The organism is Bradyrhizobium sacchari (assembly GCF_002068095.1).
Taxonomy (GTDB): Bacteria; Pseudomonadota; Alphaproteobacteria; order Rhizobiales; family Xanthobacteraceae; genus Bradyrhizobium; species Bradyrhizobium sacchari.
On sequence record NZ_LWIG01000007.1, the window covers coordinates 205087 to 262595 of the forward strand.

General features: G+C 62.7%; 54 protein-coding genes (2 of these 54 only partly in view). 31 read left to right on the forward strand and 23 right to left on the reverse strand.

Annotation, left to right across the window (positions count from 1 at the left end):
- From A5906_RS46125 to A5906_RS07410, 4 genes are all read left to right on the forward strand, one after another.
- A protein-coding gene (locus A5906_RS46125; RefSeq protein WP_347337591.1) for a GAF domain-containing protein crosses the window boundary here: on the forward strand, positions 1–895 show its 3' portion. Its footprint begins 602 nt before the window's first position; 895 of the gene's 1497 nt are visible here — the last part of the coding sequence; its start codon lies off the left edge, out of view; its stop codon occupies positions 893–895.
- Between the two features lie 27 nt (positions 896–922).
- Positions 923–1984: an ATP-binding protein gene (locus A5906_RS46130; protein WP_347337592.1), complete on the forward strand. Its 1062-nt coding sequence runs from the start codon at positions 923–925 to the stop codon at positions 1982–1984.
- The gene (locus A5906_RS07405) at positions 1981–2370 is read left to right on the forward strand and encodes a response regulator (RefSeq protein WP_080134588.1); all 390 of its coding nucleotides are present in this window, start codon (positions 1981–1983) and stop codon (positions 2368–2370) included. The genes A5906_RS46130 and A5906_RS07405 overlap by 4 nt, the downstream gene beginning before the upstream one ends.
- A gap of 511 nt (positions 2371–2881) precedes the next feature.
- Entirely contained in the window at positions 2882–3349 is a 468-nt protein-coding gene (locus tag A5906_RS07410) for a hypothetical protein (protein ID WP_080134589.1), read from the forward strand.
- 153 nt (positions 3350–3502) lie between these two features.
- Here the strand turns inward: A5906_RS07410 and A5906_RS07415 are convergent, their stop codons facing one another.
- Both A5906_RS07415 and A5906_RS41150 read right to left on the reverse strand, forming a co-directional pair.
- Complete coding sequence (locus A5906_RS07415; protein WP_201723781.1) at positions 3503–5320, reverse strand: PAS domain-containing sensor histidine kinase; 1818 nt, start codon at positions 5318–5320, stop codon at positions 3503–3505.
- Between the two features lie 410 nt (positions 5321–5730).
- Positions 5731–6282 carry a hypothetical protein gene (locus tag A5906_RS41150; RefSeq protein WP_136615037.1) on the reverse strand — a complete coding sequence of 184 codons (552 nt, stop codon included), beginning with the start codon at positions 6280–6282 and terminating at the stop codon, positions 5731–5733.
- Between the two features lie 414 nt (positions 6283–6696).
- Here A5906_RS41150 and A5906_RS07420 point away from each other — a divergent pair, with 414 nt between their 5' ends.
- Complete coding sequence (locus tag A5906_RS07420) at positions 6697–7245, forward strand: recombinase family protein (RefSeq protein ID WP_080134591.1); 549 nt, start codon at positions 6697–6699, stop codon at positions 7243–7245.
- Positions 7246–8005: 760 nt separating this feature from the next.
- Here A5906_RS07420 and A5906_RS07425 read toward each other — a convergent pair.
- From A5906_RS07425 to A5906_RS07460, 8 genes are all read right to left on the reverse strand, one after another.
- Positions 8006–9361 carry a primase-helicase family protein gene (locus A5906_RS07425; protein WP_136615038.1) on the reverse strand — a complete coding sequence of 452 codons (1356 nt, stop codon included), beginning with the start codon at positions 9359–9361 and terminating at the stop codon, positions 8006–8008.
- Positions 9348–12404, reverse strand: a complete 3057-nt coding sequence (locus tag A5906_RS07430) for a DUF7146 domain-containing protein (RefSeq protein WP_080134593.1) — start codon at positions 12402–12404, stop codon at positions 9348–9350. Before A5906_RS07430 ends, A5906_RS07425 begins: the two co-directional genes overlap by 14 nt.
- A 59-nt stretch (positions 12405–12463) precedes the next feature.
- Entirely contained in the window at positions 12464–13294 is an 831-nt protein-coding gene (locus A5906_RS07435) for a hypothetical protein (RefSeq protein ID WP_136615039.1), read from the reverse strand.
- 148 nt (positions 13295–13442) lie between these two features.
- On the reverse strand, positions 13443–13637 hold the full coding sequence (locus tag A5906_RS07440) for a hypothetical protein (protein WP_080134595.1): 195 nt from the start codon (positions 13635–13637) through the stop codon (positions 13443–13445).
- A 57-nt stretch (positions 13638–13694) separates the two neighbouring features.
- On the reverse strand, positions 13695–13997 hold the full coding sequence (locus A5906_RS07445; protein ID WP_080134596.1) for a hypothetical protein: 303 nt from the start codon (positions 13995–13997) through the stop codon (positions 13695–13697).
- 152 nt (positions 13998–14149) lie between these two features.
- A complete protein-coding gene (locus tag A5906_RS44035) occupies positions 14150–14449 on the reverse strand; it encodes a hypothetical protein (protein ID WP_245326627.1) in 300 nt (99 codons plus the stop codon).
- Between the two features lie 73 nt (positions 14450–14522).
- The gene (locus A5906_RS07455) at positions 14523–15329 is read right to left on the reverse strand and encodes a hypothetical protein (protein ID WP_080134597.1); all 807 of its coding nucleotides are present in this window, start codon (positions 15327–15329) and stop codon (positions 14523–14525) included.
- A gap of 2 nt (positions 15330–15331) precedes the next feature.
- Positions 15332–16579, reverse strand: coding sequence for a tyrosine-type recombinase/integrase (locus A5906_RS07460; RefSeq protein ID WP_080134598.1), 1248 nt, complete (start codon positions 16577–16579; stop codon positions 15332–15334).
- 526 nt (positions 16580–17105) lie between these two features.
- On the opposite strand from A5906_RS07460, the gene A5906_RS07465 reads away from it, so the two are divergent.
- Entirely contained in the window at positions 17106–18197 is a 1092-nt protein-coding gene (locus tag A5906_RS07465) for a TRAP transporter substrate-binding protein (protein ID WP_080134599.1), read from the forward strand.
- A gap of 211 nt (positions 18198–18408) precedes the next feature.
- On the opposite strand, the gene pimD is transcribed toward A5906_RS07465, so the two are convergent.
- The 5 genes from pimD to A5906_RS07490 form a co-directional block, all read right to left on the reverse strand.
- Complete coding sequence (gene pimD / locus A5906_RS07470; RefSeq protein ID WP_080134600.1) at positions 18409–19551, reverse strand: pimeloyl-CoA dehydrogenase small subunit; 1143 nt, start codon at positions 19549–19551, stop codon at positions 18409–18411.
- Positions 19552–19686: 135 nt separating this feature from the next.
- Positions 19687–20877, reverse strand: coding sequence for a pimeloyl-CoA dehydrogenase large subunit (gene pimC, locus A5906_RS07475; protein WP_080134601.1), 1191 nt, complete (start codon positions 20875–20877; stop codon positions 19687–19689).
- A gap of 157 nt (positions 20878–21034) precedes the next feature.
- Entirely contained in the window at positions 21035–22222 is a 1188-nt protein-coding gene (locus tag A5906_RS07480; RefSeq protein ID WP_080134602.1) for an acetyl-CoA C-acyltransferase, read from the reverse strand.
- Entirely contained in the window at positions 22219–23895 is a 1677-nt protein-coding gene (gene pimA, locus A5906_RS07485) for a dicarboxylate--CoA ligase PimA (protein ID WP_080134603.1), read from the reverse strand. Before pimA ends, A5906_RS07480 begins: the two co-directional genes overlap by 4 nt.
- A gap of 200 nt (positions 23896–24095) precedes the next feature.
- Complete coding sequence (locus A5906_RS07490) at positions 24096–26192, reverse strand: 3-hydroxyacyl-CoA dehydrogenase NAD-binding domain-containing protein (protein ID WP_080134604.1); 2097 nt, start codon at positions 26190–26192, stop codon at positions 24096–24098.
- Positions 26193–26322: 130 nt separating this feature from the next.
- Here A5906_RS07490 and A5906_RS07495 point away from each other — a divergent pair, with 130 nt between their 5' ends.
- The 9 genes from A5906_RS07495 to A5906_RS07535 all read left to right on the forward strand — a co-directional run bounded on the left by A5906_RS07495 (position 26323) and on the right by A5906_RS07535 (position 36237).
- Positions 26323–27189 carry an IclR family transcriptional regulator gene (locus tag A5906_RS07495; RefSeq protein ID WP_080134605.1) on the forward strand — a complete coding sequence of 289 codons (867 nt, stop codon included), beginning with the start codon at positions 26323–26325 and terminating at the stop codon, positions 27187–27189.
- A gap of 66 nt (positions 27190–27255) precedes the next feature.
- Positions 27256–28053 carry an ABC transporter ATP-binding protein gene (locus A5906_RS07500; protein WP_080134606.1) on the forward strand — a complete coding sequence of 266 codons (798 nt, stop codon included), beginning with the start codon at positions 27256–27258 and terminating at the stop codon, positions 28051–28053.
- A complete protein-coding gene (locus tag A5906_RS07505; RefSeq protein ID WP_080134607.1) occupies positions 28050–28763 on the forward strand; it encodes an ABC transporter ATP-binding protein in 714 nt (237 codons plus the stop codon). The genes A5906_RS07500 and A5906_RS07505 overlap by 4 nt, the downstream gene beginning before the upstream one ends.
- A gap of 13 nt (positions 28764–28776) precedes the next feature.
- Positions 28777–29655 carry a branched-chain amino acid ABC transporter permease gene (locus tag A5906_RS07510; RefSeq protein WP_080134608.1) on the forward strand — a complete coding sequence of 293 codons (879 nt, stop codon included), beginning with the start codon at positions 28777–28779 and terminating at the stop codon, positions 29653–29655.
- A 2-nt stretch (positions 29656–29657) separates the two neighbouring features.
- Positions 29658–30677 carry a branched-chain amino acid ABC transporter permease gene (locus A5906_RS07515; RefSeq protein ID WP_080134609.1) on the forward strand — a complete coding sequence of 340 codons (1020 nt, stop codon included), beginning with the start codon at positions 29658–29660 and terminating at the stop codon, positions 30675–30677.
- Positions 30678–30716: 39 nt separating this feature from the next.
- Positions 30717–31946, forward strand: coding sequence for an ABC transporter substrate-binding protein (locus A5906_RS07520; RefSeq protein ID WP_080134610.1), 1230 nt, complete (start codon positions 30717–30719; stop codon positions 31944–31946).
- A gap of 120 nt (positions 31947–32066) precedes the next feature.
- Positions 32067–33293: an ABC transporter substrate-binding protein gene (locus A5906_RS07525; RefSeq protein ID WP_080134611.1), complete on the forward strand. Its 1227-nt coding sequence runs from the start codon at positions 32067–32069 to the stop codon at positions 33291–33293.
- A gap of 238 nt (positions 33294–33531) precedes the next feature.
- Positions 33532–34761, forward strand: a complete 1230-nt coding sequence (locus tag A5906_RS07530) for an ABC transporter substrate-binding protein (RefSeq protein WP_080134612.1) — start codon at positions 33532–33534, stop codon at positions 34759–34761.
- 192 nt (positions 34762–34953) lie between these two features.
- Positions 34954–36237 carry a glycerate kinase type-2 family protein gene (locus A5906_RS07535; protein ID WP_080135213.1) on the forward strand — a complete coding sequence of 428 codons (1284 nt, stop codon included), beginning with the start codon at positions 34954–34956 and terminating at the stop codon, positions 36235–36237.
- Positions 36238–36485: 248 nt separating this feature from the next.
- On the opposite strand, the gene A5906_RS07540 is transcribed toward A5906_RS07535, so the two are convergent.
- The gene (locus tag A5906_RS07540; protein WP_080134613.1) at positions 36486–37007 is read right to left on the reverse strand and encodes a MarR family winged helix-turn-helix transcriptional regulator; all 522 of its coding nucleotides are present in this window, start codon (positions 37005–37007) and stop codon (positions 36486–36488) included.
- Positions 37008–37184: 177 nt separating this feature from the next.
- Here A5906_RS07540 and A5906_RS07545 point away from each other — a divergent pair, with 177 nt between their 5' ends.
- The 3 genes from A5906_RS07545 to A5906_RS07555 are packed head-to-tail and all read left to right on the forward strand — an operon-like array spanning position 37185 to position 40728.
- On the forward strand, positions 37185–38225 hold the full coding sequence (locus A5906_RS07545; RefSeq protein WP_080134614.1) for a branched-chain amino acid ABC transporter permease: 1041 nt from the start codon (positions 37185–37187) through the stop codon (positions 38223–38225).
- 5 nt (positions 38226–38230) lie between these two features.
- The gene (locus A5906_RS07550; protein WP_080134615.1) at positions 38231–40000 is read left to right on the forward strand and encodes a branched-chain amino acid ABC transporter ATP-binding protein/permease; all 1770 of its coding nucleotides are present in this window, start codon (positions 38231–38233) and stop codon (positions 39998–40000) included.
- Complete coding sequence (locus A5906_RS07555) at positions 39997–40728, forward strand: ABC transporter ATP-binding protein (RefSeq protein WP_080134616.1); 732 nt, start codon at positions 39997–39999, stop codon at positions 40726–40728. Before A5906_RS07550 ends, A5906_RS07555 begins: the two co-directional genes overlap by 4 nt.
- A gap of 51 nt (positions 40729–40779) precedes the next feature.
- Here the strand turns inward: A5906_RS07555 and A5906_RS07560 are convergent, their stop codons facing one another.
- Positions 40780–41403 carry a pyridoxamine 5'-phosphate oxidase family protein gene (locus A5906_RS07560; protein ID WP_080134617.1) on the reverse strand — a complete coding sequence of 208 codons (624 nt, stop codon included), beginning with the start codon at positions 41401–41403 and terminating at the stop codon, positions 40780–40782.
- A 121-nt stretch (positions 41404–41524) separates the two neighbouring features.
- On the opposite strand from A5906_RS07560, the gene A5906_RS07565 reads away from it, so the two are divergent.
- Complete coding sequence (locus tag A5906_RS07565) at positions 41525–42409, forward strand: LysR family transcriptional regulator (protein ID WP_080134618.1); 885 nt, start codon at positions 41525–41527, stop codon at positions 42407–42409.
- A gap of 194 nt (positions 42410–42603) precedes the next feature.
- Here the strand turns inward: A5906_RS07565 and A5906_RS07570 are convergent, their stop codons facing one another.
- Entirely contained in the window at positions 42604–43023 is a 420-nt protein-coding gene (locus A5906_RS07570; protein WP_080134619.1) for a PaaI family thioesterase, read from the reverse strand.
- Between the two features lie 231 nt (positions 43024–43254).
- Positions 43255–44424, reverse strand: a complete 1170-nt coding sequence (pobA, locus tag A5906_RS07575; protein ID WP_080134620.1) for a 4-hydroxybenzoate 3-monooxygenase — start codon at positions 44422–44424, stop codon at positions 43255–43257.
- Between the two features lie 253 nt (positions 44425–44677).
- Here pobA and A5906_RS07580 point away from each other — a divergent pair, with 253 nt between their 5' ends.
- The 9 genes from A5906_RS07580 to A5906_RS07620 all read left to right on the forward strand — a co-directional run bounded on the left by A5906_RS07580 (position 44678) and on the right by A5906_RS07620 (position 53721).
- On the forward strand, positions 44678–45694 hold the full coding sequence (locus A5906_RS07580; protein WP_080134621.1) for a TRAP transporter substrate-binding protein: 1017 nt from the start codon (positions 44678–44680) through the stop codon (positions 45692–45694).
- 247 nt (positions 45695–45941) lie between these two features.
- On the forward strand, positions 45942–46451 hold the full coding sequence (locus A5906_RS07585; protein ID WP_080134622.1) for a TRAP transporter small permease: 510 nt from the start codon (positions 45942–45944) through the stop codon (positions 46449–46451).
- A 2-nt stretch (positions 46452–46453) separates the two neighbouring features.
- A complete protein-coding gene (locus A5906_RS07590; protein ID WP_080134623.1) occupies positions 46454–47773 on the forward strand; it encodes a TRAP transporter large permease in 1320 nt (439 codons plus the stop codon).
- Between the two features lie 87 nt (positions 47774–47860).
- Entirely contained in the window at positions 47861–48319 is a 459-nt protein-coding gene (locus tag A5906_RS07595; RefSeq protein ID WP_080134624.1) for a DUF3237 domain-containing protein, read from the forward strand.
- A 252-nt stretch (positions 48320–48571) separates the two neighbouring features.
- Positions 48572–49381, forward strand: coding sequence for a crotonase/enoyl-CoA hydratase family protein (locus A5906_RS07600; protein ID WP_080134625.1), 810 nt, complete (start codon positions 48572–48574; stop codon positions 49379–49381).
- A complete protein-coding gene (locus tag A5906_RS07605; RefSeq protein ID WP_080134626.1) occupies positions 49378–51261 on the forward strand; it encodes a feruloyl-CoA synthase in 1884 nt (627 codons plus the stop codon). The genes A5906_RS07600 and A5906_RS07605 overlap by 4 nt, the downstream gene beginning before the upstream one ends.
- A gap of 25 nt (positions 51262–51286) precedes the next feature.
- On the forward strand, positions 51287–52048 hold the full coding sequence (locus tag A5906_RS07610) for an SDR family NAD(P)-dependent oxidoreductase (RefSeq protein ID WP_060737208.1): 762 nt from the start codon (positions 51287–51289) through the stop codon (positions 52046–52048).
- A gap of 23 nt (positions 52049–52071) precedes the next feature.
- Complete coding sequence (locus tag A5906_RS07615) at positions 52072–52491, forward strand: acyl-CoA thioesterase (RefSeq protein ID WP_080134627.1); 420 nt, start codon at positions 52072–52074, stop codon at positions 52489–52491.
- Positions 52492–52569: 78 nt separating this feature from the next.
- Positions 52570–53721: an ABC transporter substrate-binding protein gene (locus A5906_RS07620; RefSeq protein ID WP_080134628.1), complete on the forward strand. Its 1152-nt coding sequence runs from the start codon at positions 52570–52572 to the stop codon at positions 53719–53721.
- A gap of 73 nt (positions 53722–53794) precedes the next feature.
- On the opposite strand, the gene A5906_RS07625 is transcribed toward A5906_RS07620, so the two are convergent.
- Together A5906_RS07625 and A5906_RS07630 are read right to left on the reverse strand one after the other, a co-directional pair.
- Positions 53795–54523 (reverse strand): glutathione S-transferase family protein, encoded by a 729-nt coding sequence (locus A5906_RS07625; protein ID WP_080134629.1) that lies wholly within the window; start codon positions 54521–54523, stop codon positions 53795–53797.
- A 35-nt stretch (positions 54524–54558) separates the two neighbouring features.
- Positions 54559–54819: a hypothetical protein gene (locus A5906_RS07630; RefSeq protein ID WP_080134630.1), complete on the reverse strand. Its 261-nt coding sequence runs from the start codon at positions 54817–54819 to the stop codon at positions 54559–54561.
- A gap of 113 nt (positions 54820–54932) precedes the next feature.
- On the opposite strand from A5906_RS07630, the gene A5906_RS07635 reads away from it, so the two are divergent.
- Together A5906_RS07635 and A5906_RS07640 are read left to right on the forward strand one after the other, a co-directional pair.
- Positions 54933–55631 (forward strand): helix-turn-helix transcriptional regulator, encoded by a 699-nt coding sequence (locus A5906_RS07635; RefSeq protein ID WP_018643314.1) that lies wholly within the window; start codon positions 54933–54935, stop codon positions 55629–55631.
- Positions 55632–55636: 5 nt separating this feature from the next.
- Positions 55637–55951 carry a YkgJ family cysteine cluster protein gene (locus A5906_RS07640; RefSeq protein WP_430642360.1) on the forward strand — a complete coding sequence of 105 codons (315 nt, stop codon included), beginning with the start codon at positions 55637–55639 and terminating at the stop codon, positions 55949–55951.
- On the opposite strand, the gene A5906_RS42890 is transcribed toward A5906_RS07640, so the two are convergent.
- Both A5906_RS42890 and A5906_RS07650 read right to left on the reverse strand, forming a co-directional pair.
- On the reverse strand, positions 55948–56346 hold the full coding sequence (locus tag A5906_RS42890; protein WP_080134632.1) for a hypothetical protein: 399 nt from the start codon (positions 56344–56346) through the stop codon (positions 55948–55950). The genes A5906_RS07640 and A5906_RS42890 overlap by 4 nt on opposite strands.
- Positions 56347–56594: 248 nt before the next feature.
- Positions 56595–56942 carry a DUF3307 domain-containing protein gene (locus A5906_RS07650; protein WP_051122990.1) on the reverse strand — a complete coding sequence of 116 codons (348 nt, stop codon included), beginning with the start codon at positions 56940–56942 and terminating at the stop codon, positions 56595–56597.
- A 402-nt stretch (positions 56943–57344) separates the two neighbouring features.
- Here A5906_RS07650 and A5906_RS07655 point away from each other — a divergent pair, with 402 nt between their 5' ends.
- On the forward strand, positions 57345–57509 hold the 5' portion of the coding sequence (locus A5906_RS07655) for a TAXI family TRAP transporter solute-binding subunit (RefSeq protein WP_080134633.1). It continues 1281 nt past the right edge of the window; 165 of the gene's 1446 nt are visible here — the first part of the coding sequence; its start codon is at positions 57345–57347; its stop codon lies beyond the right edge, outside the window.

The window sequence follows — 57509 nt, forward strand, 5'->3', positions numbered from 1 at the left end:
CTTCGCCGACCAAGCCGTGATCGCAATAGAGAATGCGCGGCTGTTCAACAAAACGAAGGAGGCGTTAGAGCGGCAAACCGCTACAGCCGAAGTTCTTGAGGTTATCTCGTCCTCGCCCGGCGATCTGAAACCGGTATTTGAGCAGATGCTGGCCAAAGCCATGCGCCTGTGCGAGGCGGACTGCGGCTTCATCTACCAGATGGAGCAAGGCGCAATGCGGGCAGTTGCCGAAGCGGGTGTTCCAGCGGCCTTTGCTGAATACCGACGGCAGAACTTGCATACCGGAGGCGCGGCAACTCCGGCTGACTTAGTGCGCGCAACCAAGAAGCCGGCGCACGTCCATAATGCTCAGGAAAGCGAAGCCTACCTCAGCGGTAATCCCAATGCAGTCGCCGGTGTAAATTTGGGTGGCGCGCGCACAGTGTTGTATGTGCCGATGATTAAGAGCGAAGACATCGTCGGTGTAATCAACGTCTACCGGCAGGAGGTTAGGCCATTTACCGATGAGCAAATATCGCTGCTTGAGAGCTTCGCGAGCCAGGCCGTCGTTGCGATCGAAAATGCACGACTTTTCAACGAGACCAGGCAAGCACTGGAGCAGCAGACTGCGACATCGGAGGTGCTCAGCATAATCAGCCGCTCAGGTGGGGATCTGGCGCCGGTCTTTGATGCCATACTTGGAAAGGCGATGCAGCTTTGCGACGCGAATTTCGGAGTGCTCAACACCTACGATGGGCATCGTTTCCATACCGCGGCTACCTTCGGCTTGCCTCCAGCTTACGATGAGTACCGCAGGAAGCAGCCACTTGACTACGGTCCCGACACCGCTCCGGCGCGCTTGTTGAAAGGCGAACGTTCCGTAGTCATCGCTGACCTCGCCAAATCCAAAGCTTAAGTCGAAGGTGAACCTAATCGCCGCGCCTTGGTTGAGCTGGGTGGCGCGCAGTGTGTATTAGCGGTTCCCTTGCTGAAAGACGGCAGCGTGGCTGGGAATGTCATGATCTTCCGACAGGAGAATAGCCCCTTTACTGAGAAGCAAACAGCCTTACTAGAACAGTTCGCCGCGCAGGCGGTCATTGCCATCGAGAATACACGGCTTCTCAGCGAACTGCGTCAGCGTACCGCCGATCTGTCGAGATCGTTGGATGAGCTGCGAACAGCGCAAGACCGCCTAGTGCAAACAGAAAAACTTGCTTCTCTCGGTCAACTTACCGCCGGAATCGCCCACGAGATCAAGAATCCTCTCAATTTCGTCAATAATTTTGCTGCGCTCTCGGCGGAATTGACAGCCGAACTCAAGGAGGCCCTGGCTCTGGCTCCTCTCGACCATAAGGTTCGCAGCGAGATTGACGAACTTACGTTGATGCTGAAGTCAAACCTCGAAAAGGTGGTACAGCACGGCGAGCGCGCCGATTCGATCGTCAAGAACATGCTGCTGCACTCGCGAGAAGGCTCAGGAGAGCACCGGCCGACCGATATTAATGCACTGGTCGAAGAGAGCCTCAACCTAGCCTATCATGGCGCGCGTGCCGAGAAACCGCAGTTCAATGTGACCTTGCAGCGCGACTTCGATCCGCAGGCCGGAATGGTCGAGGTGTTTCCTCAGGAAATCACCCGCGTTCTGCTCAACTTGATCTCGAACGGGTTTTATGCGGTGGCCAGTCGTTCGGCCGTTAATTGCCGTGGCGACTTCGAACCCCTGGTCATTGCCCGCACACACGCAAACGAGGACCAAGTCGAAATCCGAATTCGCGACAATGGCACCGGTATCCCACCGGAAGTGAAGGAAAAGATTTTCAATCCATTCTTCACGACCAAACCGGCCGGCGAAGGTACAGGCCTCGGCCTGTCGATGGCCCATGACATCATCGTCAAACAGCATGGTGGCCGAATTGAAGTCACAAGCGAGCCGCAGAAGTTTACTGAGTTCGTGGTCATCTTGCCGCGTCACGGAAGCATTAGCCGATCTGGAGGAGCGTCGTGAGCACCTACATCGTTGTCGTAGACGACGAGCCCGATGTTGAGAGCATGTTCCGGCAGCAATTCCGCCGCGACCTGCGGGCGGGGCGGTTTCTCATGGAATTTGCCCTGTCTGCTCCTGCGGCTCTTGAGCAGGTGAAGGCGATACCGGACCCGTCACTAATTCTGATCCTGTCGGACATCAACATGCCAGGCATGAGCGGGCTTGAAATGCTTCCAAAGGTAAAAGAAGCACGTCCCAACGTGCCCGTCATCATGATTACCGCTTATGGAGACGATGCAACCGTGAAGCGCGCAAGAGAACTTGGCGCTGCTGGATTGCTATCCAAGCCGATCGATTTTGGACTATTGCGTCAGGAAATTGATCAACGGCTGGAGATGACTGCATAATCTACTAATGGCTCAAACGCGACGTCACGCCGCATCTGAGGCGGGTCCGCTCATTGCAGCAGTCAAGTCTGCTGAATCCGAGTTTTTCGTGTTTTGCCCCCAACGGTGAGAATGTAGTCGTGCCAACGCTTCGGCTTGCTGCCCTTCAACAAGCAGCGCGGCATATTGCCTATTAACCGGTACTTGGCTCGTCGCAATCCCGACGGTGTGCCCCGGCTATCTCGCGAGATGGGATCTTGCCGTTCCGTCCGAGCCGGTAGCCACTAGCAGGTGTCGCACGAGCGACGTTGAAGTTGGCCCCTCCCCGCCAAGACGCCATCCGCCGTGTCCTGAACCAGGTCCCGCCTGCTCGCCGGAACCACGTCGAGGAGCGGCCTCTCAACATTTGCTGGAGCTCGCCGGCATTAACCCTGTCGGCAAATGATCTGCACGCGACACGTCCGCTGCCGACAGATCGCCTCATTGCAGCGGAGACTTTTTCAGCAGCACTAACCTTGGTTGGAGGCGCATCATGCTGAGACCGAGCTTCCTGGGTCTCCTCATCGTATTGGCGGTAGGAGTCCTGTCAGCCGTGGAGCTGCGAGCTCCCCCGCGCTTCCCGGTCGCGATCGTCCAGTCGCCTGCCGCGCCAGACGCTGGTTCATCTGCCTCGCCTGACACCCTGGCGAAAGGCGATCGCCTCGACGTCGCCCCGGTGAGCAGCGTGACACCGACCGAGGTCGCTTTGGCCGAAGCGCCTGTTGCTCCCCCAAACGATGCCCGTATCACTTCGCCCGAGCCTTCAAGGCCGACCGCCCGCCAACGTCACAATTCGAAGACGGCCGCGGGCGCCGCACGTCCAAAACCAAAGAGGGTAACCGATATCAAGCAAACTGCCGTTGCCGAGCGTCCAAAGCTCGCCAGCGAAACCGCGTTCTGTAGGCTCGCGGCGTTTGGCGGCTTGCGCAAGGCACTGAATTTATCCGGCTGCGAAATCTGAGAGGTGCGGGCTTACGCTTTGCGGTGCCCGACGGCTTTAGTAAGAAGACACTACAGGACTGCGCTTCAGAACCCAACGTGTACAGCCATCCGTACGCCGTTCATGGCTCACAATCCAGAGCGCGGCTGCGTTGAACGAAGTGAGCCGACCAGATCAGTCGCGCAGCCTTGCCCGGCTTAGTTGCAGACGGACTTGTGCGCCAGAAGGCTTCCAAACGATATCGACCTTTCCACCGAGTTGCCCTTCGACTGCAGACTTAATGAGCCTGCTGCCGAAACCGGTCGAGGTCGGCTTGGCGATCGCAGCAGAGACATTGCTCTCGCTCCACGTCAGAACCAGAACGTCTCCAGCAAATTCCCAGCCGATTATCACCTTCCCGTCTGCATGACCCAGTGCGCCATACTTGATAGCGTTCGTGGCAAGCTCATGCAGGATGAGCGCCATAGCGGAGGCTGATTTCTCGCCCAGCAGGATTTCCGGTCCGGTCAAGCTCACTTTGCCATGTTGCGCGTCACTCAAATGCGGTGCCAATATCTGTTCAGCAAGATGGATGAGCAACACCGAATGCGCCGGCATCGAATCCGCTGCGCCGATCCGGACAAGGTCATGTGCCCGCGATAGCGCCTGCAAACGTTCTTTAAGCGCGGCGCTCATTTCAGCCGTCGTATTGGTCGATCGGCCCGTCATGGACACCATGGCGCTGAAGAGCGAGAAGAGGTTTTTCACCCGATGATTCAGCTCTTGCATCAGCAGTTGGCGAGCCTCCTCGGCCATTTTCAAGTCATGCAGGTCGGTGCACGTGCCGTACCAGCGGATGATCTCGCCTGCCTCGTTACGGATGCACTGTGCACGTCCAATGACCCAGCGATACTCGCCTGAGCGGTGCCGCAGCCGATACTCGATGTGATAGGGCTCGCCCGTAGCCAAGCTGTGGCGCCATACTTTCCAGGCCCGCTCCTGGTCGTCGGGGTGAAACATTCCATTCCAGGCCTCACCGTCGGTCGAACCTTTGGGCACGCCTGTGTATTCGTACCAACGGTCGTTGTAATAATCGTGATAACCATCGGGCAGCGTCGACCAGATCATCTGGTCGATGGAGTTCACGATGGCCTGGTAACGTTCCTCGCTCTCCCGAAGAGCTGCCACCGCCCGGATCGTGTCCGTCACATCGGTCGCTTGCACGAAGATGCCGTACCGATCGCCCGCGCCGACGCTGATCGGCTGAAAGACGAAGTCGAGGTGCCGTTGCTCGGAAATCCCGTTTCGATCCAGGACGACCGGAATGGCGCGCCCGGCGTAAGGCTCTCCGCTCTGGTAGACGGTGTCGAGTAGCTCGATGAAACCTTGCGACGCCACCTCGGGCAGGGCCTGGTCGACCGACTTGCCGAGGATGTCGTTACGGCCCACCAACTGCAGGTAAGCGGGGTTTGCGATTTCAAAGACATGACGGGCCCCCCGCAGAATGGCCGTCGCGCCTGGCGCCTGTTCGAACATCAGGGACAAACGCGCAATCTCCTGCTGGGCGTTGCGCCGGGCCAGAACGATCTGGGTCGTTTCGTTCCCTTGATTGAAGATGCCGGCAACCTTGCCGTCTTCGCCGCGGATCGGGCTGATGCTGTAGTTCCAGTAGGTCTCCTGCTGGCCGCCGCCACGCACCATTGGCAGCATTTCGTCATAGGTGGAAAAGCCTTCACCCGTGGCCACCACGTTCTCGAACTGCGGGCCGACGACGTGCCAGATGTCGGACCAGACTTCCTTGGCGGGGCGGCCGAGAGCCCAGGGATGGCGCTCGCCCGGGATGACAGACCACGCGTCATTATAAAGGAGCCTGAAGTCCGGCCCCCAGTAGATCGCCGTTGGAAAGCTCGAATACAGGCAAATGGACAGTGCCGAACGAAGCGATTGCGGCCACGACTCCGGAGGCCCGAGTGGATTTGTCGTCCAGTCGAACAGGCGGATGCGCTCGCCCATCCGTCCTCCGCCGCTTAGGAATCTTGTCGTCTCATCACGCATCGACTGCCCCCTCAGCCATCCGACGAAAGCTTATCCAGCATTTCGCCGGACGGATAGCTGACGCGTCGGTTGAGAAGATGGGCGTGCAGTCGCGCCAATGCTCCGGCTTGCCGCTCTAGCTAGGCTGAAGCTGGAGTTTAGCTCAACCCAACCGTAGACGATTTTTCTCCGCCGCCACAAATTGTTCGTGGTCCACCCCGCAAAATCCAGCGTCGGTCCGGAGAAGGATTTTCCAAAAGCGAACGAGGCATGAACCCGCAAAACTACGTAAGGCCTATAGCCGCCTGACGCGCTCGATCACATCGCCAACGCGAGTAGAGCTATGAGACTTGACCTCAATCGCATTTGGCGGCTCGCCTGCAAGATCCTCAAACTGGTCGGAGAGCGGCTTCTCGCTGCCGAACGATTACCTCCCGTACCCGAGTTCGGCCTTGTCGCGCCAAGCTCATAGCTAACCGTTTCGTGGTTTGCTCGCGCGAGACCTTCACTGCCCCAGACAAGCTAAGACGTCCGATAACCGCATCCGCGTCAGCAGGCCTGACAATGCCCAGCAAGTGGCGGCGGAAATTAATGCGTCTTCCCCACACGGCTTCTTCGCGCTCATCGTTCCAGTCTTCGGTGTAGCGAGATGGTTGCAGACGATGGGATTGGCAGAGTGTTTGCCGGTTGAGGACAAGAATACCGCTATTGATATTATCATCAACCATGTCGGCCCAATACGCTGCGACCTCAGGAGACCTTGTAAAGAAGACCGCGATATCGCCTATGGTAGACGGAAGCAGCGCGCCTGCGCGTAGAACCGATGGAAGAGCGCGCGTGCCGTGATAAATCGCATCATGCCCCCAGCCAATCTTCCTTGCTAGGCGCGCCATCACAAGCTGTTGGTCAGTTTGGGGAGCAATTTCCTTCAGGTGCGGCATTGCGCAATCCCGATCAGTTGCTTGCGATCACTCTGACAAGCAGATCATTGCAGCGTGTCGATTGTACGGCTCCGGAAGTCTGAGAGCGGAAAATTTTGTCGCGGGGCTTTGCGAACGTTCTTGATGCAACGTTTGGGGGCTGGCAGGGGGCGGTTGCGGATGTCGCACGGCCGACGCATCCTTCTGACCGCGGCCGGGGCGTTCTTTTAGAGCCTCTCCGATGTGTTTGGTCTTAAGACTGCGCCCGGCGAACCGTCACAGTTCATCCATCGGCCCACACCGTACCTAGCCTAAACGATCACAAGACGACTCCGCGTCTTTCAAAAACTCTACTTTCTGAAAGACGAAAGACGGTCTTGCATGATCTCGCTTTTTGGATTCCAAAAGTGAGGATTTCAAAACCGGGGGAATGCAATGAAGTACGGATATGCGCGAGTGTCCTCACAAACACAGGACTACGCGGCACAGGTCGAGGCCTTGAAGGCAGCAGGCTGCGAACGGATCTACAGCGAAAAAGCTTCAGCAGGCTCGATCAGGGGCCGGCCCGAGTTCGGCAAGTTGCTTAAAGTTATCAACGACGGCGACGTGTTGGTTGTCGCAAAATTGGACCGCTTGGCCCGATCGAGCCGCGACTTGCAAAATATCCTACATGAACTCAAGGAAATTGGCTGTGGCTTTGTCTCGCTCGGCGAATCTTGGTGCGATACCACAACGGATGTCGGTCGGCTGCTCATGACTATCATGGGCGGCATAAGTGAGTTTGAGCGAAGCCTGATCCGACAGCGGTGTGACGAGGGAATTGAGCGAGCCAAACGCAAGGGCACGAAGTTTGGCCGGCCGGCGGCACTCGACCCCAGCCAGCGGAGACGTGTTGCGGAGCGTTACGCTGCTGGCGAGACGATGGCGGAGCTTGCCCGTGAGTATGAAGTCGGTGAAGCGACGGTCTGGCGGGCACTGCAATAGCGGATGGGCGCGCCTGACAGCAACGGCCCAGTCACGGGCCGGCGGCCTCTCCAAGCCACAGAAATGGCTCAGGAGGCGTGGTTTCGAACGGCCCGACAGCTAGGCTGCGGCCACCAAGACCCCTCTGGCGACTCCCTCAGAGTCTTGGCGAGGCCATTGCAGGAGCGGGGGACCGAACACGCAGAATTTTCTACGGGCGCTTGGCTGGGGGACGTTTCGACTCGTGCAATTGCCGTCGGAGCTAACCAAAAGCAACTCGACGGCCATGGGCCTTACGCCGGAAGCGCAAACGCTCGATCAACATTCGACCGCCGTGACATTGGCAGACGCTCACGCCTCGCATGGCAAGGTTCCCACAGATATGGCCATCCCTTTTTACGGCCATGCATGTTGGAAAGCCTGGCCGTCCCGGCCTGAACCGGTACTTCACGGCTATCGCTTGCCACATGGCGTTTCCTGATCCCGATGTTCGCGGCATCTCCGACCTCCGTATGCGATCACCCCATGTTAGCTGAACATGTGTTTGCTGATGAGGATCGTCGCAAAGAGGTTGGTGCTGATCACTGATCGGCAGTGTTTCGCCTATAAGGCCCCTATATTCTAATAAAAAGAAGACACATTGTTTGCTCGTAGGTAGACCACCTACCAATCACTGATCACTGACCGTGCGGCTTTGTACCTCTCAGCTTGTGTCACGTCAGTGAAGTCGTTGATGTCAGTGATTTGAGCGAGAGGTTTGGCCTGTTCAGACACTCGCCTCTCAAACGATGCTGGTGGCCTTTTTCAGCCGCACGACGTGCTCGCGCGCCGCCAGCTGCCGTTGCTCCGGCGCAAGCTTGGTCCGCCCGTAAAGTGTCTGCCTGCGCCCCTCGATTTTCCAGAGCCCGTCGCTTTTGTCCGCATCAGGATTGCGGACAGAAACGTAGCCGCAGGTCTCCATCCTATAGGGAATGGATCGCCGGTGCTTCTTGTCCAGTAACCATTCCAAGGCAGCACCATTCCGAGTTGAGACCAACATGCCGAGCGTCACCACGTCGGGCCGACCGAGCTCATCAAGGGCATCGGCGATCTCAGCATCCTCCGGCGCTTGGCTCGCATGGACGACTTCAAAGAACGCCTCAGTTTGGCGGGGAACGGCGCCAGCGTTGAAGGTCGACAGGTCCCGCTGCGCCAAATAGGCGCCGACGTGGCCTGCGCCCCCACTCCTCAGCCAACGCCATTGTTCGATCCAGAACTCGGCGCTGAAATCCTCCTTCTTGCTCTCGGACCAGACGACGAAATGGCGGCGATCATCGTTGTCCAAGTAGACGCCGTCGGACTTGTGGTTGGTGGTGATGCAGAGACCGAGCACATTCGGCACGTAAATACGCTTCTCGTACTTGTCTACGCAGGAGAGCACATTTGGTGGGCTTGCCGCATAGCTCTTGATGCGTTCATACAGAGCAAATCGGTTTGCACGGCCACCTTCGCCAAGATCGTGCGCCTCGTTCAGGCGCAACACCACCGCCCTCACGAACGGGTTGTTTTTGTCCAGCAGCTCGGATGATGACACGTTGTGAAAGTTCCATTCTCCGACTGCCTTCTCGACCGCCTCCAAGATCCAATCCTTGCCGATGCCCTGACCACCGCCCATGACCAGCGCATGATTGATCTTCTCACCGGGAAACCGCACGCGGTGGGCCAGCCAATCGATCATGTGATCGGCGTCGTTTGGGTAAAGGCGCCGCACGTGCTCGATCCACGGACCCGCCAGATCGGCATTGCCGGGAAAAACCCGCGGGGGCTGGTAGAGATTAAGAACATGGGCTCCGGGTCGGTCCTTCCAGCCCCCATCGAAGAGCAGTTGGTCCTCGATGATTTCCGGCCAGCCCGGCATCCAGGTAACTTGTTCGACGCGACGGTGTTGTTTCAGCCAATCGGACGGCTTGATCTTCACAAACTTGCCGTTCCGCTTTTCGCCGAGGATCTTCGGCAGAATGCTATCGACGCTTTCCTTCGGCCACGTCGTGCGCGCCGGCATGAACATGAACCGGTTAGATTCCGGGATGGCATAGAAATCCTCCAAGCTGATGGCACCGTCAGCCGAACGGAGATCTGGCGGCTTAGGCAGGGACATTCTGATCCCTCATCAGAACGAGATCATTGAAATCGGTATCAGGCGCCGATGGCATCAGCGGCACGACAATTCGGCCATGCCGACGCCAGTGCTCGGCCACGCGCGCCGCCGCCATCTGGCCCTGTTGGTTGGAATCGTTGTCGATGAGTAGGAAAAGACGCTTCACTCCAGCGACGAGCGGCAGCGCGGCCATGTTCTTGGTGGAGAGAGCGGCCCACGCCGGCGTCAGCGGCCGGCCACAGTGAGGAATACGGGTCGCGGCGGCGAGCACGGTCTCGAGACCCTCACCAATCACGAGATCAGACGAAGCCGGCCACAGCTTGACCACACCGGTCCGGCCGAGCATGCGCCGCTCAACCTTCAGAATACGGCCGTCGCGCTCCAGCAGCCCGGTACGCTGGATCCCGATCAGCTCATCGGTGCTGGGATCGCGCATCAGGGCGATCAGACAGGGCCGTGAAGGGCCGGGGCCAAACATGCAATCGGGATGGAAGCGCAAGCACTTTTGGACGTCAGCCGCCAGCTTGGTGACGTCGATGTGCCGGGTCTCGTCTAGATAGCGTTCGGCCATAGTGCCAGCGAGGGGCACACTCGAGGCCCAGATTGATTGCGCCTGCGACAGCTTGGCAACGGCGTCATCGTTGCAAGGGTGCACAGCTGGAGCTGAGGGCCAGTCTTTGATGGAAGTGATGGCGTCCTTGGTGGTCATACCTTCGACGCGCGTGAGCCAGTCCAGGCGCGTGCCGTGCTCTCCGCAACCGAAACAGTGGAAATGGTCGGGATAGATCGCGCACGACGGCACGACCTCTTCGTGGAAGGGGCATACCACTTTATTGTCGGAAGAGAGCGGTAGGCCGACCATCTCGGTCAGCGGCGCGACGTGGTCCGGAAGCGTCTCCAAGAATTCGACATCGTCGTCCAGATCGAGACTTACCGGATCGTCGATGGTACCAATATCCCGGCGACTGTCTTCAACATAGATTTCGATGGCGAGTTCGAGATCTTGCTCTTCTGCTGGGTCGGCCGGCAACTCACTTTTGAGCTCGGCAGGTTGCTCGGGCGGCTCAAGATAGTGCTCGCCAGAATGCACCTTGCCGCCCAGCGGCAACGCGGCAGCCCACTCTGGAAGTTCAAGAAGCGCAGCCAGAAATGATGCATCTGATAGTGACCCGCAGGGTACCTCGACCGTGATCTCGTCGTGGCAATGAAACACCACGGGGATACCGCGGCCTTCGAAGCGGTCGATCGCTGCGGCCAGAAGGTCGCGCGCTGTGCCCTGAACGACGTTCTCGACAAAGACGCCAAACCAGCCGCGATAAGCCCGCCATTGACCGCGCGCATTGTCCATAAACTCTACGTCTGGAGCCGCGTCCTCGAACTTTGCCGGAACGAGGCGCGCCTGCGGGTACGTAATGGAGCGGCCGCTCGGGAGCGTGATCGTCAAACTACCATCCACGAAGTTCGCAATGATCGGCGGTCGCGGTGGAGGCGCGACCAAAATTGGCTTTCCTGTCTTCATTGCGATGCGGATTGCCCGCGCCAGGTCCTTCCAGAACTTTGTCGTAGCCGGGTGCGCGCTGCGCCACTGGCCGATAATCCCCCTGATCTCCTCGTCGCTGCGCGGGTCGTTGGGAACAATCCGGCGCCATGCACCGACGGACCCACCGAAGCCGGAGGCGAGTTCGCCGGCCTTGCCGAGCTGGCGCTCTGCCGATGAGACTTCTGCGTCGTAGGTCTTGCGCAGCATCTTCCGAGCGATCACGCGATACGGCTCGAGCTGTTTATCGCCTGTCCTCTGGAAGGTGGCATAGGCGTCCAGCTTCCACTGCTCGCCCGCAAGCCATGCCAGCACGACACTCTCAATCGCCGAGAAGTCGCCTGACTTTAGCTCATGCCCTTGGGCAGCGCAGAGCGCCGCGCGCGAGATGTCACCAAGTAGAGCGAGTGGGTTACCGTAAGCTCCTATGGCGGCACGATCGCCATTGCGGACGTGATCGATCAAAGAAAGTGGAAGATTGCCCTCGTTCTTCTTCAAATTTTGTAGCTGCGGCCCCAACCCCGACCACCGGCCGGGCGCGCCACCGTACATGCGTAACGTGCCTCGCATCCGATCATCAGTAACTGGCGCGTAGGCAAGCATCCGCTTGAACTTATTCACGCTCGCGCGCGCTGCGGTGCGGCGAAGTTCGAGGAGTTGAACGACATAGTCATCGGGCTTGGTCGCCAACATCTTGGCGACCGCATTTTTGCTTAAGGAGGTCATATCGTGGCCGCGGGCGTTGATCACCTCGAGGAACCGCTTTACCTGGTCGGCGCTCGTAATGGTCCCGTGGGTGAGCTCTTGAAGCCTGAGGCCGATGGCGGTCCGCTCTTGGATTGCGAGATCGCGCGCCGCCGTCGCAAAGGCCCGGTCGAGCCGGACACCACGATCATTGATGGCGAGGTCCTCGAGCTGATAACGGCGCTCGATCGCCGACAGCGGCGTCAGCTTCGGAGACTGCCAAGCTGCGCGGGTGGTGATGACGTCAAGCTTGCAACGCTCATAAAGAAGCGCGAGCTTTGCTGAATCTTGGTCCCAGGTCGGAACCGAACTACCCTTGCGCTGGCGGCTCAACTTCGGGCGCGAAACAGCCAGCATCGCTCTCCGCGCTGCGGGATCCTTCCTGTATGGAAGATTTAGCGCCTGGGCGAGCAGATCGAGCTCGGCGGGATAGGCGTTTGCCAACGCAAGTCGCTGGGTGCAGTGCTGCACATGGTGCGGAATCGTCGGGAAGAAAAAGCGAGGTACGAGGACGTTCTCGAGGATCGCGCGCTCGAAGTCGTAGTTGTGGGCGACCAGCTGCCAGAGTTCTGGATCCGAAGCCACGCGATGAAACTCATGCGGCACCGGGCAGTCTGGCAACCACAGCACCGGCTCGTTCCCGTCCACCGCGTAGACAAGGCAGAGCGGCTCGGTTGTGGCGTCGAGGGCATATGCGTAGGCGCCGCACTCCCGCAGGTTTGCAGTGCTCCGCGTCTCGATGTCCCAGAACAGTGTCGGCATCTTTCCTTCCCTCGGCGGCCAGAGAGGAACTGACGCCCCTCTCTGATCCGCCCGATGGCCTAAAACACGATTTTGTCGTTCAGCATTTCGGCTGTGGTGACCGGTTTCACGTCGGTCATCGCGGCGAGCGTCTCGGTAGAGACGTCAATAGGCGGCTTCGGCTTCGCTTGATGCGGCGTGGCCTGAAGCTGAAGCAGGGCCGGCTGAGCAGCGCCGGTCGAGATGCCCGAGGAAATCGACGCCGTGGCCGCATTCGCTGCCTTTTCAGCTTCACTGGGGCCAGAGAGCTGAGGTGTCGGGGGCACCGCCGGAACGGGATTTCCTCCGCCGCCCGGTACGCGCCAGTCGATGATCTCGAACTTGGGGCGCTTGCCGTGGCGGCCATACTTCATTTTCATCGGTGCGTCAGTCAGATGGACAAGCGGCATACAGCGCGATCCCCGCAGCGCGCGCATCGTAATGACCGCCTCTTTCAGCGCATCAAAAGCGATGTGCGCACCTGTGGTCGCTGACGTATAGGTATAGGTCTCTCCGGTCGAAAGATTGACCAAGTAGACCACCACCGTATGCGCCCAAGGGGGACGCGGCTTACCATCAACACCGACTTCCCAATCCTGAGCGGGAATATTGGCGTTCAATTCGTCAGCATCGGGCAAAGGCTGTTCGACAATGTCCTCGGCCTCATTGTTCTTCCAGCGGCGCAAGATCTCTTTGACACCAACCACAAGCAGCGGCGACGGCGCCGTGACACCGTCGCGGTCGACCCAACCCTGTTTGTCGTTCCACTTGATGTAAGCGCCTCTCCCGACGCGGTGCGTTCGGGAGGAGTTGGAGAAGCCGTCGTCGGCTTGTGGAGGTCCGTCTTGAGGGATTGTGATATCGTTCGTCATGTTTTGCTCCATTCGATCTGTTTCGCTTGTGCTTTTCGAACTGGGCTGCGCCCCAGGTGGCGCCGCTTGCGCGGGAAACGGTGGCCGGTCGGATCGAAGTCGGAGATGCCGTGACTTTGTCGGCAGGACCGGTGTCCTTCGGCTGGAACTAGATGTTCGGCTCGATCTTCAGAATGTCGCTATGACAACGGGAGCAGATCAGCCCGGCACGGTTGCCCGCGCGATCAAGCGTCATGTCGCAAGCGCGCAGTTCTGACGCGCAATGCGGACAACGGAGGCCCGCGGCCACACGCACGATGAGATCGAAGATGAAGGCGGTCTGCAGTTTCAGCTTCTTGTCCATAGGGATATTCCCCAAATAAAAGAGGCGCCATCAGTCGATGGCGCCCCTCAAACCGAGCTACTCCGACGCAAGCTTGCCGACGAAGCCAACCAGTTCATCGAGGTCGTGCGCGGCGATTTCAATCTGGAGCAACTGGTCCTCCAGCGACTTGCGGCGCACGTTGAGCTCATCTCCGAGATCGATAGTCTCCAACGCCAAGAGATCATCCTGAGCGGAGCCGCAGGCGGCAACGATGCAATCGGCGATCTCGTCGGCCCGTCCCGAAATATGCTTCAAAAGCTTTTCGATGACGTTGACAGGCGGATAGAGGAACGTTACCGCAGAGCGAGCGGCAGTAGTTTCGGTCGCGGAATTGGGCATATGAAGCCCTCCTTTCCTAAACGACCAGGTGCATCGGTTTGCGACACGGGTGCACCTGGATCGGCTCCGCTCCTGATAATCAATGGTTCGCCGCAGCCGAGCGGCGATTGCCGCGGCGAAATCAGATCCAAATTTTGATGTGCCCGCGCCGACTACTCGGCGGCAGTGAAGTTTTTCGCGTCAGACTCGCGCTCACGGCGCCATGCTGCGGCCGCCTCAACGCTGATGAGCGTGCGAGAGCCAACCTTCATCGTGGCCGGGCCCAAACCCTGCCGCTGCATCTTGAAGTACAGATCGATGCTTATCCCGTGCGCTTGGCAAAATTGCTCGATCGAATACGCCATCAGAGTGACGGTTGATTGCGTCTTCCGGCCCGTGATTTCCGGGCGAGTTGCCATGATGTTTGCGTCCTTTCCGCTGCTGCGCTGTTGCAAGCCGCGGATAAGGTACACCTATGCCCTCACTTGAACAGACGATTCCGCTGTCAGATCGGCTGACAAACTGTCAAATGACATCGTCCATTTGTCAGCCGATCGTTTTGCGCTCCGCAAGCACTGGCTCAAGGATTCTGCGTGAGATGGTGCGCCAGCACTTTTCGGCGCGGCTGCCAAGCCTGGGTATCTTATTGGCGATGATGTCCACGCAGGCATTCTGCTTGCCGCCTATGGCGACAAGCCAAGCGGGATCAGCGTCAAGTTGCCGGTGGGCGTATTCCTTGCTCTCAGCGATTTCTTCTAGCGAGAGCAGTGGCGGTCGGCTGCCGCGCTTGCGTTTTTCAACCATTTGCAAGGGTGTCGACTGCTCTGATCGCGCAGCGACATTTGCTTGGGCCTCGGCGGTGGCGGAAGATTGGCTCGCGGGGCTCCCTAGGTTTTCTGCATCAAAGCGTCTGTCGCGTCTTTTTCTCGGCGATTTTCGCTTGAGACTTGGCTTCCCGAGCATCCGGTCGATGTCCGGCTCCCAGACGTAGTAATGCCAGGCATTGATATTGCGAAAATCCCGGAACCTTCGGATGGGAACGGTCGGCAGAATCCGCAGAGCGTTCTTTTCAAGATCAACGTCAATTCGGAGGTCGGCCCAAAAGGACGCATCGAGGGGCTCTCGCACGCTCGGATCTATCAGACTTCGGCGCATAGAACGCAGGTTTTTCTTCTTATCCGCTTCCTTCAGAGCCTCGATGACATCTGCACTCGCTAAAGGCGAGAGCTGCGCGCCAGAGATGTGCTTCGATATCGTGTCGTGCCCCTTTCTGAGCAGTACCCATCTAGGATCGCCAAGTGCAAGAGTTGCCCGCTTGCGGACGATCGGCTGTTTTTTCGCGCGTGCCGCCATGGTCAGGGGCCTGCAGCGACCACGTTATGCGGAGGTTCGTAATGCAACAGCGCTGCGCGCGAGATGTCGTCGCTGAAGTCTGTGATGTATTTGCTGTAGGTCCGCTCGATCTCGGCGGCTGACGTGTCATGCGACGCAGCGACCAGCCTGATGGGCACTCCGCGCAGCAACGTGCGGACGATGGAGCTATGGCGTAAAGCGTACATCGTTGCACGCTCATCCAATTTTAGCGCGTCGACGATCGCGGCGACGTCCTCGCGATAGTCGTCAGATCCGCTCCACGGCAGGCCGTCGGTTTGCAGCAGCAGGGGTGCATCGGGAGCCCGTCCCTTGGCGGCCTGCTTCAGCTTGGCGAATAAGGCTGGCGTGATCGGGACGCTGATACGCTCGCCCATACGCTTTGCGCGGTTGGTGGATCCACCTTTCGCCGATTTCGGCATTGTCAGGCGCGGCTTTGCCCCGCCGTGCAGATCCTCGACCAAAAGCCGCGCGGCTTGCGAGGGTCTCGCACCTGTCGTCGCAAGCACATCAGTGTAGAGACCAAGCGCTCCATCCCGGTCGTAACTCGCTGCGACGAATCGGCTGACATCAGCATCGGAGAGAATGATGTTACGAGCAACGGTAGCGTCAGGCAGCGATTCCAGGCCAGTGCCCCACGCATCAGCGTTCATGATGCGCTTGTCGTGCGACGCGGCAAGATTGAGGGCCGCGCGCAGGCTCTTGCAGTAGCGGACGACGGAGGACGGCTGAAGGCCCTTCTCGAGCAGACCATCGCGCCACATCCGTAACTCTTTGGCGTTCAGCAGCGCCACCGGCCGGGCGAGCAAGAAAAGCGACAAATGCTTTCGCAGACTGCTGGCGTTGTAGGTGCTGCTGCCGCGTCCCTTGAGATCGGCCTCGTAAGCGACCAATGCGCCATCGAGATTAACCGGTGCGAAGCTTGAGGCAGGCTCGCAGTCACTATCGCCATTGCCCCGCGCGAGCCTGCGCGCCTGCATCAGCGCTTGGTCGTAGCTGAACACACCGTTGTTGTTCGCGGGCTCCTTGTCGTCGGCAATACCAAACGCCTTCAACCATCCGCTTGGGCTGCCATCGGCAAATCGCACGCTCCACGTTCCGAAGCCACTCTGATTACGGCGATAGCCGAGCGCGATGTGCGGTGCGACCCGAACGAAGTATGATGCTTTCCGAGGCGTGAGTTTTGCGCGGGCGGTCGCGGACTCCAGCGCAATCTTGCGAGGCTTGGCCATGGATCGGTGTCTCTTGGTGTAAAGCCGGTGTTCAAGACAGCGGTGGCATAGCGCTAGCTAGTGCCGGCATAGTGCCTGCCTAGTTACTAAGTGATTTCAACGGCTTATTTGGGTATTATACACCCGCTGCCACTAGGCAGCAACTTGCTTATTCTCCCCTTGTGGGAGAAGGTGGCGCGAAGCGCCGGATGAGCGGTCGCTTCCGCGGACTCACATGCGAGTTGGACTGGCGGATAAAACCCCTCACCCTTCTCGCCGCTTCGCGGCGAGCCCCCCTCTCCCACAAGGGGAGAGGGGAAGAGCGCGCCTTCGCAACTGCGAGCGTTCCGACGGCGCTTGCTTATCGTGAGGCGAACGGTCATCCTCGCAGCGGAACCGCAACGTGCGGGATCCACCAAGAGCCCTGAAGGGCCATTCGGAAACGCCAAAAAAAATCGTCACAACACCACGTCGGTGATCGGCGAAGTCAAGACGGCACCAAGATCGTTCCCTTAGTCGAGGACATCGGCGCAACGGAGGGATACGTATGAAACGTCGTGAATTCCTGAAAGTGACAGGCGCCGGGCTGGCAGCAAGCACAGCCGTCGCCGCGCCTGCGATCGCACAATCGTCCCCGGAAGTCAGATGGCGGCTCGCCGCGAGCTGGCCCAAGGCGCTCGACACGCTCTACGGCGGCTGCGAATATTTCTGCAAGCGCGTCGCCGAGGTCACCGACAACAAATTCCAGATCCAGCCATTCGCATCCGGCGAGATCGTCCCGGGCCTGCAGGTGCTGGATGCCGTTTCGAACGGCACCGTCGAGATGGGCAACACCGCGCTGTATTATTATTGGGGCAAGAACCCCGCCTTCACCTTCGGTACGTCACTGCCGTTCGGCCTGAACACGCGCGCGCATATTTCCTGGCTGCTGTTCGGCGGCGGACAGGAGATGCTCAACGACCTGCTGAAGGAATACAACGCGGTCGGCATTCCGACCGGCTCGACCGGCGCGCAGATGGGCGGCTGGTTCCGGAAGGAGATCAAGTCGATGGAGGATTTCAAGGGATTGAAATTCCGCGTCGGCGGCTTCGCCGGCACGATCATCGCCAAGGTCGGCGGCGTACCGCAGCAGATCGCGGGCGGCGACATCTATCCGGCACTGGAGAAAGGCACGATCGACGCGGCCGAATGGGTCGGCCCCTATGACGACGAGAAGCTCGGCTTCGTGAAGGTGGCGAAGTTCTACTACTATCCGGGCTGGTGGGAAGGCACCGGCCAGGGCCACAACATCATGAATCTCGACAGGTGGAACGCGCTACCCAAGCACTACCAGGCCGCGATCGAGATGGCCTCGCGCGACACCTTCACCTGGGTCACCGGCAAATACGACTACGTCAACCCGCCGGCGCTGAAGCGCCTGCTGGTGGCCGGCGCGATCCTGAAGCCGTTCCCGCAGGAGGTGCTCGAGGCCTGCTTCGCTGCCGCCAACGAGATCTACGCCGATCTCAGCAAGACCAACCCGCATTTCAAGAAGATGTATGCGAGCCTGTCGGCCTTCCGGAATGAATCGCTGGCCTGGATGCAGGTCGCCGAGCTCAGCTACGACAGCTTCATGATGCGGATGCGCACGCGGACGTGAGACAGTGAGCCGAGAGGTCGGACCGCGTTGAAGGTGTCATCGCCCCGCTCGACCGGGCGATCCAGTATCCCAGAGACCGAGGTTGGAGAGCTCGCTCTCGCCACATCCGCCGTCGGGGTCCTGGGTAAGATCAAACGACGAAAGCCCCGGAGATGTCTCCGGGGCTTTTGCTTGGATCGTCCCGCTCTGGCGCGGGATGACAGCGTCGTGCCTAGACCAACCCGCCGGCGTCCGCGACGCGGCGCTGGTGATAGTCGGTGTCGCCAAACGTGTTCTCGATCATGGTCAGGCGCTTGAAGTAGTGGCCGATCTTCGCCTCCATGGTCATGCCGATGCCGCCGTGGAGCTGGATCGACTGCTGGCCGACGAATTTCAGTGACTTGCCGATCTGCACCTTGGCCGCGGCGATCGCGTTGGAGCGCTCCTTGGCGTTCTCGAAGTCGTTCGCCATGGTGGCGAACATCGACATCGAGCGTGCCTGTTCAGTGGCGACGAACATGTCGGAGGCGCGATGCTGCAACGACTGGAACGAGCCGATCGCGACGCCGAACTGTTTGCGCGTCTTGATGTACTCGACCGTGGTCTTGAGCGACTCGTCCATCAGGCCGACCGCCTCGGCGCAGAGCGCGACGCGGGCCTCATCGACCACGCGTTCGATCAGCGCGAGTGAATCCTCAGGATTGCCGATCGCCGCATCCGCGCCGACCTCGACGCCGGTGAGGGTGATGTCGGCGGCGTGCAGGCCGTCCTGAGTCGGGTAGGACTTCTTGGTGACGCCCCTGGCATTCGCTGGGACCAGGAAGACGCCGATACCGGTCTTGTCGCGGCGGTCGCCCTTGGTGCGCGCGGTGACGACAAGCGTGTCGGCATTCTCGCCGTTGAGCACGACGAACTTTTCGCCGTCGATGACCCAGCCGTCGCCCTTCTTCTTCGCGGTTGTCGCGACGTCGAAGAGATCATAGCGCGAGTTCTTCTCAAGCTGTGCGAAGGCCAGCGTCTTGCTGCCGTCGATGATGCCGGGTATGTGCGCGGCCTTCTGCGCGTCGGTGCCGGCATGGCGCAGGAAGCCGCCGCCGATCACGACCGTCGCCAGATACGGCTCCAGCACCAGCGCCTTGCCGAGCGCCTCCATCACGATCATGGTCTCGACACCGCCGCCGCCGAAGCCGCCATCGGCCTCGCTGAAGGGCAGGCCCAAGAGGCCCTGCTCGGCGAGCTTGAGCCAGACCGCCCGGCTCCAGCCGCCCTTTTCCTTCATGTACTTCTTGCGCTGCTCGAAATCGTAGGAATCGGTCAGCAGGCCGTCGATGCTTTCCTTGAGAAGCCGCTGCTCCTCGGACAGATCAAAATCCATGTTCTTTGGTTCCTCGTAACCGGAATTTTTGCTTTGTCATTCCGGGACACGCGCGATAGCGCGGGGACCCGGAATCCAGAGGTTGTGGCGCGAGATTCCGGGTTCGCGCTGGCGCGCGCCCCGGAATGACGACGGTCACAGCCCCAGCACCGCCTTGGCGATGATGTTGCGCTGGATCTCGTTGGAGCCGCCGTAGATCGAGACCTTGCGGTTGTTGAAGTAGCTGGGCGCGATCTGGGCGGTCCAGTCCATGGCTTCGTTCGAGCCGTCGTCGCCATGCACGTCGTAAGGAGCCGCGAACGGGCCGATGACTTCCATCAGGAGCTCGGTGGTGGTCTGCTGGATCTCGGAGCCCTTGATCTTCAGCACCGAGGAGGCCGGATTGGGCTTGCCCTTGCCGTGCTTGCCCTCATCGGCGACGACGCGCAGCTGGGTCAGCTCGAGCGCCTTCAGCTCGATCTCGCAGGCGGCCAGCTTCTCGCGGAAGGCGGCGTCCTGGATGATCGGCTTGCCGGCGGATTCGACCTTGCCGGCGAGATCCCTGATGCGGCGCAGCCGCTCCTTGGAGACGCCGACACGGGCGATGCCGGTGCGCTCATTGCCGAGCAGGAATTTGGCGTAATCCCAGCCTTTGTTCTCCTCGCCGATCAGGTTCTCGATCGGGACTTCCACGTCGTCGAAGAAGACCTCGTTGACCTCGTGGCCGCCGTCGATGGTCTGGATCGGGCGCACGGTGACGCCCTTCGACTTCATCGAGAACACGATGAAGGAGATGCCCATCTGCTTCTTGGCGTTGTTGTCGGTGCGGCAGAGGCAGAAGATCATGTCGGCGTGCTGGGCGAGCGTGGTCCAGGTCTTCTGGCCGTTGATGATCCACTTGTCGCCACGGCGCTCGGCTTTCGTCTTCAGCGAGGCAAGGTCAGATCCCGAGCCGGGCTCCGAAAAGCCCTGGCACCACCAATCGTCGACATTGGCGATGCGCGGCAGGTACTTCTTCTTCTGCTCCTCGTTGCCGAAGGTGTAGATGACGGGGCCGACCATGCTGACACCAAAGGCGAGCGGCTGCGGCGCCGGATAGGACTGCAGCTCCTCGTTGAAGATGTAGTGCTGCACGGAGGTCCACCCCGTTCCGCCATACTGCGTCGGCCAGTGGCTGACGCCCCAGCCCTTCTTGTTGAGGATGCGCCACCACGTCACCATCTCGTCCTTGGTGAGGTGGCGGCCCTCGACCAGCTTGCGCCGCGTGTCCGGCGGTACGTTGTCGCGGAAGAACGACCGCACTTCCTCGCGAAACGCCTGCTCTTCTTTCGTGAATGCGAGATCCATCGGATCCTCCTGTTTCCTCGTCGTCCTGGCGAAAGCCAGGACCCATTACCACCGGCCTTCGTTTTGCGAAGGCAATTGCCGCCTTGGTCCCTTACTCCTGCCGCGGAGTATGGGTCCTGGCTCCCGTGCGCAATTGCGCACTAGGCCAGGACGACGTTTACTGCAGCACCTCGAACAGCCCCGCCGCGCCCATGCCGCCGCCGACGCACATGGTGACGACCGCGTATTTGGCCTTGCGGCGGCGGCCCTCGATCAAGGCGTGGCCGGTGAGGCGCGCGCCCGACATGCCGTAGGGATGGCCGACCGCGATCGCGCCGCCATTCACGTTGATCTTCTCGGGGTCGATGCCGAGCTTGTCGCGGCAATAGAGCACCTGCACGGCGAAGGCTTCGTTGAGCTCCCAGAGGCCGATGTCATCGACGGTGAGGCCGTGGCGCTTGAGCAGGCGCGGCACGGCGAAGACCGGGCCGATGCCCATCTCGTCCGGCTCGCAGCCGGCCGAAACGAAGCCGCGGAAGATGCCGAGCGGCGCAAGACCGCGCTTTGAGGCTTCCTTGTCGCTCATGATCACGGAGGCGCTGGCGCCGTCGGAGAGCTGGCTGGCATTGCCGGCCGTGATCGAGAACCCGTCGCCGCGCACGGCCTTGAGGCCGGCGAGGCCTTCGATCGTGGTGTCGGGCCGCGGTCCCTCGTCCTGCGACAGCGTGACCTCCTTCATCGAGACAGTGCCGGTCGCCTTGTCGGTGACCGCCATCTGCGTCGTGATCGGCGCGAGCTCGTCCTTGAACTTGCCGCCCTGCTGGGCGGCTGCGGTGCGGCGCTGGCTCTCCAGCGAATATTCGTCCTGGCGTTCGCGCGAGATGCCGTAGCGCTTGGCAACGACTTCGGCGGTGTCGATCATGGGCATGTAGACCTCGCCCTTGATCTTGAGCAGCGCCGGGTCCTGGGCGTGGAAGCCGTTCATCTTGTCGTTCTGCACGAGCGAGATCGACTCGCCGCCGCCGCCGACCGCGATCTCGACACCGTCGAAAATCACCGAGCGCGCGGCGAGCGCGATCGCCTGCAGGCCCGACGCGCATTGCCGGTCGATGGTGGTGCCGGCGACGGTGACGGGGAGGCCGGCGCGAAGCAGCGCCTTGCGCGCGATGTTGCCGCCGGTCGCGCCCTGCTGCAGGGCAGCGCCCATCACGACGTCCTCGATCTCCTTCGGATCGACTTTGGCGCGCGCGACAGCTTCACCAATGGCGTGGCCGAGCAGGGTTGCGCCCTCGGTGGCGTTGAGCATGCCGCGATAGGCCTTGCCGATCGGGGTGCGGGCGGTGGAAACGATGACGGCGTCGGTCAAGAGCGACCTCCTGGTTGCTTGGATTGTGATGGTTTCTGCTGCTGGCGCAACTCGTGGCGCGACAATTTTCCGACCGGCGTGCGCGGCAGATCGGCGACGAACTCGACTTCGGCCGGCAGCTCGTGCTTGCCGAGCTTGCCGGCAAGCTGGGTGCGCAGCTCCTCGAGCGAGAACGGCTTTGCGTCCGGCCTGAGCTTGATGAAGGCCTTTGCGGCCTCGCCCCGATACTGGTCGGGGATGCCGAGCACGATCACCTCGTGCACGCCGGGAATGGTGTAGATCGCCTGCTCGATCATCTGCGGATAGACGTTGAAGCCGCCGGAGATGATCATGTCCTTCTTGCGGTCGACGAGGAAGAAATAGCCGTCGGTGTCGACATAGCCGATGTCGCCGGTGAGGAAGCGGCCGTCGACGAAGGCGTCCGCGGATCCCTCCGGCTTGTTCCAGTAGCCTTTGGTGACGTTCGGACCCTTGATGCGGATCTCGCCGACTTCGCCCGGCGGCAGCACTTTTGTCGGATGATCGAGCGCGACGACGTCGAGCTCGATGCCGGGCAGCATCAGGCCGATCGAGCCTGGCTTGTCGGGCCCCGTGGGCGGATGGCCGGTGCCGGGTGAGCAGGTCTCGGTCATGCCCCAACCGCTGCGCAGCTTCTTGCCGACCTTGCGCTCAAAGAAGTTGGCGATCTCGACCGGCAGCGGCGCGCCGCCGGAGCCGATCGTCGCCAGCGAGGAGAAGTCGCGCTTGTCGAGGTCCGGGAGTGCGGCGATCGCGATCCACATCGTCGGCACGCCCGGAAAGTAAGTGGCGCGCTTGATTTCGATGTCGCGCATCACGGCTTCGACGTCGAACCGCTGATGCAGCGAGATCAGATTGCCGCGGCTGAGCGAGGACAAGAGCACCACGGTGAGCGCGTAGATGTGGAACAGCGGCAGCACGCAGATCACGCGCTCGATGACATCGCCGCGGGCGGCACGCGCGGGCTTGCCCCAGACGTCGTAGATCGACACCGCCGAGGTGAGATTGCCGTGGCTGAGCATTGCGCCCTTGGGCAGGCCGGTGGTGCCGCCGGTATATTGCAGCAGCGCGACGTCGTCGACTGAGATGGACGGCCATTGCGCCGGCGCGGCGGCGCCTTCGGCGAAGGTCTTGAAGGTGGCGATGCGCGGATCATCGGGGATCGCGGCCTGGGGCGTGCCGACCTTGCCCCAATGGTCGTCCTCGCAGACGACGAGCTTGTCGATCAGGCCCTTCTCCAACAATTTCAGCGCGGTCGGCAGCAGGGCCTGGAGGTTCGAGGTGACGAGCAGGCGCGAGCCGGAATCGGAGACCTTGTGGGTCAGCGCGATCTCGCCGTCGAGCGGCGACAGGTGCGCGACGCGGGCGCCCGCTTTCAGCGCGCCGAAGAAATTGACGGGGTGGTCCGGCGTGTTGCCGAGGAACAGCGCGACGGAACTGTTCCTGCCGATGCCTGCGCGCAGGAACGCGGCCGCTGCGCGCTCGGCCATCGCGGCGAGCTCGGTATAGGTGATCGGACGGTCGCGGAATTCCAGCGCGGTGCGCGGGCCGTAATCGGCGGCGGCTTTCGCCAGGAGGTCGGGCAGCGAGCCCTGGGCGATGGGATCGTCCCACCGCACGCCCTCGGGATAGAACTGTTCGCCGGGATGGGTCATTTCGCTTCGTTACTTTGCGCGTAAGGCAGGCACAGACGCACGGGCTCCCTTCCCCCTTGCGGGGGAGGGTTGGGGAGAGGGGTGGCCGCAAACACCGACCTCGCCTGGGGCTACCCCCCTCCCTGCCCCTCCCCCGCAAGGGGGGAGGGAACGGAGGGAGCGTTGCCCGGAGCGAGATATCGCAGCCACAGCCGATCCAATCACGCCGCTTTCGACGCCGCCGCCAGCGATGCGAAGGTCTTGCCTTCCGCCGCGAGCTTCTTCAGCAGCGGGGCAGGCTCCAGGCTCGGATCGTTGGTCTCCTTGGCGTAGAACGACAGACGATCGGCGATGTGCTTGAGGCCGACGGTGTCGGCCCAGAACATCGGGCCGCCGCGGTAGATCGGCCAGCCATAGCCATAGAGCCAGACCACGTCGATATCGGAGGGACGCGCCGCGATGCCCTCTTCGAGGATCTTCGCGCCCTCGTTGATCATCGGGTACATCATCCGCTCGAGGATCTCCTCGTCGCTGACGATGCGCTTCTTGCGGCCGAGACGCAGCAGCGTCTCGTCGATCAGCTTCTCGACATCGGGATCGGGCAGCGGCGCGCGGGAGCCGGCTTCGTACTTGTAATAGCCCTTGCCGGTCTTCTGGCCGAAACGGCCGGCTTCGCACAGCGCGTCCGCGATCTCCGATTTGATGCCGCGATCTTTCCGCGAGCGCCAGCCGATATCGAGGCCGGCGAGATCGCTCATCGCGAACGGACCCATCGGCATACCGAACTTTGTCACCACTGCGTCGACCTGCTGCGGCAGCGCGCCTTCGAACAGCAGCTTCTCCGACTGCTTGCCGCGCTGGGCCAGCATGCGGTTGCCGACAAAGCCGTCGCAGACGCCGACCACGGCCGGCACCTTTGCAATTTTGCGCGCGATGTTGACAGCCGTCACCAGCGCGTCCGGCGCGGTCTTGTCGGCGCGGACGATCTCGCACAGCTTCATGACGTTGGCCGGCGAGAAGAAGTGCATGCCGAGCACGTCCTGCGGACGCTTGGTCGACTTCGCGATCTCGTCGATGTTGAGATACGAGGTGTTGGAGGCGAGCACGGCGCCGGGCTTGGCGAACTGGTCGAGCTTGCCGAACACCTCCTTCTTCACCGCCATGGTCTCGAACACGGCTTCGATGACGAGGTCGGCATCGCCGACATTCTCGATGCCGACGACGCCGTTGATCAGCGCCATGCGCTTGGCGGGCGCATCTGCGGGAATACCGCCGCGTGCGGCGGTCGCTTCCCAGTTCTTCTGCATGATGCCGAGGCCGCGCTTGAGCTGCTCCTCGCCGGTCTCGATCAGGGTGACGGGCACGCCGGCATTGGCAAAGGACATCGCGATGCCGCCGCCCATGGTGCCGGCGCCGAGGATGGCGACGCGGTTCACGGGGCGCGGCTTGGTGCCCTCGGGGACGCCCGCGATCTTGGCCGCTTCGCGCTCGGCGAAGAAGGCATAGCGCTGCGCCTTGGACTGATCGCTGGCGACGAGCTTGAGGAAACCCTCGCGCTCCTTCTTCAAACCTTCGTCGAACGGCAGGTCGATGGCGTAGCCGACGGCGTCGGCCGCCGCGAACGGGGCTTCCAGGCCGCGCGACTTCTTGGTCATGGCGGCGACCGCGTTGGTGAAGATCGAGCGGTCGGCCTTGGCGGCCGCGATTTTGGAATCGTCGTCGCGCAGGCGGCGCAGCGGGCGCTTCTCGGCCAGCAGCTTGCGGACGAAAGCCTCGCCGCCGGAAGCCGGCCCTTCGATGATTTCCTCGATCAGGCCGTTCTTGAGCGCTTCCGTGGCGCCGATCGGGTCGCCGCCGACGATCATCTTGACCGCGAGCTCGGGCCCGACCGCACGCGGCAGGCGCTGGGTTCCGCCGGCGCCCGGCAACAGCCCGAGCTTCACCTCGGGCAGGCCGAGCTTGGCTTCCTTGACCGCGACGCGGAAATGACAGGCGAGCGCGACCTCGAGGCCGCCGCCGAGCGCGGTGCCGTGGATCGCGGCAACGACTGGCTTCGGCGAATTCTCGATTTCAGACAGGACGTCGTTGAGGGCGGGCGGCTTTGGCGGCTTGCCGAATTCGGTGATGTCGGCGCCGGCGATGAAGGTGCGGCCGGCGCAGGTCAGCACGATGCCCTTGATGGCGGGATCGGCGACCGCTGCCTTGATGCATTCCAGGATGCCGCCGCGAACCGCGGCACTCAGCGCATTGACCGGAGGGCTGTTGACCGTGACGATCCCGATTTCGTCATGACGCTCAAGCTTGACCACTTCGCTCACGGTGTCCCTCCTTGGTGGGGATTTACTTTTGTTCGATTTCGCGGTGCGGAATTTAATTCCGCATCTTGACGGCAGGGTTATTTTGAAGCACGGACGTTGTCAACGACTCCGCGCAAGAAGCAGATCAGGGATGAAGCGTACAGGAAAGAAGACTGCGACCGATCGGAATTTCGTCGTCGCGCTTTCCCGCGGACTGGACGTATTGCGCGCCTTCCAACCCAATGACGGCCTGCTCGGCAATCAGGAGATCGCGGCGCGGACCAACCTGCCGAAGCCGACCGTGTCGCGGCTGACCTACACGCTGACCAAGCTCGGCTACCTGACCCCGGTTCCCCGCTTCGAGAAGTACCAGCTCGCGCCCGCCGCGATGTCGCTCGGCTACGCAGCCCTCGCCAATCTCGGCGTTCGGCATTTGTCCGAGCCGTTTCGCGAGGAGGTGATGCGCGCCACCGGCGGCGCCGTCGCGGTCGGTGGCCGCGACCGCCACAGCATGATCTATTTCGGGCAGAGCCGCGGCAGCGAGACGGTGGGTGTTCAACTTGACGTCGGCTCGCGCGTGCCGATTGCAACCAGCGCGATGGGTCGCGCCTATTTCTGGTCGCTCGACGAAGACAATCGTGCCGAAGTGTCGCGCATCCTGCGCGAACATTACGGCAGCCGCTGGCCCAAGATGCGCGATGGCCTCGAACGTTCCGGCGAGACCGTCGCGAAATACGGCTTTGCGATCTCCGTCGGCGACTGGCACGACGACATCGGCGCCGCCGGTGTCGCGCTCAAGCTCAACGACGGAACCGGGCCCTACGCATTCAATTGCGGCGCGCCTGCATTCCGCTTCACGGAAGAGCGTTTGATCAACGACATTGGACCGCGTCTGCTTGCGATGGTAAGGAACATCGAAGCGGCGCTCGGTGGTCTGATGCCGCATTCAAAAAAAGAAGTCAGCAAAAAGCTGAAATCAGGAGGAAGAGTTGCGCGTGTGGCCGAGGGGATCAGATAGCCTATGTCATGACAGGGAGCGGTTCGCATCGCCCCTTCGCCCGCTGGACATCGTGGGCGAGACGAGATGACGCAGGCACAGCTCGCGCAGGGTACATCGCCCCTGCTCGCGGTTCGCGACGTCAGCGTCGTGTTCGGCGGCATCATCGCGCTCAACGGCGTGTCCTTTAACATGCACAAGGGCCAGATCCTCGGCTTGATCGGCCCCAACGGCGCCGGCAAGACGACGCTCTTCAACTGCCTTTCGCGGCTCTATCAGCCGTCATCGGGCGACATCCTGATGGAGGGCGTGAGCATCCTGTCGCGCCCGCCGCACCGGATCGCCGAGATCGGCATCGGCCGCACCTTCCAGAACGTGGCGCTGTTTCCGAACCTGTCGGTGATGGACAATGTCCGCGTCGGCACGCATGCCCGTACCTCCAGCGACATCATCAGCGACTCGCTGCGCCTTGCCTGGATTCGCCGCAGCGAGACGGACGTGAACAAGAAGGTCCACGAGATCCTCGCTTATCTCGACCTCGAGGACGTCGCCCACACCGTGGTATCGGGCCTGCCCTTCGGCACGCAGAAGCGCGTCGAGCTGGCGCGCGCGCTCGCCGCCGATCCAAAGATCCTGCTGCTCGACGAGCCCGCCGGCGGCCTCAACCACGAGGAAGTCTATGTGCTCGGCGACCTCATCCGCAAAATCCGTGATGAGCGCCACATGACGGTGCTGCTGGTCGAGCATCACATGGGCCTCGTCATGTCGATCGCCGACCACGTCGTCGCGCTCAATTTCGGCAAGAAGCTCGCGGAAGGCACGCCCGCCCAGGTGCAGGCGGACCCCGACGTCATCAAGGCCTATCTCGGGAGCAAGGACCAATGACGACGCTGCTCAACGTCAAGGACCTGCGCGCCTATTACGGCCAGGTCCAGGCGCTCCACGGCCTGTCCTTCTCGCTCAACGAGGGCTCGCTGACGACGCTGCTGGGCGCCAACGGCGCCGGCAAGACCACCACGCTGCGTGCGATCTGCAACATGGTGCGCTCCACCGGCGGCATCGAGTTCGACGGCAAGCCGCTCAACAACCGCTCCACCGAGAGCATCGTGCGGTTCGGCATCGCCCATGTGCCGCAGGGCCGCGGCACCTTCACCAACATGACGGTGGAGGAGAACCTCCAGCTCGGGGCCATCACCCGCAAGGACAGCGCCGGCATCGTCTCCGACATCGAGCGCATGTATGCGCATTTCCCGGTGCTGAAGCAGCGCCACACCCAGCAGGCCGGCACGCTCTCCGGTGGCGAGCAGCAGATGCTCGCGGTTGCCCGCGCCCTGATGCTGCGGCCGCGGCTGATGCTGCTCGACGAGCCCTCTTTCGGCCTCGCGCCGCTGGTGGTGCGCGACCTGTTCGGCATCCTCGGCAAGATCAACCGCGAGGAGAAGGTGTCGATCCTGGTGGTCGAGCAGAACGCCCAGCTCGCGCTCGAGCTCGCCGACCAGGCTTACGTGATCGAGACCGGCCGCATCGTGATGTCGGGCAATGCCAAGGACATCGCGAACAACGAAGAAATCCGCAAATCCTATCTGGGTTACTGAGGGAGCCGGGACAATGGAGCTGTTCACCAACCAGGTCCTGGCCGGCATCGCCACGGGCGCGATCTACGCCTGCATGGCGCTCGCCGTGGTCATGATCTACCAGGCGATCGACCATCTCAACTTCGCGCAGGGCGAGATGGCGATGTTCTCGACCTTCATCTCCTGGCAGCTGATGCAGTGGGGCGTGCCCTACTGGGCGGCGTTCGTGATCACGCTGGCGTTCTCCTTCGTCGGCGGCATCGCGATCGAGCGCATCCTGTTCAAGCCGCTTGCGAAGGCGCCGGTTTTGACCAACGTCGCCGGCTTCATCGCGCTGTTCGCGATCATCAACTCCTCGGCCGGCCTGATCTGGGACTTCACCATCAAGCAATACCCGACCCCGTTCGGCTCCGCGCCGTTCCTGGGCAGCCAGCTGATCTCGACCCACCAGGCCGGCATGATCGGCGTCACCGTGCTGCTGCTGCTCGGCCTCTACTTCTTCTTCCAGTACACCCGCATCGGCCTTGCGATGCGCGCGGCCGCCTCGGTGCCTGAATCGGCGCGCCTCGTCGGCATCAACACGAGCTGGATGATCGCGCTGGGCTGGGGCATGGCCTCCGCGATCGGCTCGATCGCCGGCATGCTGATCGCCCCCGTCGTGTTCCTCGAGCCCAACATGATGGGCGGCGTCCTGATCTACGGCTTTGCCGCCGCCGTGCTCGGCGGCCTCACCAGCCCGTTCGGCGCGGTGGTCGGCGGCTTCCTGGTCGGCATCTTCGAGAACCTCGCCGGCACCTACATCCCCGGCGTCGGAAACGAGCTGAAGCTCCCGATCGCGCTCGCGCTGATCATCTCCGTCCTGGTCGTCAAACCCGCTGGCCTGTTCGGCCGGCACATCGTCAAGCGAGTTTGATCATGAGCGCTGCAGAAGAAGTCGTTGCAGAGGGCCACCAGGCGGTCGAGGCCGTTCCGAAGCGCGCCATGACGCTGGGCACCGGCACCTCGCTGGTGGTGCTCGCCGCGCTCGTGATCGCGCCCGTCTTCGTCAAGAACTTCATCATCTTCCAGATGACGATGCTCCTGATCTACGGGCTCGCGGTGCTGGCGCTCAACATCCTGACCGGCGGAAGCGGCCAGTTTTCGCTCGGCCAGAGCGCGTTCTACGCGGTCGGCGCCTACACGACCGCGGTGCTGATGGAGCACTTCAACGTCAACTACGCGCTGACCCTGCCGATTGCCGGCGTGGTCTGTTTCGGCTTCGGCTTCCTGTTCGGGCAGCCGGCGCTGCGGCTCTCCGGCGTCTATCTGGCGCTCGCGACCTTCGCGCTCGCGACCGCGATGCCGCAGCTTCTGAAGCTGAATTTCCTCGAGCACTGGACCGGCGGCGTGCAGGGCCTCGTCGTCACCAAGCCCGACGCGCCGTTCGGCCTGCCGATGTCGCAGGACATGTGGCTCTACTATTTCACGCTCGCCGTGACGATCGCGATCTACATCTTCGCGGTGAACCTGCTGCGCTCCCGTTCGGGGCGCGCCTTCATGGCGATCCGCGACAACGAGATCGCGGCCTCCGCCATGGGGGTCGACGTCGCGCTCTACAAGACGCTGGCCTTCGGCGTGTCGGCGGCGATCACCGGCATCGCCGGCTCCCTCGGCGCCATCGCGGTGCAATTCGTCGCGCCCGACAGCTACACCATCACGCTCGCCATCTCGCTGTTCCTCGGCATGGTGGTCGGCGGCGTCGGCTGGCTGCCCGGCTCGATCGTCGGCGCGGCCTTCATCATCTTCGTGCCGAACATCGCCGAGGGAATCTCCAAGGGCCTCTCCGGCGCGGTGTTCGGCGTGCTCCTGTTCCTCGTCATCTACCTCGTGCCGCACGGCGCAAGGCAGGTCGCGATCCTCGGCCAGCAGCTCGCCGGCAAACTCCGAAAGAGCTGAAAGCCTTCATCAGACTGTCGTTTAACCAAGGAGACCCAATTGCTTTTCGGAAGAATACTGCGAACCGCCGCGCTCACGACGGCGGTCGCGACCCTCGCCTCCGGCGCAGCACTCGCTCAGAAGAAGTACGACACCGGCGCTTCCGATACCGAGATCAAGATCGGCAACATCATGCCGTACAGCGGTCCGGCGTCGGCCTATGGCATCATCGGCAAGACCGAAGAGGCCTATTTCAGGATGATCAACGACAAGGGCGGCATCAACGGCCGCAAGGTCAACTTCATCACCTATGACGACGCCTATTCGCCGCCGAAGGCGGTCGAGCAGGTCCGCAAGCTGGTCGAGAGCGACGAGGTGCTGGCCGTGTTCAACCCGCTCGGCACGCCCTCGAATACCGCGATTCAGAAATACCTGAACGCCAAGAAGATCCCGCAGCTGTTCGTCGCCACCGGCGCCACCAAGTGGAACGATCCGAAGAACTTCCCCTGGACCATGGGCTGGCAGCCCTCCTACCAGAGCGAAGCGCAGATCTACGCGAAATGGCTGATGAAGGAGAAGCCGAACGCCAAGATCGCGATCCTGTACCAGAACGACGATTTCGGCAAAGACTACCTCAAGGGCACCAAGGACGGCCTCGGCGCCAAGGCCTCCTCCATGATCATCATGGAAGAGAGCTATGAGGTCTCCGAGCCGTCGATCGACGGCCATATCGTCAAGATCAAGGCCGCCAATCCCGACGTGCTGCTGATCTACGCGACGCCGAAATTCGCGGCGCAGACCATCAAGAAGACCGCCGAGCTCACCTGGAAGCCGCTCCAGATCCTGACCAACGTCTCGATCTCGGTCGGCAGCGTGATGAAGCCGGCCGGCTTCGAGGCCTCGCAGGACGTGCTGTCGGCGGCCTATGCCAAGGACTCCACCGACCCGCAGTGGAACAACGACCCCGGCATGAAGAAGTGGAACGAGTTCGTCGACAAGTACATGCCTGGCGCCGACAAGACCGATACCGGCATGGTCTACGGTTATGGCGCGGCCTCGACGCTGGCCAAGGTGCTGGAAATGTGCGGCGACGATCTCACCCGCGCCAACCTGATGAAGCAGGCCGCGAGCCTGAAGGACTTTGCACCGGACACCATGCTGCCCGGCGTCAAGCTCAACACCAGCGCCACCGACTTCGCCCCGATCGCGCAGCTCCAGATGCAGCGCTTCAAGGGCGAGAAGTGGGAACTGTTCGGCGAGATCATCAGCGGCGACGTCGCCTCCGAGTGACACGCTGATGTCATAGTCCAAGCCTCGGAAAGCCCCCGCGATCGCTCGCGGGGGCTTTTTGTTGACGCCGCCCCTCAATCTTGTTCAATGCGGCGCCGATCCAGCCGGGGTAGGAGAAAGATGACCGCCGTTCGATTTCAGGCTGTGGCCGTCCTGGCCGCATTCGCGTTGTGCACTGCGATGGGCAGCCCCGCACAGGCGCAGAAGAAATACGACAGCGGCGCATCCGATACCGAGATCAGAATAGGCAACATCATGCCCTATAGCGGGCCGGCCTCCGCCTATGCCGCGATCGGCAGGACCGAGGAAGCCTATTTCAACAAGATCAATGCCGAGGGCGGGATCGGCGGCCGCAAGATCAAATTCATCTCCTACGACGACGGCTATTCGCCGCCGAAGACGGTGGAGCAGGCGCGCAAGCTGGTCGAGAGCGACGGGGTGCTCTTGATCTTCGGCTCGCTCGGCACCTCCACCAATGGCGCGATCCGCAAATACATGAACGAGAAGAAGGTGCCGCAATTGTTCGTGGCGAGCGGCGCCTCGAAGTGGAACGACCCGAAGCAATATCCCTGGACCATGGGCTGGCAGCCGAGCTACGCGAGCGAGGCCCGTATCTACGCCAAATACATCATGAAGGAGAGGCCGGACGCGAAGATTGGCGTGCTCTACCAGAACGACGATTTCGGCAAGGATTATCTGAAGGGACTGAAGGAGGGTTTCGGACCCAAGGCCTCGATGATCGTACTGGAGGACAGCTACGACACCTCCGAGCCCGCGATCGACGAGCACGTCGTGAAATTGAAGGCCTCGGGCGCCGACGTCTTCATCAGCATCACCACGCCGAAATTTGCCGCGCAAGCGATCAAGAAGGCGGCGGAGATCAACTGGCATCCGATGCACATCATCTCAAACGTCTCGGCCTCGGTCGGCGGCGTATTGGAGCCGGCGGGCATCGAGATCTCACAGGGCATCCTTTCGGCCACCTACACCAAGGACGGCTCCGACCCGCAATGGAACGCCGACGACGGCATGAAGAAGTTCTACAATTTCCTCGCGCAGTACGCGCCCAAGGCCAACAAGCTCGATGCCGGCGTGGTGTTCGGCTATGCCGCAGCCCAGACCATGGTGAAGGTGCTGCAGATGTGCGGCGACGATCTCACCCGCGAGAACGTCATGAAGCAGGCCGCCAGCATCAGGGATTTCGAGCCCGACACGCTGCTGCCCGGCATCAAGATCAACACCGGACCCGACAATTTCGCCCCGATCGAGCAGCTCCAGATGATGCGCTTCAAGGGCAAGAAATGGGAGCTGTTCGGCGACGTCATCTCGAGCGAGGTGAGCCACTGAGCTTCAGCAATTCGAAATTGACGGAAGATATCAAGACAACTCAAGACGGTTACATCTTCTTGCAGCGCACACGGCCTTGAGCCGTCGTTGACTACTAAAGGAGCAGCCCCCGCGATGCCGTCGCAGGGGCTTTATGTTGAAGGCCCCAGTCAAATCGTATTGAATTGCTGCGGCGTCGCCAAGAACAAGCAACACAAGAAAAGGGACGCACACACACCAAGAAAATAGGGAGATAGGAATGCCCGCTGTCACCGGCAAACTCGCGGCCGCGTCACTGGCGCTTGCGCTCATCGCGGCCTCGGCCTCCACTGCATCGGCCCAGAAGAAGTACGATACCGGCGCGACCGACACCGAGATCAAGATCGGCAACATCATGCCCTACAGCGGACCGGCTTCCGCCTACGGCATCATCGGGCGGACCGAAGCCGCCTATTTCAAGAAGATCAACGAAGAGGGCGGCATCAACGGCCGCAAGATCAACTTCATCAGCTATGACGACGCTTATTCGCCGCCCAAGACCGTGGAACAGGCGCGCAAGCTGGTCGAGAGCGACGAGGTGCTGTTCATTTTCAATTCGCTGGGCACGCCGCCAAACTCGGCGATCCAGAAATACATGAACTCGAAGAAGGTGCCGCAGCTGTTCGTCGCCACCGGCGCCACCAAGTGGAACGATCCGCAGAACTTTCCCTGGACGATGGGCTGGCAGCCCAACTACCAGAGCGAGACGCAGATCTATGCGAAGTGGCTCCTGAAGAACAAGCCGGACGCCAAGATCGCGGTGCTCTATCAGAACGACGATTACGGCAAGGACTATCTGAAGGGCCTGAAGGACGGCCTCGGCGCCAAGGCCGCCTCGATGATCGTGATCGAGGAGAGCTATGAGACCTCCGAGCCGACCATCGACAACCACATCGTCAAGCTGAAGTCGACCGGCGCCGACGTGTTCATGAACATCACGACGCCGAAATTTGCCGCGCAGGCGATCAAGAAGAATGCCGAGATCGGCTGGAAGCCGCTGCACTTCCTCAACAACGTCTCAGCCTCCGTCGGTAGCGTGATGAAGCCCGCCGGCTTCGAGAACGGCCAGGACATCATCTCCGCCGACTATCTCAAGGACGTGTCGGACCCGGAGTGGAACAACGATCCCGGCATGAAGGAATTTCTCGCCTTCATGACCAAATACTTCCCCGAAGGCGACAAGCTCGATAAGGGCACCATCGTCGGCTACGCTGTGGCGCAGACGCTGGTTCAGGTGCTGAAGCAATGCGGTGACAATCTCACCCGCGAGAACGTCATGAAGCAGGCGGCCAGCCTGAAGGACTTCCGCACCGAGGCGCTGCTGCCGGGCATCCAGATCAACACAGGGCCGAACGACTTCGCGCCGATCAGCCAACTCCGGCTCGAGAAGTTCAAGGGCGAGCGCTGGGAACTGTTCGGCGACGTCATCAGCGCCGACGTCGGCGGCTAATCGCTTCCCGCACGACGACACGGGCCCCCTGCGAGACGATCGCGGGGGGCTTTTGCTTGCACGCCGATTATGATCACGCGATTGCACAATCGAATGATGGTAAAGCCTGCTTACGCTTTCGCGTCCGATGCGCTAGGCATGTGACCCGGCGCATTCGCCGCAAGCTTGTTCCGTCCGCCGAAGGCCTTCGTCATGACCGATCGACGTCCCCTGCTCCGCGCGCTCTACGACGCCGCCGTTGCCGCAGCCCATCCAAATACGATTCTGGCGCCACACTTGCGGCCCGCGCCCAAAGGGCGCGTGATCTGCCTCGCCGCCGGCAAGGGCGCGGGCGCGATGGCCGCGGCCGCCGAGCGGCACTATCTCGATACGTTGCAACTCGCGCCGGAGCGGCTGGTCGGCATCGCCACCACGCGCCACGGCTATGGCCTGCCGACGCGCCGCATCCGCGTGGTCGAGGCCGGTCATCCCGTACCCGACGAAGCCGGCCTCAAGGGCGCCGCCGACACGCTGACGCTGGCAGGCGAAGCCGGCCCTGACGATCTCCTGCTGGTACTGCTCACCGGCGGCGGCTCGGCGAACTGGATCGCACCCAGCAACGGCATCAGCTTTGCCCAGAAGCAGGCGGTCAACAAGGCGCTGCTGCGCTCGGGCGCGCCGATCGGCGAGATGAACACCGTCAGGAAACACCTCTCGCGCATCAAGGGCGGGCGGCTCGCGCGCGCCGGCAGGAACGCCGCCGAGATCGTCACGCTCGCGATCTCCGACGTGCCGCACGACGACCCTTCCGCCATCGCCTCCGGCCCCACCGTGCCCGATCCGACCACGCTCGCCGACGCGCGCGCGATCGTGGCGAAGTACAAGCTCGACATCGACGATGCCGTGCGCCGCGCGCTCGACGATCCCGCAAACGAAAGCTGCAAGCCTGGTGACGCCACCTTTGCGCGCGCGCATTTCGAGCTGATCGCGCGGCCGAAGCAGTCGCTCGATGCCGCAGTGAAACTCGCCAAGGAAGCGGGCTACGAGACCATCGATCTCGGCGCCGATCTTGAAGGCGAGGCGCGCGAGGTCGCGGCCAGTCATGCGAAGCTTGCGCTCGAGGCGCGCGCGCAAGGCAAGCGTATCGCGATCCTCTCGGGCGGCGAGCTCACGGTGACCGTGCGCGGCAACGGGCGCGGCGGCCCCAACCAGGAATACGCGCTGGCGCTCGCGGAGCTGTTGCAGGATACGCCTGATATCTCTGCGCTCGCCGGCGACACCGACGGCGCCGACGGCGGCGCCGGCCACCCGACCGACCCCGCCGGCGCGCTGATCGACGCGGCGACCTTCGCGAAGATGAAGGCGAAAGGCCTGCAGCCGCAAGCCTATCTCGACAACAACGACGCGACGACGTTCTTCGAGGCCACCGGCGATTTGCTGCAGCCCGGCCCCACGCTGACGAACGTGAATGACATCAGGGTGATTTTGGTGGATTGAGGCGCTTACCCCCTCCTGGAGGGTAGGGCCGTTGCATCGGACTTTCGGCAACGTCTGACCGCACGCCTCGTCCTTCGAGACGACCGCTTCGCGGTCTCCTCAGGATGAGGCTAAGCAGCACCTTGCCCGTTGAGACTGCTGCCGCACATTTCGTCCTCATCCTGAGGAGCCCGCCTAAAGCGGGCGTCTCGAAGGATGGCGGCACGAACCGGTCTCAAATGCGATTCCCCTGCCTGGAAGGGTAAGAGTCAAAACTCGTTCGCGATCTTCGAGAGCATCTCGATCAGGGACTCGCGGTTGGCCGGGCCGAGCAGATCGTTCAGCCGCGCCTCGTGCTTGGTGGCGACGAGCTTCTTGGCCCGCGCCAGCACGGCCTTGCCCTTGTCGGTCAGGACCAGGATGTGGGAGCGGCGGTCGTTGGTGGAGCGGATCCGTGCGCAAAGGTCGCGGCTCTCCAGATTGTCGAGCATGGCCACGAAGTTCGGCCTGAGGATGCCGAGCGTGGAGGCGATCTCGGTCTGGTTACGGCCCGGGTTCTTCTCGACCAGCAACAGCACCGAGAACTGCGCCGGCGTCAGCTGGAGCGAGGCCATGCAGCGCAAAAAGTTCTCGAACACCTTGAGCTGTGCCCGTTTCAGGACGTAGCCGAGCTGCTCGGACAGCTCGCCGAGCTGCAGGGCTTCAGCCTGCGGCTCTCCCGTATCCTTACGGCCCTTGGCCGCGTCGGCAGGCTTTTCGGAGGACTTTTCAGCGGTTTTGGAAACGGTCATCGCCTCGTGCTCGTAATCCCGCTAAATTCAGGACGGGTCGTTCCCCGCCCTTGAAGTTATATTTGATAATTGTTATGGACCATACCAAATATCGTCAGCGTATTTCAATGGCTGTGAGGGGACCATCCACCGCAATTGCGGAGGCCGGTCCCCAATCTTGAGGGGGAGCGTCCGGTCTTGAACACCACTATCATGCTGTTCCTGGTGCAGGACGGCATCACCAATGGCGCAATCTACGCGCTGCTCGGCCTCGCGCTGGTGCTGGTGTTCGCCGTCACCCGCGTCATCCTCATTCCCCAGGGCGAATTCGTCACCTACGGCGCGCTGACCTACGCCTCGCTGGCCGCCGGCCAGATGCCGGGCACGGCGAAGCTGGCGCTCGCGCTCGGCATCGGCGCCTTCGCGTTCGACCTGTTCGTGGCCCGCAAGGCGCTGCATGGGCGGCTGGTCGTCCGCAGCCTCATCACCAACATCGTGCTGCCGGCGATCGTGCTGGCGCTGACGATTTACTTCGCCGCGCAGAAGCCGCCGGTGGCGGTCTGCATCGCGCTGTCGCTGGTGATCGTGGCGATGATCGGCCTCTATCTCTACCGCATCGCGTTCCAGCCGCTGGCGCACACCTCCGTGCTGGTGCTGCTGATCGCATCGGTCGGCGTTCACCTGGCGCTGCAAGGCCTCGGCCTGTTGTTCTTCGGCGCCGAGGGCCAGCGCGGGCCTGCGGTACTGTCCGGCGCCTTCACCGCCGGCGCACTGCGCTTCACCGGCCAGAGCATCACCGTCTACGCCATCACCATCGCCTTCATCGTCGGGCTCTGGCTGTTCTTCGGCCTGACCCTCTACGGCAAGGCGCTGCGCGCGACCGCCGTGAACCGGCTGGGCGCGCGGCTCGCCGGCATCCGCACCACGCTGTCAGGGCAGATCGCCTTCCTGCTGGCCTCGGTCATCGGCGCGCTGTCGGGAATCATGATCGTGCCGATCACGACGCTCTACTATGACTCGGGCTTCCTGATCGGGCTGAAAGGCTTCGTCGCCGCGATCATCGGCGGGCTCGTCAGCTACCCCCTCACCGCCGTCGCCGCGCTGGTCGTCGGCATCGTCGAGGCGTTCTCGTCCTTCTACGCCTCCAACTACAAGGAAGTGATCGTCTTCATGCTGCTGATCCCCGTGCTGCTGCTGCGTTCGCTCGCAGCCCCCGCGGTCGAGGAAGAGAAGGACTGACGCGCATGCAGAGCCGGCTTCCCATCATCGTCTTCGCACTTCTGATGGCTGCGATTCCGTTCGTTCCGGGCATGCCGCCGTTCTGGATCGTGCTGCTCGACAATATCGGCCTTGCGGCTCTCGTCGCCATGGGCCTCGTGCTGCTGACCGGCGTCGGCGGCCTGACCTCGTTCGGGCAGGCGGCCTTCGTCGGGTTCGGCGCGTACACCACCGCCGTGCTGTCGACATCCTATGGCCTGTCGCCCTGGCTGACGCTGCCGCTGTCGCTCTTGGTCAGCGGATCGCTGGCGGTGCTGCTCGGGCTGATCACGGTCCGCCTGTCGGGCCACTATCTGCCGCTCGGCACGCTCGCCTGGGGGCTAGGGCTGTTCTACCTCTTCAGCAAGCTGGAGTTCCTCGGGAGAAACGACGGCATCTCGGCAATCCCGCCGCTGTCGATCGGCGCGTTCAAGATGCTCTCGCCCGGCTCGATCTACTACGCGATCTGGGTCGCCGTGATCCTCTCGGCGCTGCTGACGATGAACCTGCTGGATTCCCGCACCGGCCGCGCCATCCGCGCGCTGCGGCGCGGCCATGTCGCGGCCGAAGCGTTCGGCGTGCACACGCCGCGGGCCAAGCTCTTGGTGTTCATCCATGCCGCCGTGCTGGCCGGCCTTTCGGGGTGGCTCTACGCGCATCTGCAGCGTGCGGTGAACCCGACGCCGTTCGGCGCGCAGGCCGGCATCGAATATCTCTTCATCGCGGTGGTCGGCGGCGCCGGCTATGTCTGGGGCGGCGTGCTGGGCGCGGCCATCGTCGTGGTGCTCAAAGAGGTGCTGCAAAGCTATCTGCCGCTGATCCTGCCCGGTTCCGGCCAGGTCGAGACCATTGTATTCGGCATCATGCTGGTGGCGCTGCTGCAACTCGCCCCCGGCGGCCTGTGGCCCTGGCTGATGTCCTTCCTGCCCGAGCGCACGAGTGGCAAGAAGCCGGACACCTCGCTGAAGCTGGAATCGCGTGCACGCGCCACCGGCCAGTCCGGTGTCCTGCTCCAGGTCGAAAAGGCGCGAAAACAATTCGGCGGCGTGGTCGCGGTCAACAACGTCTCCTTCGAGGTCCAGGCCAAGGAGATCGTCGCGCTGATCGGACCGAACGGCGCCGGCAAGAGCACCACCTTCAACCTGATCACCGGCGTGCTGTCGGCCACATCAGGCTCGATCTCGGTGCTCGGCAGAAAGGTCGACAAGGCGCCGCCGCAGGAGATCGTCAAGCTCGGCATCAGCAGGACCTTCCAGCACGTCAAGCTGGTGCCCGACATGACCGTGCTTGAGAATGTCGCGATCGGCGCGCATCTGCGCGGCCATTCCGGACCCGTTTCCTCGATGCTGCGGCTCGATCGCGCCGACGAGGCAAAACTGCTCTCCGAAGCCGCCCGCCAGATCGAGCGCGTCGGCCTCGCCGAGCAGATGCACCAGCTCGCAGGTTCGCTCTCGCTCGGCCAGCAGCGCATCGTCGAGATCGCCCGCGCGCTGTGCGTCGACCCGATGCTGCTGCTGCTCGACGAGCCGGCCGCGGGCCTGCGCCACATGGAGAAGCAGCGGCTCGCAACGCTGCTGCGGGACTTGCGCGACGGCGGCATGAGCGTGCTGCTGGTGGAGCACGACATGGGCTTCGTGATGAACCTCGCCGATCGCATCGTCGTGCTCGATTTCGGCACCAAGATCGCGGAAGGCACGCCCGCCACGATCAAGACCAATCCCGAAGTGATCAAGGCCTATCTCGGAGTGGCGGCATGAGCGCGCTGTTGTCCGTCACCGATGCCCACGTCGCCTATGGCAAGGTCGAGGCCGTGCGTTCGGTCTCGCTCGAGGTCGGCGCCAACCAGATCGTCACCATCGTCGGCGCCAACGGCGCCGGCAAGACCACGCTCCTCTCCGCCATCATGGGCATCCTGCCGCTGAAGGGCCGCGTTGCCTTTGCCGGCCAGGATCTCGCGCGGCTCGACATCGAGGACCGCGTTGCGATGGGGCTCGGCCTCGTGCCCGAGCATCGCGAATTGTTCGTGACCATGAATGTCGAGGACAATCTCGAGCTCGGGGCCTTCCGCATCGAACGGAGCCGGGCGAAGTCCTCGATCGAGCGCATCTATACGCTGTTTCCGCGGCTCAAGGAGCGCCGCAAGCAGCTCGCCGGCACCTTGTCCGGCGGCGAGCAGCAGATGCTCGCGATGGGCCGCGCGCTGATGGGCGAGCCGAAGCTCCTGATGCTGGACGAGCCGAGCCTCGGCCTCGCCCCGATCATCGTCGCCGACATCTTCCGCATTGTCACCGAGCTGCGCGCAGCCGGTGTGTCGGTGCTGCTGGTCGAGCAGAACGCGCAGGCCGCGCTGAAGATCGCCGACCAGGCCTATGTGATGGAGCTCGGCGAGTTCGTGCTGAGCGGCAAGGCCAGCGACATCGCCGCGAACGAGCGGGTGGCGGCGAGCTATCTCGGCTTCCAGCACGAAGGCGCGAGTGTGATCTAAGTCTCTCCTCTGCCTCTCCCCGTTTTCAAGGGGAGAGGCAAAGAGCGCCGCTCACCCCGCCGCCTTCTCCTCCTTCAGCGCCGCGACTTCCGCCTCCAGCTCCGCGATACGCTGATCGCGTGCCGCCAGCGCGGCTGCGACATCCGGGGCATCGAACTTCTGCGGAATGTGCTGCGGGCAGTTGGTGTCCCAGGCTGCGATCTTGAACAGGATCACCTGCTCCGGCCGGGCGCGGTAGCCCTTCGGCATCAGCGACGTCGTCAGCGTCTCGTCGTCCTCGACGACACGGGCTTCGCCCCAGATCTTCACCCGTCGGCGGTGGGCGTAGTCCATCACGAAGATGTAGGCCTTGGGGTTCTCCGACAGGTTGCCCTGGGTGATGTATTGCCGGTTGCCGGAATAGTCGGTGAAGGCGAGCGTCTGCTTGTCCAGCACCTTCAAGAACCCCTTTGGGCCACCGCGATGCTGGATGTAGGGCTGCCCATCGGCCGAAGCCGTCGCAAAGTAGAAGCTGTTGGCGTCAGCCAGGAACGCCGCGAGGTTCTCGTCGACCTCGGTGCGCCATCCCCGCTGCTCGGCATGGGCATACCCCTCGCGCGATCCCTTTCGGGTCTGGATCGATTTCACAGCCGGCGAAAAGGCAACGTCGCTGGCATAGGTATGTACGGCAGTCATCGGAACGTCTCCTGAGATTCCGGCGCATCGCTGCGTCTTTCGGCCGTTAATGTGGACCTTTCTGGATCTAGAACAATTGATCGCCTTGACACTTCATCATTGCACTATATGCAATAATGTCATGGACCGGCTGGAAGCCATGCACGTCTTCGTCACCGTCGCCGACCTGCGCGGCTTCGCGCCGGCGGCGCGCAAGCTCAAGCTGTCGCCCTCGGTGGTGACGCGGATGATCGCGGCGCTGGAGGAGCATCTCGGCGCCCGGCTGCTGCAACGGACCACGCGGCAGGTGAGATTGACCGATGTCGGCACGCGCTACCTGGAGCGCGCGCGGCGCATTCTCGCCGATGTCGAGGAGGCCGACGGCTCCGCGCGCGAGGAGCGCAACCGGCCAAGCGGGCGCCTCGTGGTCTCGGCGCCGGTCGGCTTCGGCCGGCTGCACGTCGGACCGGTCATGACCGCCTATCTCAAGCGCTATCCCGAGGTCGCCGCCGAGCTCAGGCTGTCGGACCAGCTCGTCAATCTCGTGGAAGATGCCGTTGACGTCGCAGTGCGGATCGGCCATCTCGCCGATTCCTCGTTGGTGGCGCGCCAGGTCGGCGAGATGCGGCGGATCGTGGTGGCCGCACCCGGCTATCTCAAGCGGCATGGCGAGCCGAAGTCGCCGGAGGCGCTACGCGAACACCAGACCATCCAGTTCGGGCCCTCGGCCGACTGGCACTTCGTGCAGGACGGCCGCGACATCGAGGTGACGCCGACCCCGCGCTTCACCAGCAACAGCGCGGACGCGGCGCTGCAATATGCCGAGGCCGGCGGCGGCGTAACGCGGGTGCTGGCCTATCAGGCCGCCGAGGGGTTGAAGCACGGGCGGCTGAAAATCGTGCTGGCGAAATACCAGCAGCCCGCGCTGCCGATCCATATCGTCTACCCGACCTCGCGCCTGCTCTCGGCCAAGGTGCGCGCGTTCATCGACCTGGTGGTGGAGACCGCGGAGTGGCGGTTCGGGTGAGTGCCTGTGTTTCGGATGCGGTGCGCAGCACTGCGTCCGGGGCACGAGAGCGCAGTGTGCCGCACCGCCATCTCCGCATCGTCATTGCGAGCGTAGCGAAGCAATCCAGAATCTTTCCGCAGTGGCAGTCTGGATTGCTTCGCTACGCTCGCAATGACGGAGCAAGGGGCGACATCGCGGCCCACCTCACGAATCTACCCCTTCTTCGGCACCACGCGGAACGTGCCGCTGGCGCGCGCGATCACGGCGTCGTCGGCCTTGATCAGACTCTGCGCGAAACAGATCGTCTTGCCGGTCTTGATCACCTCGCTCTCGATCGAACACCACTGGCCGATCTCCGCGGAGCCGACGAAATCGACCGAGAGCGAGACCGTCACGAACGACGTGGTCCAGCCCGTCGCCTGCGCGCAACTATAACCCATGGCGTTGTCGGCGAGCGCGGCGATGAGGCCGCCATGGATCAGGCCGCGGCCGTTGGTATGCGGCCTCGCCAGCCGGAGGCCGATGATGAGGGCCTTGTCGGTCTTCTTCGCGTAAAGCGGCTCCCACGGCTCGGTGAGAGGGCTCTTGCGAAAGAGCGGCTCGAATCCGGCCGGGATATCGATGAAGGTCATGGCTGTCTCGCGTGTGTGTGGCTGCCGCCATTGAACGCGATGTGGATGACGGTTTCACCGCCTACAAAGTTTTAAACGGGATTTGCGCGGGTGTTTGAAACGGCCTCCGCCGTCATTGCGGGGAGCCCTTGAGACAAGGCAATCCAGAATCGACCCGCGGAGAGTTTCTGGATTGCTTCGCTGCGCTCGCAATGACGATTTGGAGACACCGTCCTGAATGGCGGTGCCGCTCTAGAACGGCAGCCCCACGTAGTTCTCCGACAGCGACGTCATCGCGGCCTGGGACTGCGTGACGTAGTCGAGCTCGGCGAGCTGGATGCGGGCGCCGATGGTGCCGGTGTCGGGGAATTTGTGCAGCATCGAGGTCATCCACCACGAGAAGCGCACGGCTTTCCAGACCCGGGCCAGCGCCTTGGTGGAGTAAGCATCGATGCCGGCGTTCGACTTCTCGTCGTAGAATTCGCGGAGCGCGCTCGACAGATAGTGCGCGTCGCTGGCGGCGAGATTGAGTCCCTTGGCGCCGGTCGGCGGCACGATGTGGGCGGCATCGCCGCACAGAAACATTTTGCCGAAGCGCATCGGCTCGGCGACGAAGCTGCGCAAGGGCGCGATGCTCTTCTCGATCGAGGGCCCCGTGATCAGGCTATCGGCCGCCTCCTGGTCGAGCCGACTTTTCAGCTCGTCCCAGAAACGATCGTCCGGCCACTGGTCGACCTGATCGTCGAGCGAGCACTGCACGTAATACCGGCTGCGCTTCATCGAACGCATGGTGCAGAGCGCAAAGCCGCGCGCGTGGTTGGAGTAGATCAGCTCGTGACTGACCGGTGGCGTCTCCGAGAGAATACCGAGCCAGCCGAACGGATAGATCCGCTCGAACTCCTCGATCGCCGAGGCCGGAACGCTGGCGCGGCTGACGCCGTGGAATCCGTCGCAGCCGGCGATGAAGTCGCAATCGAGCGTGTGGGTGACACCGTCTTTCACGTAGGTTACGCGCGGGTGACTGCCGTCGAAATCATGCGGCTGCACATCCCGGGCCTCGTAAACCGAGTTGAGGCCCGCGGCCTTGCGCGCATTCATCAGGTCGAGCGTGACCTCGGTCTGGCCGTAGATCATCACCGTCTTGCCGGTCGCCCCCTTCATGTCGATGCGGTGCCGGCTGCCGGAAAAAGCAAGCTCGATGCCTTCATGCACCAGGCCTTCTGCATGCGCCCGCCTGCCGGCGCCGACCTGGTCGAGCAACGCGACGGTTCCCTCCTCCAGGAGGCCGGCGCGGATGCGACCGAGCACATAATCAGGGCTCTGCCGTTCCAGGATGACATTGTCGATACCGTATCGATGCAGCAGTTGCCCGAGCAACAAACCAGCCGGCCCTGCCCCGATGATTGCGACTTTTGTCCGCAATACCTTCTCCTCGCGATTCTGTAGGGTGCGGCGGAGACGCGCTTGTCGCGTTGATCCGCAGACGATAATTATATCATATAATTGTTGGACAATAGGGAGTGATGGTCGCCCCGGGCAGCGACAAATCCATGCAACATGGCTGACGTAGATGTCACGCCAGTTCCGGCTTGAACGTGCCGACCAATTATATAACATGTTAAATAAAGAGCCCGGGCCAACGAAGCCTGGCTTTGAAGAGAGGGAGAGACGCGTGATGAGAAAGGCCTGTCTGGCTTTGCTGCTGGCAGCAAGCGTGAGCCCTGCGCTGGCGCAGGACAAGACCTTCGACTTGAAGGTCTCGCACTGGGTGCCGGCATCGCACCCGCTGCAGAAGTCCCTGGAAGACTGGGTGGCCGCGGTGAACAGGGATTCCGGCGGCACCATCACGGGCAAGGTGTTCCCTGCCCAGCAGCTCGGCAAGGCGTTCGATCATTACGACATGGCGCGCGACGGCATCGCCGACGTCACCTACGTCAATCCCGGCTACCAGCCCGGCCGCTTCCCGATCATCGGCGCCGGCGAATTGCCGTTCCTGATCTCGGATGCCAAGGGCGGCTCGATGGGGCTCGATGCCTGGTACCGCAAATATGCCGAGAAGGAGATGAAGGACGTCAAATACTGCCTCGCCTTCGTCCACTCGCCCTCTTCCTTTCACTCCAAGACCAAGAAGATCGCGATGCCGGAGGACGTGAAGGGCCTGAAGATCCGCCCCGCGCATGCCACCATGGCGAACTTCGTGACCTCGCTCGGCGGCACCAACGTGCAGTCCTCGGCGCCGGAAGTGCGCGACATCATCGAGCGCGGCGTCGCCGACGGCGTCACCTTCCCCTGGGGCTCCCTCGTGCTGTTCGGCATCGACAAGGTGACCAAGTACGACATGGAGGCGCCGCTCTACACCACGACCTTCGTGTTCGTGATCAACAAGGACAAGTACAATGCGATGTCCGACAAGCAGAAGGCCGCGATCGACAAGAACTGCACGGTCGAGATGGCGGGCGTGGTCGGCGAGCATTGGGGCAAGTTCGAGGATGCCGGCATCGACAAGATAAAGGCGGAATCGGGCCACGAAGTCTACAAGCTGACGCCCGAGCAGACCGCCGCCTGGAAGAAGGCGTCTGAGCCATTGGTCAAGTCCTGGGGCGAGGGCGCCAAGAAGGCGGGCGCCGATCCCGATGCGGCGCTTAGCGAGCTGAAGGTGTCGCTGAAGAAGTACAACGCGCTGGCGGAGTAGCGCGATGGCAGGCTCTCTCCCCCTCTCCCCGTTCTTACGGGGAGAGGGTTGGGGTGAGGGGCTGCGTCCGCAACGTTGCTGACAGATGGACTCGCGGAGAGTCCCCCTCACCCGGAATTCGCGCGTTCCGCGCGCATTCCGGCCTCTCCCGCATCCGCCTTCGCCAAGGCTTCGGCGGACAAGCGCGGGGAGAGGCGAAGGACCGCGGCTGGAGTCGAGCGAGAATGACATCACACAGGACACTCCCATGAAGCGCGCCTGGATGGATCGCTTTATCGACACGATCGAATGGATCGCGGCCGGCTTCGTCGGCATCGTCGCACTCGACATCTTCCTGTCGGTGCTGCTGCGCAATACGCTGAACTATTCGATCCCCGACAGTTTCGACATCGGCCGCATGCTGCTCGGCATCCTGATCTTCTGGGGCATCGCGGCGACCTCCTATCGCGGCACCCACATCACGGTCGACCTGGTCTGGGGCAATGTCAGCCCGCGCTATCAGCGCTGGATCGACGTGTTCGCAACGCTGGTGCTGCTGTTCGTCGTCACCGTGCAGACCTGGACATTGTTCGACAAGGTGCGCGGCACCTACAATGACAACGTCCAGACCTTCGACATGCACATGCCGACCTGGCCGTTCTTCGCGATCGCCTGGATCGGCGACGTTTCCGCCGTGCTGCTGATCGCGATCCGCACCTACCGATTGATCTTCCATCCCGAAGAGATGCACGACCCCAAGCTGAAGGCGACGGAGTAACCATGAGCACCGATGCCGTCGCCGTTATCGGCTTCGTTTCCCTCTTCGTCCTGATGCTGCTGCGCGTGCCGGTCGGCATGGCCATGGGCCTCGTCGGCGTCTCCGGCTTCTCCTATCTGGTCGGCGCCACGCCGGCGCTGAAGCTGGTCGGCCAGACCTCGATGCGGACGGTCACCGACTACACGTTCGGCGTCATCCCGATGTTCCTGCTGATGGGCTCGTTCGTTTCCAATTCCGGCATGAGCCGCGAGCTGTTCCGCGCCGCCAACGGTTTTGTCGGACACTTACGCGGCGGACTCGGCATCGCCACCGTCGGCGCCTGCGGCGGCTTTGCCGCGATCTGCGGCTCCTCGGTCGCGACCGCCGCGACCTTCTCCGCGGTCGCTTACCCAGAGATGCGCCGCTTCGGCTATCCGCAATCGTTCGCCACCGGCGTGATCGCGGCGGGCGGGACGCTGGGCGCGATGCTGCCGCCCTCCACCGTGCTCGCGGTCTACGGCATCATCACCGAGCAGGACATCGGCAAGCTCTTCATCGCCGGCATCATCCCGGGCCTTTTGGCGATGACCATGTACATGATCACGATCTTCCTGATCGGATACTTCCGGCCCGACTTCCTGCCCAAGGGCAAGGTGCTACCGTGGCGCGAGCGCTTTGCCGGCCTGAAGGACATCTGGGCGCCGGTGCTGCTGTTCGTATTCGTGATCGGCGGCCTCTACGGCCTGCCCTTCCTGCCGCGCTTCACGCCGACGGAGGCCGGCGGCGTCGGCGCCACCGGCGCCTTCATCATCGGCATGGTCACCGGACGGCTCGACCGCGAGAAGGTGCTGGCCTCGTTGCTGCAGGCGACGCGCACCGCGGCCGCGGTGTTCACCGTGCTGATCGGCGCCTTGATCTTCGGCTATTTCCTGACGGTGACGCAGACGCCGCAGAAGGTGACGGAATTTCTGACTGGCCTCGGCCTAGGACCCTACGGCGTGCTGGCCCTGATCATGGTGATGTATCTCGTGCTCGGCTGCCTGATGGACGCCATGGCGATGATCATCCTCACCGTGCCGATCATCTTCCCCGTCATCATGCATCTCGGCTTCGACCCGATCTGGTTCGGCGTCATCATCGTCATGACGGTCGAGCTCGGCCTGATCCATCCGCCGGTCGGCATGAACGTCTTCGTCATCAAGAGCGTGGTGAAGGACGTGTCGTTCTCCACCATCTTCAAGGGCGTGATCCCGTTCGTGGCGACGGATCTGGTGCGGCTCGTGATCTTGATCGCGTTCCCGCTGCTGGCGACTTGGCTGCCGACACGAATGATGGCGCATTAGGCGTGCGTGATAGAGCGACGAGCTGTCTTCCCCTCTTGTGAGAGAGGGTGGCTCGCGGCGGCGCTATATCGACAATGAGGTGAAGCGATGACCCCGACGCTCGAGACCAAATACGTCTTCACCATCACCGCACGGATCGGCGACGTCATCACCGCCGGCGAAACCGGCATCGGCGTTCGCCGCATCATCCCGATCATCGGCGGCGAGGTGACAGGCGCGATCACCGGCAAGGTGCTCCCCTTCGGCGCCGACTTCCAGACGATCCGTCCCAACGAGCTGATCGACCTCGAAGCCAAATACGCCTTCGAGACCGACGACGGCGCCGTCGTCTATATCGAGAACAAGGGCATGCGCTTCGGACCCGTCGAGCTCCTGCAAAAGCTCAAGCGTGGCGAGCCGGTCGATCCGAAGCTGATCTATTTCCGGACCGTGCCGAAATTCGAAACCGGGCACGAAACGTATCGCTGGCTGATGCAGCACATTTTCGTCGGCTCAGCCGCGCGCCACGCGGACCGCGTCGTGATCGACGTGCATCAGGTGGTGTGAGGAACGCCGCCTCGTCATTGCGAGCGTAGCGAAGCAATCCGGGGGCCCTCCCGAGCAAGATTCTGGATTGCTTCGCTGCGCTCGCAATGACGGAGAATGTGGCTGCAGTTGCGTCCACAACCCATTTTTCCGCCCGCCGCTCCATCAGTTGGACGCCCGGCAACCCGCCCAATGGCCATATATTGGCCCCGCCCACCACCTTGACTCGCCCGAAATTCGTTATACAACATAACTATTCTGATAAGGACGCAAATGACACAGGGAAACGCCGATACCGCTGACGCGGGTGCCTCCGGGCTGCTCCGGATCGAGAGGGCGGACCGGGTTCTGACCGTGGGTCTGAACCGGCCGGCCAAGCGCAATGCGCTGAACGATGGCATCATCCTGGAAATCGGCGAGTGTTTTGCCTCCCTGCCCGAGGATATCGGCGCGGTTGTCATCCACGGCATCGGCGACCATTTCTCCTCAGGCCTCGACCTGTCCGAGCTGACCGAGCACGACGCCACTGGCGGCCTTCTGCATTCCCAGATGTGGCACCGGGTGTTCGACCGCATCCAGTACAGCCGGGTGCCCGTGATCGCGGCGCTCAGGGGCGCGGTGATCGGCGGCGGGCTGGAGCTTGCGTGCGCGGCGCATATCCGCGTCGCGGAGCCCTCGACCTATTTCGCGCTGCCGGAAGGGCAGCGCGGCATCTTCGTCGGCGGCGGCGGCTCGGTGCGGCTGCCGCGGCTGATCGGCGTTGCCAGGATGATGGACATGATGCTGACGGGGCGCGTCTACAGCGCGACCGAAGGCGCCTCCTACGGCTTCGCCCAATATGTCACGGAGGCCGGCAACGGGCTTGGCAAGGCGCTGGAGCTTGCGACCAAGATCGCCTCCAACGCGCCGCTGACGAATTTCGCCGTGCTCCAGGCGCTGCCGATGATCGCGGAAGCCAATCCCCAAACGGGTCTCTTGATGGAATCGCTCATGGCGACCGTCGCGCAGAGCGACAAGGAAGCCAAGCGCAGGATCCGCGAATTCCTCGAGCACAAGACCGCCAAGGTGAAGCCGAAATCATGAGCGCGCAGCCGTCCTCTTCCAGCATGGAGCGCGGCGCGAGCACTTCCCCGCTGCGTCCCATTTCGTTCGGCGATCCCGCCGTCAATGTCGAGCGCCGCGACGACGGCACGATTTACCTCAGGCCCAGGCAACCGCTCGGCGACTATCCGGTCCGCATCACCGACCGCCTGCATCATTGGGCGACGACGACGCCGGATCGCGTCTTCATGGCCGAACGCGAGGGCGGCCACGGCTGGCGCAAGATCACCTATGCCGAGTTGCTCACCGCGAGCCGGCACATTGCATCGAGCCTGATCGCGCGCGGCCTGTCGGCGGAGCGGCCGGTCGTGATTCTCTCCGGAAACTCGATCGACCACGCGCTGCTGGCGTTCGGCGCGTTCTATGCCGGCGTTCCGTTCTGCCCGGTGTCACCGGCCTATTCGCTGGTGTCCAAGGATTACGGCAAGCTGTCGTATCTCATGAAGCTGCTGACGCCGGGTCTCGTCTTCGCCGAGGACGCCGACAAGTTCGCCGACGCGCTTGCCGCCAACGTCTCGCTCGGCACCGAGATCGCGGCATCCTGGGGCACCGTGCCGGGCCGCGACGTCACCCTGCTCGCCGATCTCATGGCGACGCCGATCCGCGGCGATCTCGACGCAGTGCACGGCAAGATCGGCCCCGACACGATTGCGAAATTCCTGCTGACGTCGGGCTCGACCGGCAATCCCAAGGCCGTCATCAACACCCAGCGCATGATCTGCGCGAACCAGGTGATGCTGCGCGAGACGCTCGCCTTCCTCAAGGACGAGCCGCCCGTTATCATCGACTGGCTGCCGTGGAACCACACCTTCGGTGGCAACCACAATATCGGCCTGACGCTGTACAATGGCGGCTCGATGTATCTGGACGCCGGCAAGCCGGTGCCTGGAGGCATCGAGGAGACCGTGCGCAATCTCCAGGAGATTTCGCCGACGGTCTATTTCAACGTGCCCAAGGGCTATGAATCGCTGCTGCCCTATTTGCGCGACGACCAGGGTTTGCGCGCAAAGTTCTTCGACCGGCTGCATGCGATGTTCTTCTCCGGCGCGGCGCTGTCGCCGTTCGTCTGGAACAGCCTCGACGAGCTCGCGGTGAAGGAGAAGGGCTATCGCGTGCCGATGCTGACCGGCCTTGGCGCGACCGAGACCGCGCCGTTCTTCATGTCGGTCAATCCGCGCACCAGCCGTTCGGGTCATGTCGGTCTGCCCGTCTCCGGCAACGACGCAAAACTGGTGCCGAACAACGGCAAGCTGGAGGTCCGCGCCAAGGGGCCGAACGTGATGCCCGGCTACTGGCGCCAACCGGACATCACGGCGAAATCCTTCGACGAGGAAGGATTCTACAAGATGGGCGATGCGCTCAAGCCCGCCGATCCCGATGATTTCAACGCCGGCTTCGATTTCGACGGTCGCGTCAGCGAGGACTTCAAGCTCGCGAGCGGCACCTGGGTCAGCGTCGGTCCCCTGCGCGCGCGCCTCACCGCGGCCTGCGCGCCGCTGGTGCGCGACGTCGTCATCGCCGGCATCAACCGCGACGAAATCTCCGCCCTGGTCGTGCTCGATCTCGACGGTTGCCGCTTGATCAACCCGACGCTGCCCGCGGACGATCTCGTCGCCGCCACGCGCGACCGCCTGGTGCGCGAGGCATTTCGCGAGCGCCTGACGCGCTTCCTCGGGCAAGCCACGGGATCCTCGACGCGGATCACCCGCGCGATCCTGATGGATACACCGCTCTCGATCGACAAGGGCGAGGTCACCGACAAGGGCTCGATCAATCAGCGCGCGGTGCTGGAGCATCGTACCGCCTTGATCGACGAGCTCTACGCTGCCAATCCGTCGGACCGTGTGATATCGGTCGGCTAAGAAACCACCGCCAAAGGAGAACGCCATGTTGTTGAAGGATCAGGCAGCCATCGTCACCGGCGGCGCATCAGGGCTTGGCGCGGCCACCGCGCGAAAGCTGGCGGCGCAGGGCGCCAAGGTCGCCGTGTGCGACCTCAACGCCAAGCTCGCTGAAACCGTTGCCGCCGAGATCAAGGGCGTCGCCGTGACCTGCGATGTCTCCGACGCCGCTTCCGCTGAAGCTGCGATCGCGCAGGCGACCAAGGCCCACGGCCCGGCGCGCGTGCTGGTCAACTGCGCCGGCATCGGCGTTGCAAAACGCGTGGTCGGCCGCGACGGCCCGATGGCGCTCGCCGATTTCGACAAGGTTATCAAGGTCAATCTGATCGGCACCTTCAACATGCTGCGCCTTGCCGCGACCGAGATGTCCAAGCTCGAGCCGCAGGCGACCGGCGAGCGCGGCGTCATCATCAACACCGCCTCCGTCGCCGCCTATGACGGCCAGATCGGCCAGTCGGCCTATTCGGCCTCCAAGGGCGGCATCGTCGGCATGACGCTGCCGATCGCGCGCGAGCTCGCGCAGTTCGGCGTCCGCGTGCTGACCATCGCGCCCGGCCTGTTCCTGACGCCGCTGCTCGCGAACCTGCCGCAGGAAGCCCAGGACTCGCTCGCCGCCGCGATCCCCTTCCCGCGCCGGCTCGGCCAGGCCGACGAGTTCGCCGCGCTCGCGCTGCACATGGTCGAGAACGCCTATCTGAACGGCGAAGTGGTCCGCCTCGACGGCTCGCTGCGCATGGCGCCCAAGTAACTTCGTAGAACAGGGCGCGACACATGTTCGTGAACCGGCGCGAGGTCCAGATCCAGTGGGGTGATTGCGACCCTGCCAACATCGTCTATTACCCGCGCTATTTCGCGATGTTCGACGATTCGACCTCGACCCTGTTCGAGGTCGCCGGCTTCTCCAAACAGGATCTGGTCCGCAAATACGGACTGGTCGGCATCCCCATGGTCGACACGCGGGCCAAGTTCTACATCCCCTCGACCTATGGCGACTGGATCACCATCGAAACGAAGATCGAGAGCATCAAGCGCTCGAGCTTCGAGGTGAAGCACAACGTCTACAAGGGCGAGGCGCTGGCGATCGAGGGGTTCGAGACCCGCGTCCTGGTCGGCCGCGATCCTGTCGATCCCGACAAGCTGAAATCGGCGCCGTTTCTGCCGGAGATGGTCGCCAAATTCACGGGAAGCTAAATCGCCGCATCGCCAAAAGAGGGGGCTGAATTACCCCCCGATTTCTGCTTTCAAGGAAACACGTCAAGGGAGGAATAGATGAAACGCTTTTGCCTGACCGCTGCCATTGCCGCGGCGACGCTCGCCCCGCCGGCGCTGCCCGCGCTGGCCCAGACCGCCGAGATCACCATCGGCATCACCACCACCACGACCGGCCCGGGCGCCGCCCTCGGCATTCCCGAGCGCAACGCGCTGGAATTCGTACCGAAGGAGATCGGCGGCGTGCCGCTGAAGGTGATCGTGCTCGACGACGGCGGCGACCCCACCACCGCGACCACCAACGCACGCCGCTTCGTGACGGAATCCAAGGCCGACATCATCATGGGCTCGGCGCTGACGCCGCCGACCATCGCGGTGTCCAACGTCGCCAACGAAGCTGGCATCCCGCACTTTGGCCTGGCCCCCTTTCCGATCACGCCGGAGCGCATGAAGTGGTCGGTGGCGATGCCGCAGCCGATCCCGATCGTCGGCAAGGTGCTGTACGACCACATGAAGTCGAAGGGCATCAAGACCCTCGGCTATATCGGCTATTCCGACTCCTATGGCGACCTCTGGTTCAACGACCTGAAGGCGCAGGCCGTGCCGATGGGCATGACCATCGTCGACGAGGAGCGCTTTGCCCGCCCGGACACGTCGGTGACCGGACAGGTGCTCAAGCTCGTCGCCGCCAATCCCGACGCGATCCTGGTCGGCGCCTCCGGCACCGCGGCCGCCCTGCCGCAGACGGAGCTGCGCGAACGCGGCTATCAGGGCCTGATCTACCAGACCCATGGCGCCGCCAGCATGGACTTCATCCGCATCGCCGGCAAAGCGGCGGAAGGCGTGCTGATGGCCTCCGGCCCCGTCATGGACCCCGAGGACCAGCCGGACGAAGCCGCCACCAAGAAGCCCGGCCTCGCGCTGAACTCGGCCTATGAGGCCAAGTACGGCCCGAACAGCCGCAGCCAGTTCGCCGGCCACTCCTACGATGCGTTCGAGATCCTGAAGCGCGTCATCCCGACCGCACTGAAAACCGCAAAACCCGGCACGCCGGAATTCCGCGAAGCCATCCGCCAGGCGCTGCTGTCCGAGAAGGAGCTGGCGGCAAGCCAGGGCGTCTACAACTTCACCGAAAAGGACCGCTACGGTCTCGACGAGCGCTCGCGTATCCTGCTCACCGTGAAGAACGGCAAGTACACGCTGGTGAAGTAAGACGCCGCAATAGTTCTGAGACGACGAGAGCCGGCCCGATGGGCCGGCTCTTTTTCATTGCGAGTGGGGGCGCCTATGCTGCCTGCCGCAGCGGGGTCCAGGCGAACTCCGGATAGTAATTGTCCATCATGCGATCGACATACGCCGTGAGGTTCGGAAATCCTTCGGCCCGCTGCCGCAAGGCGGACTCGAAGAACGGCGTCAGGATCCCCGCGAGGGCGCCGAAGGCTGTGGCATCGACGCCGCAGGGCTTGTTGCCCATCAGGTAGGCCTTGTCGCCGAGCTGCACCGACAGCGCGAACAGCGAGCGCACGGCGAGATCGACGTCGTCATCGGGCGCATGGCGGCCGAGGCCGGAGAGCAGATAGTTCTCGGCGACGCGGAACTGCGCGTCCTCGCGCAGCTTCTCGCGGTTGTGTTCCGGTGCGCCGTCGAAGAAATGCGCGGGGCCCTTGGCGAAATTGACCGGATCGACCCAGCGCGCCCCGACCAGCGCCCAATAGACATGATGCTCGATCATCCGCTCGAACGCCCAGGCCTGCGCGCGCTCCTGCAGCGAGAGGCCGGCGTCGAAATCGAAGCCGTAGCGGCGCTCGATATGGGCGCGAATGAAGGTCGAATCGGCCACCGCCTCGCCGCCATCGTCGATGAAGGGCAGTTGGCCCTTCGGGGAGGCCGGCGGCATCGCGCGCTCCTTCCGGTAGGGCAGCCCCGCCATCTTGAGCTGCACCTCGGTCTTGGTGACGAAGGGGCTGATTTCCGGCAGGCCGAAGCCGGTGCCAAAGCCGTAAAGCGTGATCATGCGAGCTCTCCTGAAGCTGCCAAGTTTGACGGAACCTAGTGACGGGCTGCTGCCACCATGGTGGCAGCAGCCGTGATATCTTCTGCGAAACGGGCCCCCCGCCAGGCGCGGGTCATGACGTGGCGGACCAGTACGTCCGCGGCCTGGGTCAGCGAGCGTGCCACCACGCTTGCGAGTGCGAATCGGAGATCAACGGCCATGAGATCGAGCGAAACGAGGCGGCCAAACGCCCGGGCTTGCCAGAGCTGCGCCCGCCACAGCGGGCCGGCCAGGCCGAGATGGATTGGAGTGATCATGGACAAACCCTCTTCAGTCGATGTGTTGTCCCGGTATAGACCCCCCCTGCTGCCAACATCCTGTCAGCAGCCGCGCGCCGATTTCTGATCCGTCGTTCGAGAAGAGAATTGTCATGAGACGTGCCGACCGGCTGTTTCAGATCATCCAGGTGCTCCGGCGTACCCGTAAGCCGCTGACGGCGGACGCGATCGCGGCGGAGCTCGAGACCTCCAAGCGCACGATCTATCGCGACATCGCGACGCTGATCGGCCAGCGCGTGCCGATCCGCGGCGAGGCCGGCATGGGCTACATCCTGGAAAAGGGTTTTGATCTGCCGCCCTTGATGCTGACGCCCGACGAGATCGAGGCGGCGGTGCTCGGCGCGCAATGGGTCGCGGGCCATGCCGATTCGGCGCTGGCGCGCGCGGCCGAAGACCTGATGGCCAAGATCGCCGACACTGTCCCTGAGCGCCTGCGTCCCTTCGTGCTGGAGCCTGCGAGCCGGGCGCGGCCGAGCTGGAACAGGGAGCCTGATCGCCTCGACATGGTGCGCACGCGCACCCAGATCCACGAAGGCAAGAAGATCATGCTGCGCTATCGCGACGAGCAGGGACGTGCCAGCGAGCGCATGATCTGGCCGATCTCGGTCGGCTATCTCGAAGCCGTGCGTCTGCTCGCGGCCTGGTGCGAGCTGCGCAGCGATTTCCGCAGCTTCCGCACCGACCGCGTGGTGGACGCGACCTATCTCGACGAACGATATCCGGAGCGGCGCGACGTGCTGCGCGCGAAATGGCGGCAGAGCCTGGTCTGGGGCCCGCCAAAGGACACGTGAGCGAGATGCAAGAGATCGATCTGTCGAGCTGTTGCCAGAGTTGCGGCGCCTGCTGCGGCTACTCGCAGAACTGGCCGCGCTTCTCGATCGAGAGCGACGAGGAGCTTGCCGCGATTCCGGAGGCGCTGGTCAACGACCGCCAGTCCGGCATGCGCTGCGAGGGCGATCGCTGCTCCGCGTTGCGGGGAGAGATCGGAAAGATGACGGCCTGCGGCATCTATGACGTGCGGCCGGAAGTGTGCCGCACCTGCATGCCTGGAGACGCCGAATGCGCGATGGCGCGGCGGAAGTTCGGGCTGCCGGTTATACAGTCTGCTTAAGCAGGAACGGCTTCGCTGATCTCGTCGTCGATCTCGTCATCGAGCGGTGCGAGGACCGAGAGCGGCTTGGTCGACAGCGTGATCGGCTTGCGTCCACCCGACAGCGATGGCGTGGATTTGGCCGAGCTTTCGCGCGACAACGCGTAGAGCGTCGAGCCGACACGGCCGCCGTTTTCGATCAGGTCACGCTCGCTGCAGCTGCCGGCGATCGCGATCGCCAGCGAGTGCAGATGGCTGCGGCGATAGCAGAACAGCGCCAACCTGGCGCGTGCGTCAGGGGAAACACTCTCAACCAGCCTCGGCAGGCCGCTCTCGCTGGCGCGATACATTTCACCAAGGAGCTCGTCGCGAACCGGGCAGAAATCGCTTTCAAAGGCGTCGCGGCTTGAAAACATTGCAGTTCTCCCTCGTGTCGGGAAGATGCAGCGCAATTCTCTAACGAAAGGTTAACCACCCTGGGCGGTAGTCACCCGGGGTCCTTGCGCCCTGGCCAGAGGGCCGGGCGACCGCAGACGACCCAAGAGTTTGGGCGCTCAAGATTCTGGCTCCGTCATTCCGGGGCGGTCCGCAGGACCGAACCCGGAATCGCGAGATTCGGGGTTCTCGCTTCGCGAGCCCCGGAACGACGGCGCAAGACTGACAATCAGTTCGCCGCCATGAAGATGGAAAGGCCGAAGCCGGTCAGGTGATGCAGTGCCTGGTCGACGCCGATCAGGGTCCAGAACCAGGGATGCGCAAGGTCGACCCCGAAATTGGCGGAGACGAAGCCCTTGGCGCGGTCGATCGTGATGTGGATCACGAAGTCGATGAAAGCTACGAACCAGAATTTCGGCGCGACGATCACGATCAGCGGCAGCGCGACCGCAAGGTGGACCAGGCAATGCACCAGCAGCGGCAAGGCCCAGCCGTGCTTCTGATCCTTGCCATGCGCCATCCACGCGGTCTGCAGGACGAAATCGGCGATGATGTGCTTGAAGGTAAGCAGCAGCATCCAGCCAATGAGCGCTTCGACCGGAACCGCCGATGACATGGATGGAAACGACAAAGCTGACGCCCTCATTGACGTGACAAGAAAGATTGGAGCGTTCAGCGCAACTTCTTCTTGGACCGGTCAAATCGCCGGGACACGCAATTTATGACATCTCCCGCGGCGGAATGCAGCCGGGGGAACCGGAAAATCGCCAACTGTGGCTAACTGGTGATAGGATGACGGATCGCCGCGCCGGTCCCAAGTAAGGTTACCTCCGGCTTGAAATTTGCATCCCACAACCTGCGCGCTATCATTGTCGGTAGAGAATATCGTTCTTTTTTCAGGCGTTTACGAATTACAGGGCGTTTGCCGCGATCACCTGCGAGCCGCCCGCCACCCAGAAATAAGGCCAAGAGTGCTGCCATGAGTGCTGAAGGCCCCAATTCATCGCCGACCGAACCGCCGCCGCGGCGTCCCAAGGTGATCAAGACCAATCAGCAGCAGGTGCTGCTCTACGTCGTGCTGACCCTGCTGCTGTCGCTTGCCACCGTCTGGGGCGGTCGCGCCATGCTGCACAATTCGGAGACG

Coding starts and splice junctions, on each gene's coding strand:
- A5906_RS41150 (WP_136615037.1), bottom strand. CDS start 6,282: ATGCCGCACCTGAAGGAAATTGCTCCCCAAACTGACCAACAGCTTGTG.
- A5906_RS07430 (WP_080134593.1), bottom strand. CDS start 12,404: ATGCCGACACTGTTCTGGGACATCGAGACGCGGAGCACTGCAAACCTG.
- A5906_RS07605 (WP_080134626.1), top strand. CDS start 49,378: ATGAGCGCGCAGCCGTCCTCTTCCAGCATGGAGCGCGGCGCGAGCACT.
- A5906_RS07615 (WP_080134627.1), top strand. CDS start 52,072: ATGTTCGTGAACCGGCGCGAGGTCCAGATCCAGTGGGGTGATTGCGAC.
- A5906_RS42890 (WP_080134632.1), bottom strand. CDS start 56,346: ATGTTTTCAAGCCGCGACGCCTTTGAAAGCGATTTCTGCCCGGTTCGC.
- A5906_RS07610 (WP_060737208.1), top strand. CDS start 51,287: ATGTTGTTGAAGGATCAGGCAGCCATCGTCACCGGCGGCGCATCAGGG.
- A5906_RS07590 (WP_080134623.1), top strand. CDS start 46,454: ATGAGCACCGATGCCGTCGCCGTTATCGGCTTCGTTTCCCTCTTCGTC.
- A5906_RS07435 (WP_136615039.1), bottom strand. CDS start 13,294: ATGACGAACGATATCACAATCCCTCAAGACGGACCTCCACAAGCCGAC.
- A5906_RS07560 (WP_080134617.1), bottom strand. CDS start 41,403: ATGACTGCCGTACATACCTATGCCAGCGACGTTGCCTTTTCGCCGGCT.
- A5906_RS07465 (WP_080134599.1), top strand. CDS start 17,106: ATGAAACGTCGTGAATTCCTGAAAGTGACAGGCGCCGGGCTGGCAGCA.
- A5906_RS07550 (WP_080134615.1), top strand. CDS start 38,231: ATGCAGAGCCGGCTTCCCATCATCGTCTTCGCACTTCTGATGGCTGCG.
- A5906_RS07620 (WP_080134628.1), top strand. CDS start 52,570: ATGAAACGCTTTTGCCTGACCGCTGCCATTGCCGCGGCGACGCTCGCC.
- A5906_RS07410 (WP_080134589.1), top strand. CDS start 2,882: ATGCTGAGACCGAGCTTCCTGGGTCTCCTCATCGTATTGGCGGTAGGA.
- A5906_RS07565 (WP_080134618.1), top strand. CDS start 41,525: ATGGACCGGCTGGAAGCCATGCACGTCTTCGTCACCGTCGCCGACCTG.
- A5906_RS07510 (WP_080134608.1), top strand. CDS start 28,777: ATGGAGCTGTTCACCAACCAGGTCCTGGCCGGCATCGCCACGGGCGCG.
- A5906_RS07455 (WP_080134597.1), bottom strand. CDS start 15,329: ATGGCGGCACGCGCGAAAAAACAGCCGATCGTCCGCAAGCGGGCAACT.
- A5906_RS07540 (WP_080134613.1), bottom strand. CDS start 37,007: ATGACCGTTTCCAAAACCGCTGAAAAGTCCTCCGAAAAGCCTGCCGAC.
- A5906_RS07445 (WP_080134596.1), bottom strand. CDS start 13,997: ATGCCCAATTCCGCGACCGAAACTACTGCCGCTCGCTCTGCGGTAACG.
- A5906_RS07580 (WP_080134621.1), top strand. CDS start 44,678: ATGAGAAAGGCCTGTCTGGCTTTGCTGCTGGCAGCAAGCGTGAGCCCT.
- A5906_RS07420 (WP_080134591.1), top strand. CDS start 6,697: ATGAAGTACGGATATGCGCGAGTGTCCTCACAAACACAGGACTACGCG.
- A5906_RS07530 (WP_080134612.1), top strand. CDS start 33,532: ATGCCCGCTGTCACCGGCAAACTCGCGGCCGCGTCACTGGCGCTTGCG.
- pimA (WP_080134603.1), bottom strand. CDS start 23,895: ATGACCCATCCCGGCGAACAGTTCTATCCCGAGGGCGTGCGGTGGGAC.
- A5906_RS07630 (WP_080134630.1), bottom strand. CDS start 54,819: ATGATCACTCCAATCCATCTCGGCCTGGCCGGCCCGCTGTGGCGGGCG.
- A5906_RS07525 (WP_080134611.1), top strand. CDS start 32,067: ATGACCGCCGTTCGATTTCAGGCTGTGGCCGTCCTGGCCGCATTCGCG.
- A5906_RS07460 (WP_080134598.1), bottom strand. CDS start 16,579: ATGGCCAAGCCTCGCAAGATTGCGCTGGAGTCCGCGACCGCCCGCGCA.
- A5906_RS07440 (WP_080134595.1), bottom strand. CDS start 13,637: ATGGACAAGAAGCTGAAACTGCAGACCGCCTTCATCTTCGATCTCATC.
- A5906_RS07625 (WP_080134629.1), bottom strand. CDS start 54,523: ATGATCACGCTTTACGGCTTTGGCACCGGCTTCGGCCTGCCGGAAATC.
- A5906_RS07555 (WP_080134616.1), top strand. CDS start 39,997: ATGAGCGCGCTGTTGTCCGTCACCGATGCCCACGTCGCCTATGGCAAG.
- A5906_RS07505 (WP_080134607.1), top strand. CDS start 28,050: ATGACGACGCTGCTCAACGTCAAGGACCTGCGCGCCTATTACGGCCAG.
- A5906_RS07650 (WP_051122990.1), bottom strand. CDS start 56,942: ATGCTGCTGCTTACCTTCAAGCACATCATCGCCGATTTCGTCCTGCAG.
- A5906_RS07570 (WP_080134619.1), bottom strand. CDS start 43,023: ATGACCTTCATCGATATCCCGGCCGGATTCGAGCCGCTCTTTCGCAAG.
- A5906_RS07600 (WP_080134625.1), top strand. CDS start 48,572: ATGACACAGGGAAACGCCGATACCGCTGACGCGGGTGCCTCCGGGCTG.
- A5906_RS07585 (WP_080134622.1), top strand. CDS start 45,942: ATGAAGCGCGCCTGGATGGATCGCTTTATCGACACGATCGAATGGATC.
- pimC (WP_080134601.1), bottom strand. CDS start 20,877: ATGGATCTCGCATTCACGAAAGAAGAGCAGGCGTTTCGCGAGGAAGTG.
- A5906_RS07425 (WP_136615038.1), bottom strand. CDS start 9,361: ATGTCCCTGCCTAAGCCGCCAGATCTCCGTTCGGCTGACGGTGCCATC.
- A5906_RS07415 (WP_201723781.1), bottom strand. CDS start 5,320: ATGGGCGAGCGCATCCGCCTGTTCGACTGGACGACAAATCCACTCGGG.
- A5906_RS07515 (WP_080134609.1), top strand. CDS start 29,658: ATGAGCGCTGCAGAAGAAGTCGTTGCAGAGGGCCACCAGGCGGTCGAG.
- A5906_RS07495 (WP_080134605.1), top strand. CDS start 26,323: ATGAAGCGTACAGGAAAGAAGACTGCGACCGATCGGAATTTCGTCGTC.
- A5906_RS07635 (WP_018643314.1), top strand. CDS start 54,933: ATGAGACGTGCCGACCGGCTGTTTCAGATCATCCAGGTGCTCCGGCGT.
- pimD (WP_080134600.1), bottom strand. CDS start 19,551: ATGGATTTTGATCTGTCCGAGGAGCAGCGGCTTCTCAAGGAAAGCATC.
- A5906_RS07595 (WP_080134624.1), top strand. CDS start 47,861: ATGACCCCGACGCTCGAGACCAAATACGTCTTCACCATCACCGCACGG.
- A5906_RS07535 (WP_080135213.1), top strand. CDS start 34,954: ATGACCGATCGACGTCCCCTGCTCCGCGCGCTCTACGACGCCGCCGTT.
- A5906_RS07640 (WP_430642360.1), top strand. CDS start 55,637: ATGCAAGAGATCGATCTGTCGAGCTGTTGCCAGAGTTGCGGCGCCTGC.
- A5906_RS07500 (WP_080134606.1), top strand. CDS start 27,256: ATGACGCAGGCACAGCTCGCGCAGGGTACATCGCCCCTGCTCGCGGTT.